At 66.7% G+C, this 57,671-nt stretch carries 45 protein-coding genes (1 of these 45 running past the window's edge); 31 read left to right on the plus strand and 14 right to left on the minus strand.

Going from position 1 to position 57,671, the window contains the following annotated elements:
- Positions 1–229: 229 nt before the first annotated feature.
- The 4 genes from MFF62_RS13165 to MFF62_RS13180 all read right to left on the minus strand — a co-directional run bounded on the left by MFF62_RS13165 (position 230) and on the right by MFF62_RS13180 (position 8,678).
- Positions 230–1,216, minus strand: a complete 987-nt coding sequence (locus MFF62_RS13165; protein ID WP_404990743.1) for a Bug family tripartite tricarboxylate transporter substrate binding protein — start codon at positions 1,214–1,216, stop codon at positions 230–232.
- 54 nt (positions 1,217–1,270) lie between these two features.
- Positions 1,271–3,733, minus strand: a complete 2,463-nt coding sequence (locus tag MFF62_RS13170) for a CaiB/BaiF CoA transferase family protein (protein WP_238263580.1) — start codon at positions 3,731–3,733, stop codon at positions 1,271–1,273.
- 13 nt (positions 3,734–3,746) lie between these two features.
- Positions 3,747–7,061 carry an acetyl-CoA carboxylase family protein gene (locus MFF62_RS13175; protein WP_238263581.1) on the minus strand — a complete coding sequence of 1,105 codons (3,315 nt, stop codon included), beginning with the start codon at positions 7,059–7,061 and terminating at the stop codon, positions 3,747–3,749.
- A 66-nt stretch (positions 7,062–7,127) separates the two neighbouring features.
- Positions 7,128–8,678, minus strand: a complete 1,551-nt coding sequence (locus MFF62_RS13180) for an acyl-CoA carboxylase subunit beta (protein ID WP_238263582.1) — start codon at positions 8,676–8,678, stop codon at positions 7,128–7,130.
- Positions 8,679–8,843: 165 nt separating this feature from the next.
- Between MFF62_RS13180 and MFF62_RS13185 the strand changes: the two genes are divergently transcribed.
- Complete coding sequence (locus MFF62_RS13185) at positions 8,844–10,562, plus strand: sigma-54 interaction domain-containing protein (protein ID WP_238263583.1); 1,719 nt, start codon at positions 8,844–8,846, stop codon at positions 10,560–10,562.
- 11 nt (positions 10,563–10,573) lie between these two features.
- Here the strand turns inward: MFF62_RS13185 and MFF62_RS13190 are convergent, their stop codons facing one another.
- Both MFF62_RS13190 and MFF62_RS13195 read right to left on the minus strand, forming a co-directional pair.
- Complete coding sequence (locus MFF62_RS13190) at positions 10,574–11,782, minus strand: GGDEF domain-containing protein (protein ID WP_238263584.1); 1,209 nt, start codon at positions 11,780–11,782, stop codon at positions 10,574–10,576.
- A 103-nt stretch (positions 11,783–11,885) separates the two neighbouring features.
- Positions 11,886–13,118, minus strand: a complete 1,233-nt coding sequence (locus MFF62_RS13195; protein WP_238263585.1) for an MFS transporter — start codon at positions 13,116–13,118, stop codon at positions 11,886–11,888.
- Here MFF62_RS13195 and MFF62_RS13200 point away from each other — a divergent pair.
- The 8 genes from MFF62_RS13200 to MFF62_RS13235 all read left to right on the plus strand — a co-directional run bounded on the left by MFF62_RS13200 (position 13,117) and on the right by MFF62_RS13235 (position 26,428).
- Positions 13,117–13,317 (plus strand): hypothetical protein, encoded by a 201-nt coding sequence (locus tag MFF62_RS13200; RefSeq protein WP_238263586.1) that lies wholly within the window; start codon positions 13,117–13,119, stop codon positions 13,315–13,317. The genes MFF62_RS13195 and MFF62_RS13200 overlap by 2 nt on opposite strands.
- Positions 13,318–13,474: 157 nt before the next feature.
- Positions 13,475–15,268, plus strand: coding sequence for a cytochrome P450 (locus MFF62_RS13205; protein WP_238263587.1), 1,794 nt, complete (start codon positions 13,475–13,477; stop codon positions 15,266–15,268).
- A gap of 656 nt (positions 15,269–15,924) precedes the next feature.
- Entirely contained in the window at positions 15,925–17,262 is a 1,338-nt protein-coding gene (locus tag MFF62_RS13210; protein WP_238263588.1) for an HlyD family secretion protein, read from the plus strand.
- A gap of 52 nt (positions 17,263–17,314) precedes the next feature.
- The gene (locus MFF62_RS13215) at positions 17,315–18,670 is read left to right on the plus strand and encodes a hypothetical protein (RefSeq protein ID WP_404990744.1); all 1,356 of its coding nucleotides are present in this window, start codon (positions 17,315–17,317) and stop codon (positions 18,668–18,670) included.
- Positions 18,671–18,672: 2 nt separating this feature from the next.
- A complete protein-coding gene (locus MFF62_RS13220) occupies positions 18,673–20,661 on the plus strand; it encodes a glycosyltransferase (RefSeq protein ID WP_238263589.1) in 1,989 nt (662 codons plus the stop codon).
- A gap of 22 nt (positions 20,662–20,683) precedes the next feature.
- Positions 20,684–22,201: an efflux transporter outer membrane subunit gene (locus tag MFF62_RS13225; RefSeq protein WP_238263590.1), complete on the plus strand. Its 1,518-nt coding sequence runs from the start codon at positions 20,684–20,686 to the stop codon at positions 22,199–22,201.
- Positions 22,202–22,278: 77 nt separating this feature from the next.
- Complete coding sequence (locus MFF62_RS13230) at positions 22,279–24,648, plus strand: DNA polymerase II (protein WP_238263591.1); 2,370 nt, start codon at positions 22,279–22,281, stop codon at positions 24,646–24,648.
- An 88-nt stretch (positions 24,649–24,736) separates the two neighbouring features.
- A complete protein-coding gene (locus tag MFF62_RS13235) occupies positions 24,737–26,428 on the plus strand; it encodes an MBL fold metallo-hydrolase (protein ID WP_238263592.1) in 1,692 nt (563 codons plus the stop codon).
- A 69-nt stretch (positions 26,429–26,497) separates the two neighbouring features.
- On the opposite strand, the gene MFF62_RS13240 is transcribed toward MFF62_RS13235, so the two are convergent.
- Both MFF62_RS13240 and MFF62_RS13245 read right to left on the minus strand, forming a co-directional pair.
- Positions 26,498–27,871 carry an MmgE/PrpD family protein gene (locus MFF62_RS13240; protein ID WP_238263593.1) on the minus strand — a complete coding sequence of 458 codons (1,374 nt, stop codon included), beginning with the start codon at positions 27,869–27,871 and terminating at the stop codon, positions 26,498–26,500.
- Between the two features lie 89 nt (positions 27,872–27,960).
- Positions 27,961–28,932: a Bug family tripartite tricarboxylate transporter substrate binding protein gene (locus MFF62_RS13245; RefSeq protein WP_238263594.1), complete on the minus strand. Its 972-nt coding sequence runs from the start codon at positions 28,930–28,932 to the stop codon at positions 27,961–27,963.
- A gap of 119 nt (positions 28,933–29,051) precedes the next feature.
- Between MFF62_RS13245 and MFF62_RS13250 the strand changes: the two genes are divergently transcribed.
- From MFF62_RS13250 to MFF62_RS13300, 11 genes are all read left to right on the plus strand, one after another.
- Positions 29,052–30,002 carry a LysR family transcriptional regulator gene (locus tag MFF62_RS13250; protein WP_238263595.1) on the plus strand — a complete coding sequence of 317 codons (951 nt, stop codon included), beginning with the start codon at positions 29,052–29,054 and terminating at the stop codon, positions 30,000–30,002.
- A 103-nt stretch (positions 30,003–30,105) separates the two neighbouring features.
- On the plus strand, positions 30,106–30,555 hold the full coding sequence (locus MFF62_RS13255) for a hypothetical protein (RefSeq protein ID WP_238263596.1): 450 nt from the start codon (positions 30,106–30,108) through the stop codon (positions 30,553–30,555).
- Between the two features lie 223 nt (positions 30,556–30,778).
- Positions 30,779–30,940 carry a hypothetical protein gene (locus MFF62_RS13260; RefSeq protein WP_238263597.1) on the plus strand — a complete coding sequence of 54 codons (162 nt, stop codon included), beginning with the start codon at positions 30,779–30,781 and terminating at the stop codon, positions 30,938–30,940.
- 176 nt (positions 30,941–31,116) lie between these two features.
- The gene (locus MFF62_RS13265) at positions 31,117–32,373 is read left to right on the plus strand and encodes an AI-2E family transporter (RefSeq protein WP_238263598.1); all 1,257 of its coding nucleotides are present in this window, start codon (positions 31,117–31,119) and stop codon (positions 32,371–32,373) included.
- Between the two features lie 266 nt (positions 32,374–32,639).
- Positions 32,640–33,425 (plus strand): IclR family transcriptional regulator, encoded by a 786-nt coding sequence (locus MFF62_RS13270; RefSeq protein WP_238263599.1) that lies wholly within the window; start codon positions 32,640–32,642, stop codon positions 33,423–33,425.
- 3 nt (positions 33,426–33,428) lie between these two features.
- Entirely contained in the window at positions 33,429–34,487 is a 1,059-nt protein-coding gene (locus tag MFF62_RS13275; RefSeq protein ID WP_238263600.1) for a cyclase family protein, read from the plus strand.
- Between the two features lie 58 nt (positions 34,488–34,545).
- Positions 34,546–35,778: an ABC transporter substrate-binding protein gene (locus MFF62_RS13280; protein ID WP_238263601.1), complete on the plus strand. Its 1,233-nt coding sequence runs from the start codon at positions 34,546–34,548 to the stop codon at positions 35,776–35,778.
- Positions 35,775–36,929, plus strand: a complete 1,155-nt coding sequence (locus tag MFF62_RS13285; protein WP_238263602.1) for a thiolase family protein — start codon at positions 35,775–35,777, stop codon at positions 36,927–36,929. Before MFF62_RS13280 ends, MFF62_RS13285 begins: the two co-directional genes overlap by 4 nt.
- Positions 36,926–37,312, plus strand: coding sequence for a Zn-ribbon domain-containing OB-fold protein (locus MFF62_RS13290; RefSeq protein ID WP_238263603.1), 387 nt, complete (start codon positions 36,926–36,928; stop codon positions 37,310–37,312). Before MFF62_RS13285 ends, MFF62_RS13290 begins: the two co-directional genes overlap by 4 nt.
- 43 nt (positions 37,313–37,355) lie before the next feature.
- Entirely contained in the window at positions 37,356–39,440 is a 2,085-nt protein-coding gene (locus MFF62_RS13295) for an acetate--CoA ligase family protein (RefSeq protein ID WP_238263604.1), read from the plus strand.
- A gap of 169 nt (positions 39,441–39,609) precedes the next feature.
- A complete protein-coding gene (locus MFF62_RS13300; RefSeq protein ID WP_238263605.1) occupies positions 39,610–40,722 on the plus strand; it encodes a porin in 1,113 nt (370 codons plus the stop codon).
- A gap of 174 nt (positions 40,723–40,896) precedes the next feature.
- Here the strand turns inward: MFF62_RS13300 and hglS are convergent, their stop codons facing one another.
- Both hglS and MFF62_RS13310 read right to left on the minus strand, forming a co-directional pair.
- Positions 40,897–42,249, minus strand: a complete 1,353-nt coding sequence (gene hglS, locus MFF62_RS13305; protein WP_238263606.1) for a 2-oxoadipate dioxygenase/decarboxylase HglS — start codon at positions 42,247–42,249, stop codon at positions 40,897–40,899.
- 110 nt (positions 42,250–42,359) lie between these two features.
- Positions 42,360–43,265: a LysR substrate-binding domain-containing protein gene (locus MFF62_RS13310; RefSeq protein ID WP_238263607.1), complete on the minus strand. Its 906-nt coding sequence runs from the start codon at positions 43,263–43,265 to the stop codon at positions 42,360–42,362.
- Between the two features lie 151 nt (positions 43,266–43,416).
- On the opposite strand from MFF62_RS13310, the gene MFF62_RS13315 reads away from it, so the two are divergent.
- Entirely contained in the window at positions 43,417–43,734 is a 318-nt protein-coding gene (locus tag MFF62_RS13315; protein WP_238263608.1) for a CppA family protein, read from the plus strand.
- Positions 43,735–43,842: 108 nt separating this feature from the next.
- Here the strand turns inward: MFF62_RS13315 and MFF62_RS13320 are convergent, their stop codons facing one another.
- Positions 43,843–45,519 (minus strand): thiamine pyrophosphate-binding protein, encoded by a 1,677-nt coding sequence (locus tag MFF62_RS13320; protein WP_238263609.1) that lies wholly within the window; start codon positions 45,517–45,519, stop codon positions 43,843–43,845.
- Positions 45,520–45,767: 248 nt separating this feature from the next.
- Here MFF62_RS13320 and MFF62_RS13325 point away from each other — a divergent pair, with 248 nt between their 5' ends.
- From MFF62_RS13325 to MFF62_RS13345, 5 genes are read left to right on the plus strand one after another with little or no spacing between them, the layout of a single operon-like run.
- Positions 45,768–46,760, plus strand: a complete 993-nt coding sequence (locus MFF62_RS13325) for a Bug family tripartite tricarboxylate transporter substrate binding protein (RefSeq protein ID WP_238263610.1) — start codon at positions 45,768–45,770, stop codon at positions 46,758–46,760.
- 2 nt (positions 46,761–46,762) lie between these two features.
- Complete coding sequence (locus MFF62_RS13330) at positions 46,763–47,857, plus strand: malate/lactate/ureidoglycolate dehydrogenase (RefSeq protein ID WP_238263611.1); 1,095 nt, start codon at positions 46,763–46,765, stop codon at positions 47,855–47,857.
- A 24-nt stretch (positions 47,858–47,881) separates the two neighbouring features.
- On the plus strand, positions 47,882–48,673 hold the full coding sequence (garL, locus tag MFF62_RS13335) for a 2-dehydro-3-deoxyglucarate aldolase (RefSeq protein ID WP_238263612.1): 792 nt from the start codon (positions 47,882–47,884) through the stop codon (positions 48,671–48,673).
- A gap of 29 nt (positions 48,674–48,702) precedes the next feature.
- Positions 48,703–49,602, plus strand: coding sequence for a 2-hydroxy-3-oxopropionate reductase (locus MFF62_RS13340; protein WP_238263613.1), 900 nt, complete (start codon positions 48,703–48,705; stop codon positions 49,600–49,602).
- Between the two features lie 7 nt (positions 49,603–49,609).
- Positions 49,610–50,548 carry a LysR family transcriptional regulator gene (locus MFF62_RS13345; RefSeq protein ID WP_238263614.1) on the plus strand — a complete coding sequence of 313 codons (939 nt, stop codon included), beginning with the start codon at positions 49,610–49,612 and terminating at the stop codon, positions 50,546–50,548.
- 72 nt (positions 50,549–50,620) lie between these two features.
- Here the strand turns inward: MFF62_RS13345 and MFF62_RS13350 are convergent, their stop codons facing one another.
- Complete coding sequence (locus tag MFF62_RS13350; protein WP_238263615.1) at positions 50,621–50,983, minus strand: hypothetical protein; 363 nt, start codon at positions 50,981–50,983, stop codon at positions 50,621–50,623.
- Positions 50,984–51,234: 251 nt separating this feature from the next.
- Here MFF62_RS13350 and MFF62_RS13355 point away from each other — a divergent pair, with 251 nt between their 5' ends.
- The gene (locus MFF62_RS13355) at positions 51,235–51,720 is read left to right on the plus strand and encodes a GFA family protein (RefSeq protein WP_238263616.1); all 486 of its coding nucleotides are present in this window, start codon (positions 51,235–51,237) and stop codon (positions 51,718–51,720) included.
- Between the two features lie 106 nt (positions 51,721–51,826).
- Positions 51,827–53,155: a PQQ-dependent sugar dehydrogenase gene (locus MFF62_RS13360; RefSeq protein ID WP_404990745.1), complete on the plus strand. Its 1,329-nt coding sequence runs from the start codon at positions 51,827–51,829 to the stop codon at positions 53,153–53,155.
- Positions 53,156–53,242: 87 nt separating this feature from the next.
- Here the strand turns inward: MFF62_RS13360 and MFF62_RS13365 are convergent, their stop codons facing one another.
- Entirely contained in the window at positions 53,243–54,307 is a 1,065-nt protein-coding gene (locus tag MFF62_RS13365) for a porin (protein ID WP_238263617.1), read from the minus strand.
- A gap of 205 nt (positions 54,308–54,512) precedes the next feature.
- Here MFF62_RS13365 and MFF62_RS13370 point away from each other — a divergent pair, with 205 nt between their 5' ends.
- Both MFF62_RS13370 and MFF62_RS13375 read left to right on the plus strand, forming a co-directional pair.
- Positions 54,513–55,196: a response regulator gene (locus tag MFF62_RS13370; protein ID WP_238263618.1), complete on the plus strand. Its 684-nt coding sequence runs from the start codon at positions 54,513–54,515 to the stop codon at positions 55,194–55,196.
- Positions 55,193–56,569, plus strand: coding sequence for a sensor histidine kinase (locus MFF62_RS13375; protein ID WP_238263619.1), 1,377 nt, complete (start codon positions 55,193–55,195; stop codon positions 56,567–56,569). Before MFF62_RS13370 ends, MFF62_RS13375 begins: the two co-directional genes overlap by 4 nt.
- A 34-nt stretch (positions 56,570–56,603) precedes the next feature.
- Here the strand turns inward: MFF62_RS13375 and MFF62_RS13380 are convergent, their stop codons facing one another.
- Positions 56,604–57,044, minus strand: coding sequence for a MarR family winged helix-turn-helix transcriptional regulator (locus tag MFF62_RS13380; protein WP_238263620.1), 441 nt, complete (start codon positions 57,042–57,044; stop codon positions 56,604–56,606).
- Between the two features lie 159 nt (positions 57,045–57,203).
- On the opposite strand from MFF62_RS13380, the gene MFF62_RS13385 reads away from it, so the two are divergent.
- Positions 57,204–57,671, plus strand: the beginning of a protein-coding gene (locus tag MFF62_RS13385) for a DHA2 family efflux MFS transporter permease subunit (RefSeq protein WP_238263621.1). 1,080 nt of this gene lie beyond the right edge of the window; only the first 468 of its 1,548 coding nucleotides appear in the window; it begins with the start codon at positions 57,204–57,206; the stop codon falls past the right edge of the window.

Genomic DNA, 57,671 nt, shown 5'->3' on the forward strand with positions numbered 1-57,671 from the left:
TGAACCAGTTTGCTATTCTCTATGAGGAACGCTTCACCCACCCCGCATCGCTGAGATAATGCTGGCTCACCGGCTAAGTTGACGGTGAGCCTTTAACTGCCCTGAACACAAAAACGCTGACAGGCCCTGCTTCAGATCCCCTCTCCCGCCAGTTTGCCCCCAGTTTCCCGCCGGTTTGCTCCCCTCTCCCGCGCGCGGGAGAGGGGAGCTAAAACAGCTAGGTCGACCCTCAATCCAACGTCAAATTCTCCCGCTGAATCACCGCATTCCAGCTCGCCTCTTCCTTCTCGATCCGCTTGGCAAAATCATCCGGGCCGATCATCACCACATCCCCCTGCTGCCCCAAAGCCGCCTTGGCCTTCTCTTCCTCCAGCACACCGCGCGTAGCAGCATCCAGCTTCTGAACAATGGCCGACGGCGTACCAGCCGGCGCCAGCAAACCAATCCAGAACGTAGCCTGGAACGGCTTGATACCCGCCTCCTCCACCGTCGGCACATCTGGCAACTGCGTCATGCGTTGGCTGGCGCTGACGGCGATGGGCTTGAGCTTGCCGGCCTTGATCTGCGGCAGTGCGCTCCAGGTGTCGAACGTCGTGTCCAGTTCGCCGCTGATGACGGCCATCTGCGCCTGCGCAGACGACTTGTACGGCACGTGGGTCGTGTTGATCTTCGCGCGGTTGTTCAGCATGGCAAAGCTCAGGTGCGCGATATTGCCGGGCCCGGCCGACCCGTAGCTGATCTTGCCCGGATGTTGCGACGCATAGCGGACCAGGTCGGGCACCGTGGCCACGGTGTTCTTCTTCGACCAGTCGGGATTGGTCACCAGGATGAACGGTGCTTCCAGCACCAGCGTGACTGGCGCGAAATCCTTCACCTTGTAGGTGCCCTTCTTGTAGAGATGCGGATTGATCGTGACGCTGCTGGAGTTGGTCACCATCACCGTGTAGCCGTCCGGCGCGGACCGCGCCACCTCGCCCACGCCGATCAGGCCGTTGGCACCCGCCTTGTTTTCCACCACCACGGGCTGGCCCAGCGATCGGGTCAGCCGCTCGGAGATGACCCGCGCCACCGTGTCGGTGAAGGACCCGGCCGGGAACGGCACGATCAGCCGCACCGGCTTGTTCGGCCAGTTGCTGTTCTGGGCCGATGCCGGACCGGCGACGCACGCCAGGCCCATTGCCACCGCCACGCCAACGTTCAGTACTCGCTTGTTCATTGTGTCTCCTGTTTATCGTTCTGATCGTTCTGGTCGTTTTCGAATCGTGAATGCCTACCGCGAGCCCTTGGGCCTGGCGTCCTGCCCGGTGATGCCGCTTGCCTCCAGCGCCGCAAGCCGCGCCGCGTCTAGCCCGAGCACGCGCCCCAGCACTTCGTCCGTGTGTTGTCCCAGCGTGGGCGATACGTTGCGGGTGGCCACGGCGTCCGGGCTGGTGCGGAACCACGCCGAATTGGCCACGTAGGTGCCGACGTGCGCCCGCTTCACCTGCTGCCAGAAGCCTCGCGACAGCAGATGCGCGTCCTCCAGCACCTGCCACATCGCCTTGACCACCCCGGCCGGTACCCCGGCCTGCTGCAGATGGCGCATGGCGGCGTCGGGGTCCAGCGGCGCCGACCAGGCCTGGATTGCGTCGTCGATGCGCGCGTGCCGGGTGTGGCGTCCCGCTGCCTGCGCCAGCCCGGGATCGGCGGCCAGATCGTTACGGCCGATGACCTGGCACAGCGCCGGCCACTGCACATCGGTCACGGTCAGCGCGATCCACGCATCGTCGCCGGCGCAGCGGTAGCAGCCGTGCGGCGCATTGACCGGATGGCGATTGCCCTGGCGCGGCGACACTCTGCCTGACACCGACTGCTCGATCATGTACGGCGCGGTCATCGGCAGCATGGCCTCGACCTGCGACAGGTTGATATGCCGCCCCCGCCCCGTGGCCCGCTGCGCGCGCAGCGCCACCAGGATGGCCGCGCCGCCGTTCAGGCCGCCAACCGGATCGCCATAGGCGTACGACGTCATCGCCGGCGGCCCGTCGGGATGGCCTGTGTAAAGAGGCAGGCCGCTGGCCTGTTCCAGCGTGCCGCCGTAGGCGCGCGTGTTGCTCCACGCGTTGCCCAGGCCGAATGCCGGCATCGACAACATGACCAGCCGCTCGTTGCGCTGGCGCAGCGCGGCGTAGTCGAGGCCGAGCTTGGGCAGCACCTCGGCCGAGTAGTTTTCGATCACGGCGTCGGCCTGCGCCACCAGGTCCAGTAGCAACGCCTTGCCCTCGGGCCGCGTCAGGTCCAGCGTGATGCCGGACTTGTTGCGGTTCATGAGGTTGAAGTTCGAGTTCTTCTCGTAGACGCGGTCCCGATAGAACGCCTCGTTGAAGATGGCGCCGCGCCACCAGTCCGGATAGCCGGTGCTCTCCACCTTGATGACTTCCGCGCCAAAGTCGGCCAGCGTGCGCGACGCCAGCGGCCCCGCCCAGCCCATCGTCAGATCGACGATGCGCAGCCCTTGCAGCGGCAGCGCGTCATCGCCGGCCCGCGCCATCCGGCGTTGCGGCATGTGATCGAGCCCGGCCTGCCGATACAGCGCATCGTGCGCGCCCAGCAGCGGCGCCGTGCCGCCCGGCAGCGGCCCCGCATCGTCGAGCCGCAGCGGCACCACCGGGCCTTCGAACGCCACGTCGCCGATCCGCACCGGCACGAACGCACCGCGCTCGCGATGCACCGCCTGGCCCAGCAGCGTTTCCATGGTGGGCACCACCACGGCCGGATGCTTCAGATCGCCCAGCGTCTCGAACCACTGCTCGGCCGTGCGCGTCATGAAAGCGGGCTTGAGGATCGCGTCGATGGCATCGGCGCGCAGCATCCGCTCGGGGCCACTCGCGTAGCCAGGGTCGTCAGCCAGATCGGTGCGCCCGATAGCCTGGCACAGCGCCTGCCATTGCGGCAGCGTATGCGTGAAGATGCCGATCCAGCCGTCAGCGGTTTCATAGATGCCGCCCGGATGCGTGCCGCAGAAGCGGTTCACGCCCATGCGGCGGCGCGGATGCCGGCCGTCCTGCACCATGCCGGCCTCCATCTCCACCACGCCGAACACGCATTCGTGCGCGCTCAGCACATAGCGCCGGCTGCCCTGCCCGCTGCCGATCACGGCCGCCACCGCCGCCGAGAACACGTCGAGCCCCACCGCGATGGCGGTCTGCACGTCGTGCGGCATATGCGGCGGCCCTTCGACCGGCCCGCTGCCGTGTACCGCGCCCGCCAGCGCGCGGCATATGGCCTCCGAGCCCGCGTAGTCGCTGTACGGGCCGGTCTCGCCAAACCAGGTCAGCGCGATGTCGATGGGTGCGTGTTCGCCCTGCCCCGTGGCCTCTGCCGTCTGCCAGACGGGACGCGCGAGCACGGCGGGGCCATCATCCAGCGCCCGCGCGTCGAGCACAACGTCGCAGGTCAGCGCCAACTGAGCCAGCCATGCCTGGTCACCGGCATCGCCCGACTGCACGGTGACGCTGCGCTTGTTCGTGTTGAGCCAGGCGAACAACGCGCTCTCGGGCTGCGAATGGCCCGGCAGTGCCACCAGCGGTGGCATGTGCCGCCAGGCATCGCCCGCCGGATCCTCCACCTTGATCACCTCGGCCCCAAAATCCGCGAACAGCTTGCCGGCATAGGCCACGGCCGGACCGGTGCCGATCTCCAGCACGCGCAGGCCGCCCAATGCCAGTGGATCCTGTTGCGATCGAATCGTCATGTCGTCCCCCGGATCACCAAGCATCGACAAAGCCGCGACGCGCCCGGCCTCGGCGCACATCGGCCGAAGCAATGCCCTGAGCGATCCACTTGCGGGTCTCGGCCGGATCGATCACGGCATCGATCTCGACGGCCGCTGCCGTGTTGATCGCGTGGCCGCGTTCGTACGACTGGGCCACGAGCTTGTCGAACAGCGCATTGCGCTCGGGGCCGTCGGCCACCGCTTCGAGTTCCTTCTTGAAGCCCAGCCGCACGGCGCCTTCCAGGCCCATTGGCCCGAATTCGCCGGTGGGCCAAGAAACCGTGAAGCTGGCCGAACGGAAGCCGCCGCCCGCCATGGCCATCGCGCCCAGGCCATAGCCCTTGCGCAGCGTCACGGCCAGCAGCGCCACGCGCAGCTTGGCGGCGGTCAGGAACATGCGCGACACATGGCGTACCTGCGCGTGGGCTTCCACTTCAGGGCCGACCATGAATCCCGGCGTATCGATCAGCGAGATGATCGGCAGCCCATGTGCGTCGCAAAGCTGCATGAAGCGCGACGCCTTGTCGGCCGCGTCGGCGTCGATGGCACCGCCCAGGTGATAGGGGTTATTGGCCATGATGCCCACGGGCTGGCCTTCCACCCGGGCCAGCGCGGTGTGGATGCCCGACCCGAAGCCGCCACGCAGCATCAGCACGCTGTCCACGTCGGCAATGCCCTCGATGGCCTTGCGCGTGTCATAGACCCGCAGCCGGTTTTCGGGGACCACATGGCGCAGCGCCAGCGGATCGGGCGCGCTCCAGTGCGCCACGCGTCCCTGGAACATCGACAGGTAGTGCTTGGCGGCGCGCGTGGCCTCGGCCTCGTTCTCGACCAGGATGTCGATCACGCCATTGGCAAACTGCACCGGCGCCGGACCCACGTCCTCGGGCCGGTACACGCCCAACCCGCCGCCTTCGATCATGGCCGGGCCGGCCATGCCGATGTTCACGGACTTGTCGGCGATGATCACGTCGCAGCAGCCGATGAAGGCCGCATTGCCGGCAAAGCAACGGCCGGACACGATGCCCACCACCGGCACCTGCCCGCTCAGTTCCGCGAACGCGGCAAACGACGGCTGGTACAGGCCCGATACCGACGGATAGTCCACGTCGCCAGGCCGCCCGCCGCCGCCCTCGCCAAACAGTACCAGCGGCAGTTCGTCGCGCAAGGCCACCTCAACGATGCGGTCGGTCTTGATATGGTTGCGCTTGCCCTGCGTGCCGGCCATGACCGTGGCGTCATAGGCCATCACGGCGCTGCGCGCGCGGTCCTTGCCAACGAGGTCGGTATTGACGTTGCCGATGCCCGTGATCAGGCCATCGGCCGGCGCGTTGGCGATCAGGTCGTCCTTGGTCCGGCGCGATGCCTGCGCTGCCAGCGCCAGTCCGCCGTATTCGACGAAGGTGTCCGCGTCGCACAGATCGGCGATGTTCTCGCGCGCCGTACGCTGGCCGCGCGAGCGGCGGCGCGCCACGGCATCGGGACGAGTCTCGTCATGCAGGAATGCGTGGCGATCGATCACGCGCTGCAGGTCGGCGCGAATCGCGTGTGGATCGTGGGCGTGCGCGGCATCGAGCGCCTCACCAGTGGATTCGGCCGCCTCCAGCACGATCAGGATCTGGTTTTCGGACGCCAGCACGTTTTTCTCAACGCGCAGGTCCACCACCCGGCCACCGCATTCGGCCAGGATCGTGTGCTCCATCTTCATCGCATCGAGCACGGCCACGGTCTGGCCCGGCTTCACCATGTCGTTGAGCTGGACCGAGATTTCCACCACCCGGCCCGTCAGCGGCGCGCGCACGGCGACCAGACCTTGCTCGACTTCTTCCTCGGGCTCCACCGCGCGGGGCGCATGCGCGGCCGGGCGCGCCGTGCCACCCAGCAGTGCGTCCTGTGCCCGGCCCGCTTCGGCTAGCGTCTCGGCCGCCGCGACCAATTCCGGCAGGATGGCCTCGAAATGGCGCGTGTGGACGTCCTGCTTTAGAAAATCCTCGCGCTGGACCAGTGCCCGCAGCAGGTTCAGGTTGGTCGGCACGCCGGCAATGCGGAATTCGGACAGGCTGCGTTGCACGCGCCGAACCGCAGCCGCAAACGTGGGCGCGGCACTGCTGACGATCAGTTTGGCCAGCAATGTGTCGAAGTTCGGCGACGGCTCGTAGCCCGCGTAGGCGTGGCTGTCCACGCGGACATCGGGGCCGGTCGGCGCATCAAAGCGCTCCAGCCGCCCGTGCGCCGGCCGCGCCAGTCCCTGGGCATCGGTCATCTCGGCGTTGACGCGCACCTGCACCGCAAAGCCGCGCGGCTGGGGCGGCGCGGCGGGGTCCAGGCCCAGGTCGGCCAGCGTGCGCCCTGCGGCCAGGCCGATCTGCAGCGCCACCAGGTCGACGCCCGTGACCTGCTCGGTGATCGTGTGCTCCACCTGCAGGCGCGGATTGGCTTCAATGAAGACAAAGCCCTTCTGCTCGCCCGTGTCGGATTCTTCCACCAGGAATTCGAACGTGCCCAGGCTGCGGTAGTGCACGCGGCGCGCCAGCCGCAGCGCGCACTTGATGATCTGGTCGCGCAACTGGGGCTTCAGCACCGGGCTCGGCGCAATCTCCACCAGCTTCTGGAAGCGGCGCTGCAGCGTGCAGTCGCGCTCGCCCAGTGCCACCACATCGGTCCCATCGCCGGCAATCTGCACCTCGATATGGCGCGCGCGCACCACCAGCCGTTCGGCGTACAGCGCATCGATACCGAACGCCGACGCGGCCTCGGAGCGGCAACGCGCATAGGCTTCGGCCAGGTCCTCGCGGCGGCGTACCACGCGCATGCCCCGGCCACCACCGCCGCCCACGGCCTTGATCACCACGCCGGCGCCTGCCTGGGCGTCGAAGAAGGCCGTGATGGCGTCCAGCGACGCGCCACCGGGCGTCGACGGCATGACCGGCACATCGCTCTGCACGGCCAGTTCCAGCGCGCGGCCCTTGTCGCCAAACAGCGCGAGGTGTTCCACAGTCGGGCCGATAAAGCGGATACCGGCGTCGGCGCAGGCCTGCGCAAAGTCGGCGCGCTCGCTCAGGAAGCCGTAGCCTGGGTGCACCGCATCGCAGCCGGTGGCCTTGGCGGCGGCGACGATGCCGGCGATGTCGATATAGGCGGCCGGGCCGCTGCCCTCCAGCGCCACCGCTTCATCGGCAAGAATGCGATGCAGCGCGCTGGCGTCGTCCTGCGCGTACACGGCGACGGTGCCGAGGTCCAGATCGCGCGCGGCCCGCAGTACGCGCAACGCAATCTCGCCCCGATTGGCGATCAGCAGCTTCTTCAAGGTGTGTCTCCTGTCCTGTAGGACGTTTTTATGTGTGGGTGTCTGGGTGTGTGCCGATCCGCCGGCTCAGGGCCGGATACCGAAGCGGCTGGGCCCGGGCTCGCGCAGCGGCGCGGCCAGGTTGGCGAACTCGCACAGCAGCGGGCGGGTATCGCGCGGATCGATGATGTCTTCGATGACGAATGCCTCGGCGCTGCGGAATGGCGATGTCAGGCTGCGCACGCGCTGCTCGATCTCGGCGCGCTTCTGCACGGGGTCGTCGGCGCCCTCGATCTCGGCCTTGTAAGCCACCTCCAGCCCGCCTTCGATGGGCAAGGCGCCCCAGTTGGCCGACGGCCACGCGTAGCGGAAATTGAAGCGGCCCATGTGCTGGTGCCCCGCCGCCGACACGCCATAGGCGCGGCGCACGATCACCGAGCACCACGGCACGGTGGCCTGGTAGACGGCGGCCAGCGCCCGCACGCCGTAGCGCATGATGCCGGCCTGCTCGGCCTCGATGCCGACCTGCAACCCGACCGTATCGACGAGATGCACCACGGGCAGGTGAAACGTCTGGGCCAGATCGACGAAGCGCGTGAATTTGTCGGCGGCGTCGCGGTCCCAGCTTCCGCCGTCGCAGGCGGGATCGCTGGCAATCACGGCCACCGGCCAGCCATCGAGCCGCGCCAGGCCGGTCACCACGGCGCCGCCCCACTGCCGGCCCATTTCGAAGAACGAGTCGCTATCGACCAACGCCTGCACGATCGGGCGAATCGGGTAGTCGGTACCGTTGCCGCGCGGAATGGCCGACAGCAGCCAGTCGTCGCGCCGTTCAGGGTCGTCATAGGGTTCCGCGCGCGGCGGCAGTTCATGGACCGAAGCCGGCAGGTAGGACAGGAAGCGGCGCGCCCGTGCAAACGCTTCCTGCTCGGTGGGCACTTCGTCGTCGACCACGCCATTGCGGGTATGGATCTGGCTGCCGCCCAGTTCGTTCTTGGTCAGCGTCTGCCCCACGCGCGCCACCACCGACGGCGGCCCCTCGTTGAACAGTTGCGAGGTCTCCTTGACCATCACCGAATAGTGGCTGGACGCCACGCGCGCGGCCCCCATGCCGGCCACCGAGCCCAGCGCCAGCGACACCACCGGCACCGTGGCCATGTTGTCCACCACGTGCTGCCACACCTTCATGGTCGGGATCAGCGTATGGCCCTTGATCTCGATATTGCGCACCGATCCGCCGCCGCCCGTGCCGTCGACCAGGCGGATCATCGGCAGCCGCAGGTCGTGCGCCATCTTCTCGGCGTGCACGAGCTTGTCGCCCACCGCGCCGTCGTTGGCGCCGCCGCGTACCGTAAAGTCGTCGCCGACCACCACCACCGGCCGGCCATCGACACGCGCCCGGCCCATGACCAAGTTCGACGGCACCAGGTCCACCAGCCGTCCGTTGCTGTCATAGCGCCCGCTGCCGCTCAGGCCGCCCACCTCGCGGAACGATCCCGGGTCGGCAATGGCATCCACGCGCTCGCGCACGGTCAGCTTGCCGGACCGCCGGTGGCGATCCACCTTTTCCGTGCCGCCCATACGGGCCGCCAGCTTGCGGCGATACGCCAGTTCATCGACTTCAGGTTGCCAGCTCACGGTGTCTCCGGATGTTTGTGTCCTGCTGACACTTTGCAGGACGCGTGCCAGCTTTCGATCACGCCAGCAGCCGTTGATTTCATTGAGGAATTGCACCAGCGCCGTTAAAATGTCCGCCACGACGACATATAAGTGTCCGCACGACGGACACAACAGGAGACAACGGTGTCCTTGCAGACAACACCGCCGGAGAACGCACGCGCGCTTGGTGCGCTGGTCTGTACCATTCACGGCGAGCGGCTGGCCGCCATCGGCGTGTGCGCCGAGCCCGCCATGGCCGACGCCGCGCAAGCCGCGCTGGCGCTCGCGGCCACGGCGGAGAACACCGCAAGCGGCCGGCGCCTGTTTCCCGTCGAAGCTGGCGGCCATCGCTACATCGGCCTGGCGCTCGAAGACGGCGAGCATCGCGTGATCCTGATCCACGGCGCCGACGCGCATGCCACGCTGTTCGACTTTCTCGGCACGGTGTCCTTTGCCGGGGCCATCCTCGACCACTTCCTGAACGATCCCTACCAGGCCATCACGGTCGTGGACGATGCCGGCCTGCTGCGCTTTATCAGTCCGGTCCACGAGAAATTCCTGGGCATCGAACGCGGCGCCGGCACCGGACGCCCGGCCGCCGAGGTCATCCCCAATTCGCGGCTACCGCAGGTAGCAGCGAACGGCAAGGCCGAGATCGGCCAGCTACAGCAACTGAACGGCGCCACGCGCGTGGTCAACCGCATTCCGATCCGCGCGCATGGCGAGGTGGTGGGCGCCATCGGGCAGGTCATGTTCAAGGGGCCTGAGGAACTGGTGCGGCTGCACAAGGAGGTATCGGAACTGCGCTCCAAGGTGGCGCGCTACCAGCGCGAATTCGAGGGTCTGCGCGAGCGCCAGACGACTTACGGCCTGATCGGCGAAAGCGCACCGATGCAGCGCCTGCGCCGCGAAATCCAGACCGTGGCGCGGCTCGATGTGCCAGTGCTGATCCTGGGAGAAAGCGGCACGGGCAAGGAACTGGTGGCGCGCGCCATCCACGAAGCCGGCCAGGAATCGGCCGAACCCCGGCCATTGGTCAGCCTGAACCTCGCCGCCCTGCCCGCCACGCTGATCGAATCGGAACTGTTCGGGCATTCGGCGGGCGCCTTTACCGGCAGCAAGCGCCAGGGACAGGCGGGCAAACTCGAACTGGCCGCTGGCGGCACGGTGTTCCTGGACGAGGTGGCCGATATTCCGATGGAAATGCAGGTGAAACTGCTGCGCGTGCTGGAAGACCATATGGTCGAGCGCCTGGGCAGCGGACGCGCCCGGCGCGTAGATTTTCGGCTGGTATCGGCCACCAATCGCGATATTCCAGCGCTGATCGATGCGGCGCGCTTCCGGCTCGACCTGTACTACCGGCTCAGCGGCGTGGTGCTGCGCATTCCCGCGCTACGGCAACGGCGTGAGGATATTCCGGCGTTGCTGCAGCATTTTGTCGAGGCATTCTGCACCCGTAATGGCATGCCGGCACCGAGGATCGAGCACGACGTGCAGCGTTACCTGGCCGGCCAGCCGTGGCCCGGCAATGTGCGGCAACTGCGCCAGCGCGTGGAAGAAGCGCTGGTGTTTTGCGACGGCCGGCTGCTGCGCGTGGCCGATTTTGCGCGCGGCGACGCGGCACGCGGGATTTTGCCGTCGCAGCCGTTATCGGACGATATCGAACCCGTCAGTCTTCCGGCTTCGCCGGCTTCATTTCCGGCGGCGGACGCAAATGATGCGGCCGGCGGCATGAGCGAACTGGCATACGCGGCGGTACTCGATGCCATCGCCCGGCATGGCGGCAACAAGAAACGCGCGGCCGAGCAACTGAAAATATCGCGCTCGCATCTCTACAAGATTCTGGAGCGCGGCGGCGGGTAATCCGGGGCCGATCAGGGCGCGCTGTATTCGGCCGGGAGATGCTTGAGTGCGTTGCCGGACGCCGACGCGCCATACGACAGCTCGGACCATAATCCGCTGCAGATGGTATTTCTGCCCGCCCGCTTGGCTTCGTAGAGCAGCGTATCGGCGGCCACGATCAGCGCGCTTTCGGTAACGTCGGCTTCCACAATCGAAAAATCGGTGGCGAGCACGCCAATACTGACGGTGGTGGAAATATGGCGGCCATCGGGCCGGGCCAACGCGGACTCGGCCACGCCGGCACGCATGGCCTCGGCAAGCTTTGTCGCCATGTCCAAATTGGTCTGCGGCAGCACGATGAGAAACTCCTCGCCGCCATACCGCACCACGCTGTCGCGATCCAGCGGCACGCATTGCTGCAGCAGCTCGGCCACATGGGACAGCACCGCGTCGCCACTCTGGTGACCGTGCAAGTCGTTGATCTGCTTGAAGAAATCGATATCGCAAACCATCAGCGTCAGCCACTGGTCGTTGGTCCTGGCCGCTTTCAGCGCATCGGGCAGCAGCGTGGCGTGGAGATGGCGCCGATTGAAGCAGCCGGTCAGATGGTCGCGGATCGACAGGGTTTTCAGCGTGCTCAGCGCCCGATACTCGTCGCGCCAGAGCCGGTGATAGCGGCGCGCGGCAACGATGCCGAAACTGTTGGTCAGCAACAGCAGCATCGCCATGGTGAGATCATCTGAAAACCGCATGCCACCCTTGATCGTGGCCAGGACGATAAATGCCAGCGTGGCTGTCAGCGCGACACCGATCACATAAACGAGCCGATTCGGGATAAACACATAGATGACGATCACCATGATCGCCACCGACATCGCGTGCCACGGCAATTCCCCCGGCCGAAACCACACCACGGCCATGAAAATCGTCATCGCGACAATTTCGGCGGTATTGGCGGCCAGCCATTGGGTACGGACCGAATCGACCTTGCGGCTAACGTAGTACAGCCCGCCAAACGCCGTGACCGCCACCACGATACGGCCCGCCAACAGGACCCAGAACGGCCGCCCCGACCCCAGCGCGGCCAGATCGGTCAGCGAAAACGCCAGAAAGAACAGCGCGCAGAAAGTGAGCGTCGTGCGTAGCGAAGCGCGGGTATGCGGCAGGTGATGCCGCAGGAAATCGCGCTCCAGTTGGGGATCTGCAAACTCCACCCACAGCGGGTCAACCGAATCTTTCATTGCAGGGGCGGATGTCGACGTGAGAACCCAGGGTTCGAGCCGCCCGATTATGCAGCACCCCACTCATTTGGGTATCCCACAAGTGGGTTATGCAACGCAAAGCCTATTTAGGCTGCGGTACAAGCTGCGGGGTCCCGGTCTTGCCGAGAAACGCGAAGGCGATCTGGATGGTGCCCACCGCCAGGCCCAGCGTGGCCCCGACTTTCCAGGCCAGCGAGTAGTTGTGCATCAGGTCATAGAGCCAGCCGCCGCCAAACGCGCCGATGAAACTGCCGATCTGGTGACTGAAAAACGCCACGCCGGCAATCATCGCCTGCCACCGCAGGCCGAACGTCTGGGCAATCCAGCCCTGTACCAGCGGCGACACCCCAAGCCATAGAAAACCCATAATGGCGGAAAACACCATCGTGCTTTCCGGCGTGGGCAGCGTATGGAAAAACCAGATGAAACCAATAGAGCGGCATACATAAATACCGCCCAGCAACAGCAATTTATTGACGCGCCCGCCCGCCCAGCCAAAAAACAGGCTGCCCAGCACATTGAATCCGCCAATCAGCCCGAGCGCCTTGGCCGAAAGCATCGGGTCCATGCCGCAGATATCGAGATAGGCCGGCAAATGCGTGGTCAGGAATACCAGTTGCATGCCACAGATGGTGTACGCCAGCGCCATGACCACGAATGGCGGATGCCGTAGCGCCGTCATCAGCGCCTGCCGGCCGCTCTGCTCGGCCTGGGCGCGCGAGGGCAACTCCCGCACCTTGTCGACCCGCCCGCCGAACCACGCGGCGGGCAACATCACCAGCGCCAGGATCACGAACGACGCCAGCCCCATGCGCCAGCCCCACTCGCTCGCAATACTCTGCCCCAGCGGCGCCGCGATCATCGCCCCAAGCGACCCGGACGCCGACACGCAGCCCAGCACCAGGCTGCGCACCTGGGCATTGACGGCGCTGGACGCCGCCGCCATCGCCATGGCCGTGCCGGTGCTGGCCATTGCCATCCCGATCAGCACGCCCCCGCCCAGCACAATGGCCCAGAGCCCCTGGGACGTGGCCAGCAGCACCAGGCCGACGATATACAAGAACGATCCGCCCACCATCAACGGCCGGAAACCGCTGCGCACCGCCAGCGCACCGGCAAATGGTTGCAGCAGGCCCCAGGTCAGGTTCTGCACCGCCACCGCAATCGTGAAATCGCCAACCGAGATCCCGATATCGCGCGTCAACGGCGGCACGAAGATGCCCAGGCTCTGACGCAAGCCCATGGCGAGCGACAGCATGACCGACGCGCCGACAAGGATGGGCAACACCGGACGCAGCGAGGATAGACGAGACATGCTGGAGCTCTTGTTATTGGCACGGCATGAAGTAGCCGCCCTGGCATTTTCGTTGAATCGTCAAGGGATTTGTATGGTGGGGAATACTGATGAGGGCCTGCAGGGCAGAAGTTGGGCGGAGCGGGAGCGGCTGGATCGCAACCTGCCCTTTCGGCTGGTTGGGCGATCAAACGTGCATTTGTCGATGCAGTTGCGATAACTTTTCTTATCGCAATGCATTCATCCTGCGCACAAACTTCCGGCGTGGAATTCATGCCCATACCCTTCGACCAACCCATACCCAAATCCGGCCCCCTCACCTACGCTGGTTCCAGCGGCACGCTTCACGGCGTGCCGGCACAGCGTGGGAGGCGACCATGGCCGAGCGACAGGAAACAGCGTCCGCGGAGAATCTGATCCGCATCGGGTCCGGCGCGGCCATTCCCGCCGCGCATCTGGTCGGGGTGCAGGCCGATGGCGTGGAACTGGTGATGCTGCGCCACGGCGACGCCATCAGCGTGTTCCAGGGGCGCTGTCCGCATCAGGGCACCTTGCTGGCCGATGGCACGGTGGACCGCGGCGTGCTGACGTGTCCGGGGCACGGCTGGCGGTTCGATTGCGGCACGGGCGCCGCCGTGGATGCGCAGTCGGCCTGCCTGCGGCGCTTTCGCAGCGTCGTGTCGGGCGACGATGTGCTGGTCGACCGTCAGGACATCCTGGCGTGGAAGCGCGATATGGATACTTCCGCCGTGGCAGCGCCCGCGCGTCCCGGCCGTCCGCTCAGCGACCTGCCCGGACCGCATGGCGTGCCGGTGCTGGGCAACTTCCTGCAGATCCACAAGACGCGCATCCATGACGACCTGGAGCAGTGGGCGGCGTCGTTCGGCCCGATCTACCGGCTGAATTTCGCCGGGCGCGATGTCGTGGTGATTGCCGATCCGGGCTGTATCGACCGCATCCTGCATGACCGGCCCGACCGCTTCCGGCGTGCCAGCGCCATCGAGACGATTTCAGACGAGATCGGCACGGTTGGCGCGTTCTCGGCCGAAGGCGAGACCTGGCGCAGGTTCCGGCGTCCGGTGGTGCAGGCGCTCGACGCGCACCATCTGCGCGACTTCTTTCCGACGCTGGTCAATGTCACGCGGCGCCTGCGCCGCCGCTGGGACGTTGCCGCCTCGGAGGGCCGGGCCGTTGACGTGCAGCACGACCTGATGCAGTACGCCGTCGATATCACCACGAGCCTGGCCTTCGGGCAGGACATGAATACGCTGGAGGGCAAAGGCGGCGAATTCCAGCGGCACCTGGAGTGCATCCTGCCGATGATCAGCCGGCGGTTGAACGCGCCCTTCCCTTACTGGCACTACGTACGGCTACCGTCGGATCGGGCCTTCGACCGCTCCGTGGCCGCCGTGCGCGCGGCCATCGGCGGCATGATCGATGCCACGCGCCGTCAACTGGAGGAGTGCCCGGGGCTGGCCACCCATCCGCGCAATTTCCTCGAAGCCATGGTGGCCGCGCAGGCGGCCGGCGACACGCCGCTCACCGACGACGAACTGTTCGCCAACGTCTTCACGCTGTTGCTGGCGGGCGAAGACACCACGGCGAACACGGTGGCATGGGTGCTGTATTTCATGTGCCTGCACGCGGACGTCCAGCAGTCGATGCAGCACGAAGTGGCCGAGGTACTGGGCGTCGAAGATGTGCTGACCGACCCGGCCGATGCCGCGCGGCTGCGCTACCTCGACGCGGTGATCCACGAATCGCTGCGGCTCAAGCCGGTGGCCCCGCTGTTCTATATGGAGCCGAACCAGGATGCCGATATCGGCGGCTACCACGTGCCCAAGGGCACGCTGGTGATTCTGGTCACGCGGCCCAACGTGCTGCGCGACAGCGCGTTTGCGCAGGCCAGCGAGTTCCGGCCCGAACGCTGGCTCGACACCTCGGCGGCGTCGCATCTGCGCGGCGGCTTCGTGCCGTTCGGGTCCGGCCCCCGCCTGTGTCCCGGCCGCAGCCTGGCGCTGCTCGAAGCCAAGGCGGCGCTGTCGATGGTATGCCAGCAGTTCCATGTACGACAGGCCCCATCGACGGGGCCAGTCGGCGAGGCATTTGCGTTCACGATGCTACCGACGGGCCTGCGCGTGGTGCTGGAGCATCGACAGACCGCGCGGTAGGTGGGCCGGTCACACTCTGATACACAGTCGTCCCTGGCATGAAAATACTGCGGTGCCGCAACACCATGCAGATCGCTCGTCGTGCGCGGATTCTGGCTGCCGAAACGCGCTTCGTGCAGAGCGCGATGCCAATGCAGGCAAGCGATGCGACCCCACGGCACAGTGAATTAACGCCGTGTTAACGCGTGCTTTTCTGCATCAACCGCTGACTACAACTTGCCGTTGCCGCATGCCAACGATCCAGAGATATAAGTGGATCGATATACAGCCCTTACACATTCTTACAGCAACCGAAGAGCAAACTGTCTAACTTTGAATCGCTCCAGCGTTGCATCGCATCAAAGCGGCGATGTCGCGCTCGTGGGCTTCCATGACGCGTTGCGTCTTCGTAGCACCTGCCCGCATGTCTCCACCGGGGGCGCGCAGGCAGATCAATGGATCGGTCTACACGATCCACACGCCTGTTCCGGCGACGCAGCAAGTGCCCGGGACATACGGCGCATAACAAAGTGTCAGGGGATTGCAAGTACCTGACCACCGAACGAGCGCGCTGCGCCCGAGCGGAGGCCCTGTGCTTGCCTGCGAAAACTGAATCGAGCACAACCGCGCTTCGACGTTGGCGAACGCGGCGGGCCACCTTTTATCCGGGAGTTCGCATGGACAACAATTCCGACCGCAAGCCGAACGTGCCAACGCGGCTGCCACCAGGGCCACAGCGGCCCATGCAACCCCCACCGCGCGATGCGCTGGAGCCGCGCAGCAAGTCGCTGAGCCTGCGGCCCGTCTGGCAGGTCATTCCGCGCCTGGCCAGCTACGGCATGGTTGGCTTCATCCTCTGGATCATCCTGTCCGTGATGTTCCCGTACATCTTCGTGCGATCGTCGGAACGCGCCATCGTGAACAGTCCCGTCAGCCTGATCACGACACCGGTGGAAGGCGTCGTCACGAAGCAGCTGGTGCCGCCGGGCACTGCTTTCAAGGCCGGCGAGTCGTTGATGAGCCTGCAGAATCCGAACATGGATCGCGCGCTGCTGCTGGAACTGACCGACAAGAAGCTCGACAACCAGAAGCGGCTCGAAGCGGCCAAATCCAAGCTCGAAGTCAACCAGGACCGGCTGGCGGCCACCAGTGGCGACGTCAAGCGCTATGCCTCAGTGGCGCAACAGCAGAACGATTCACGGGTGCGCGGCATCGAGGCACGCGTCAGCGCAGCCCAGCAGCAAATCGACGCGCAGGTGGCCGTGGTCACACGCAATGAGGCCATGCAGCGTGCCGGCGCCGTCAGCCAGGCCTTCACCGATGCATCGCGCAACCAACTCGCGGTGCTAGCCGGCCAACGTGACGCCGTGGAGGCCGAACTGAGCAGCGCGCGCAGCAGCAGCGCCGCCACGCGCAACCGGGTCTACGCGTCGAACAACGACGGCGCGGTGGGTGCGCTGACCCAGCGCTCCGACGAGCTCAAGGGCGAAATCACCCAGCTACAGGCCGAGATCAAGCAACTGGACGACTACGGCACCGAGGTCGACAAGCTGGTCGATGCCGAGCAACAGCGCCTCGACCGTGTGTCGAACCTTGACATCAAGGCCTATGCGGCCGGCATTGTCGAAGACGTACTGGCGCCGCCAGGCACGCATGTCGCGGCCGGTGCCACGCTGATGCGCGCCACCAACTGCACCTCGCCGAGCGTGGTCGCCGTGTTTCCGCGCAGCCTGAGCAAGGACCTGTTGCCGGGCGCGCCCGTGACGGTGCTGGTCGATGGCGTGGGCACGCCACAGCCCGGCAAGGTCGCCGAGATCCTGCCGCGTGCACCCGATGGCGACCAGGCGCGCTATTTCGTGCCCTTCCCTCCCATCGAGAAAAACGAGCTGTACCTGATCGCGAAGCTGAACAAGCCGTTGCCTGACCTGCCCGGCGCAGGCAAGACAGACCGCTGCGCGCTCGGCCACTGGGCCAAGGTCAGCCTGGACCGCCCGTGGTTTCGCCGGCTGATCTGATCGACGCCGATCACCCAGTCATGTACCCAACGCCCGCAGGAAGGAGACTACCGTGCAGCGTACTACCGCAGGAAAGCGATACCCGGCCGCGCGCAAGCGGCTGACGCAGTTGCTGATGTCGACCATGCTGGCCATGCCGCTGGCGCTGTCCGCTGCGCCTCCCGCATCGGGGGATACCACGCGCGACAAGCTGCGCGACGCCGGCTGCCAGACGCTGGCGCAGCGCGTGGCGGCCATCCCCGGCACCGGCCCGGTGATGCTGGCCAGCTACGAGGGCGCGCCGGGCGGCGAGCCGCTGCCCGGCCCGCTCAAGGAGTCGGCCTTCGTCTACGACAACGCACTGGCCGGCATCGCGCTGATCGCGTGCGGCCAGAACGATGCCGCGCGACGCATTGCCGACGGTGTAGTGGCCGGCGTCACGCGTGACCGCCATTTCCACGACGGCCGCATCCGCAACGCCTATCGCGCCGGTGCCATGCCGGCGGCCGGCGCGGTGCCGATGCCCGGTTGGTGGGACGCCAAGGCCAACCGCTGGTTCGAGGACCGTTACCAGGTGGGCACCGCCACCGGCAACGTGGCGTGGGCCGCGCTGCTGTTGCTGGCCGCCTACGACACCACGCGCGCACCCCGCTACCTGGACACGGCCCGCACCATGATGGGCTGGGTCGACAAGGAAACCTACAACGCCGATGCGCCGGCCGCGTTCATTGGCGGCTTCTTCGGCCACGAGCCCACGCCACAGCGCCAGGGATGGAAGTCGACCGAGCACAACGTAGACACCTACGCGGTGTTCCGCTGGCTGTCGCGCTACGACGCCGATCCGCGCTGGCGTACCGGCGCAGACCGCTCGCGCAAGTTCGTCGAGACCATGTGGCAGCCGGGCGAAGGCCGCTTCGCCATCGGCACGCGCGACGACGGCCGCACGCTCAACGGCGGCCCGTCGGCGCTCGATGCCTCGCTCTGGCCGCTGATCGCGATTCCGGACATGGCCGGCACCTGGCAGTGCGCGCTGACCTGGGCGCGCGACAAGCACGGGGTCAAGGGCGGCTATGGCTTCAATGCCAACCCCGACGGCATCTGGACCGAAGGGACCGGCCAGGCCGCGTTGGTGCTGCGCGCCGCCGGTCGCGACGGCGAAGCCGCGCCGCTGTGGCCGTTGCTGATGGCGCAGCGCGCGCCGTCGGGCCTGCTGTTCGCCACGCCCGATGCGCGCGTCCGCACGGGCCTGCAAATCGGTCCCGACTCCAAGACCGACGATTTCTATTACTTCCACCTGCCCCACCTGGGCGCCACGGCCTGGGCCGTGCTGGCCGCCACGGGCTGGAATCCGTTCCAGCCGGGCGGTTGCCGGGGCACAAGCTGCGGCGCCAGCGCGACGGCGCCGCCCGCTACACCCCCCAAGGAGTAACGATGTTTGCCGGTAACTTCGCAAGCTTTCTCGATGGCGGCATGCTCGTCCAGATCAACGCGGGCGCGCTGCTGGTGGCGATACTGTGCCTGCGCGGCAACCGGCACCGCGCCGCCGACCGCTGGCTGTTCGGCCTGGCCGCTGGCGTTCTGCTCACCGTCTACTACATCTGGCGCGTCACCGAGACGCTGCCCGAATGGCGCCTGGAATTCCCGAGCCTGTGGGCCCACGCGTTCCTGGGCTTCGAGACGCTGACCATCCTCTACACGCTGATCTCGATCGTCACGCTAACCCGCACCACCGACCACAGCGCCCAGGCCGACGCCGGCCAGGAACGCCTGCGCGGCAATCGCGATGCGCCCGGCGTGGACATCTTCATCGCCACGTACAACGAAGGGCTCGACGTGCTGGAGAAGACCATCGTGGCCGCCAAGGCCATTGACTACCCGAACTTCCGCGTCTGGGTGCTCGACGATACGCGCCGCGATTGGCTCAAGGACTTCTGCAGGACGGCCGGCGTCAACTACGTGACCCGGCCCGACAACGCCCATGCCAAGGCCGGCAACCTGAACAACGGCCTGTATCACAGCGCGCAGGGCGACGGCGGCGCGCCGTACATCATGGTGCTCGATGCCGACTTCGCGCCCCACCGCAACATCCTGCTGCGCATCGTCGGCCTGTTCGACGATCCGCGCGTGGGCGTGGTGCAGACACCCCAGTTCTACTACAACGCCGACCCGATCCAGTACAACCTGCGCTCCACCGATTGCTGGGTGGATGAGCAGCGCGCGTTCTTCGACGTGATGCAGCCGGCCAAGGACGCCTGGGACACCGCGTTCTGCATCGGCACGTCGTTCGTGGTGCGGCGCGAGGCGCTGGGCCATATCGGTGGCTTCCCCATCGGCACGGTGACCGAGGACATCCACCTGACCTACAAGCTGATGCCGTTCGGCTACGTCACGCGCTGGCTCAACGAGCGGCTCAGCGTGGGGCTATCGGCCGAGGGGCTGCCCGAATACATCAGCCAGCGAAGCCGCTGGGGGCTGGGCACGATCCAGGTGGCCCTGACCGCCGATGGCCCGCTGCGCGGCCGCGGCTACACGCTGCGCCAGCGCCTGCACTATGTGCACGGCCTGCTGCACTGGCTCAGCCGGCCGTTCACGCTGATGCTGCTGGCCGGGCCGCTGCTGTACTGGTTCTTCAACATCCCCACGCTGTATGGCGATCCGCTGCAGTTCCTGGCCTATGGCGTGCCGGCGCTGCTGCTCTACTGGGCCTACAGCATCTGGATCACCGGATCGCGCGCCATGCCGGTGTTCACCGAAGTCACGCAGATCGTGGCGGCAATGGCGGTCACGGCCACGCTGGTCAGCGCGATGTTCAAGCCGTTCGGCCGGCCGTTCAAGGTCACCAACAAGGGGCTGGACCGCTCGAAGCTGACCGTCCACGGCAAGTTCGCGGCGCTGTACGGCGCGCTGTTCTTCCTGTCGGCCATGGGTCTGGCGCGGGCCGTGGCTGCCGACGGCAATGCGCCGGGCACCGTGTTCAACGTGGCGTGGACCGTGGTGTCGATGGTGCTGTACCTAGCGTCGCTGCTGGTCTGCTTCGAGCTGCCCCGGCCGCGCAAGGAGGAGCGCTTTCCGTTTCGGGCCGCCGCCCGGCTGCAGTTCTATGGCGCGGACGGCATTTCGCGCGAAGTCGATGGCGTGACCCGCGACCTGTCCTGCAATGGCGTCGCGCTGGAATCGCATAGCGGCACGCCCGCCGAGCCCGGCGCCGTGGGTGCGTTCTGGCTGGCGCCGCTGGGCTGGGTGCCATGCCGCGTGGCACGCACCGACGGCCAGTTGATCGGCATCTCGCTACTGCCCGACATGGCCGCGCGGCACCGGCTGATCCGGCTGCTGTTCAGCGAGCCGCCGCACAACATCGCGCATCGCGGCCTGCCAGGCACGGCCATCGTGCAGTTGCTGCGGCGCGCGTTCTCAGGTTGATTCACAGATGAAGACAAAAACCATGCGCCTCCCTCCCAAACGCCTGCTCAAAAGCCTGCCCGCACGGCTGCCGTCCGCGCGCTGGAGCGCCGCCGTGCTGCTGCCGCTGGCACTGGCGGCCTGCACGCTGGAACCAACCTATCAACGCCCCGATTCGCCGGTGCCCAACGCGTATCCCGACGGCGCGGCCTACCGTACCGGCGGGGGAACAAGCGGCGGCCAGGCAGGCCAGACGGCCCAGGTGCCCGCCGCCAGTCTCGGCTGGCAGGACTTCTTTACCGATGCGCGGCTGCGGCGGCTGATCGAGCTGGGGCTGGCCAACAACCGCGACCTGCGCGTGGCCACGCTGTCGATCGAAGATGCCCGTGCGCGCTACCGCATCCAGCGCGCGGCACAGTTCCCGGCCATCGACGGCAATGCCGGCTTCAGCAGCACGCGCCTCACCGGCGACCTGCGCGCGCCGGGCCAGGATTCGGTGATCAATGCCTGGAACGCCGGCGTGGGCTTCACCGCATTCGAGCTCGACGTGTTCGGCCGCATCCGCAGCCTCAAGCACGATGCGCTGGAACAGTACCTGGCCATCGTGGAAGTGCGCCGCAGCACCCAGATCAGCCTGGTGGGCGAGATCGCCAGCGCCTACCTGACGTGGCAGGCCGACCAGCAGTTGCTGAAGCTGTCGCAGGACACGCTCAAGGTGCAGGAAGATGCCGCCGAGATGGTGCGCAAGAGCAAGGTGGCCGGCGGCATGGCCGAGATCGACCAGCACCGCACGCAGACCCAGGTGGAGACCGCGCGCGTGGACGTGGAACAGTTCACACGCCAGGTGGCGCAGGACGAGAACGCGTTGCAGTTGCTGATCGGCGGCCCGCTGCCGGCCGACCTGCCGCCCGCTCAGCCGTTCGACGGCAAGTCGTTCGTGGCGGAACTGCCGGCGGGCCTGCCTTCGCAATTGCTGGAACAACGCCCGGACATCATGGCGGCCGAACACCGCCTGAAAGCCGCCAATGCCAATATCGGCGCAGCGCGCGCGGCGTTCTTTCCACGGATTTCGCTGACCGCGGGGGTCGGCCTGGCCAGCACCACGCTGGCCGGGCTGTTTACGGGGGGCGCGGCATGGGCGTTTGCGCCTCAGATGACGCTGCCGATCTTCAACGCCGGCGCCAACCAGGCGCAGCTCGACTCTTCGAAGGTGCGCAAGGACATCAACGTTGCGCTGTACGAGCGCACCATCCAGGGCGCATTCCGCGAAGTGGCCGACGGCCTGGCCGCGCGCGGCACCTACGACCGCCAGACCGCCGCGCAGCAGGCACTGCAGAAGGAAGTGGGCGAGACGCGCCGGCTGGCCGAAATGCGCTTCAAGAACGGCGTGGACGACTACTTTGCGGTGTTCGATGCCCAGCGCCAGCAGTACGAGGCCCAGAAGAAGCTGGTAACGATCGAGCTGGCCCGCCTGACCAGCCGCGCGCAGTTGTACAAGGCGCTGGGCGGCGGCTGGTCGCAGCAGACCGTCACGACCCCACCTGCGCCCCCGGCATCGTAGAACGCCGCCCAGGCCCGCTCTCCGCTAGAATCCACGCCAGAATCAACCGATACCCCCGGTCCCCGGGGGCAAGCAGCGTGGCACTCCAGCAGGGCTTTATCCTGACCCGACATTGGCGCGATACGCCGTCCGGCACCGAGGTCGAGTTCTGGCTCGCCACGGACGACGGCCCGCGCCGGCTGCGCCTGCCGCCCCAACCTTCCACTGCGTTCATTCCGGTGGCGCAACGCGCCGCCGCCGAGGCCATGCTGCAGGGCCAGCGCGACGTCACGCTGCGCGAGCTGGGCCTGCAGGATTTCCAGCATCGTCCCGTGTTGGGCCTGTACTGCAACCAGCACCGCCAGCTCATCCAGCTCGAAAAATCGCTGCGCGACGCGGGCGTCGACGTCTACGAAGCCGATGTGCGGCCGCCCGAGCGCTACCTGATGGAGCGCTTCATCACCGCGCCGGTCTGGTTCGATGGCGAAGCCGGCGCCGATGGCGTGATGCGCCAAGCGCAGATGAAGCCCGCCGCCGACTACCGCCCCGCCCTGCGCCTGGTGTCGCTCGATATCGAAACCAATGCCTTCGGCGACCTGTATTCGATCGCGCTGGAAGGCTGCGGCCAGCGGCAGGTCTACATGCTCGGCGCTGCCCCGCAGAACGATTGCCCCGAGATCGACTTCGCGCTGGAGTACTGCGACACGCGCCAGCAATTGATCGAACGGCTCAACGACTGGCTGGCCCGGCACGATCCCGACGCCATCATCGGCTGGAACCTCGTCCAGTTCGACCTGCGCGTGCTGCGCGAACACGCCCGACAGTTCCAGGTGCCGCTGCGGCTGGGCCGAGGTGGCGCCGAGATGGAATGGCGCGAGCACAACCGCCAGCAGCACTACTTCGCGGGCGCGGCCGGCCGGCTGGTGATCGACGGCATCGAGGCGCTGCGCTCGGCCACGTGGAGCTTTCCGTCGTTCAGCCTGGAGTCGGTGGCGCGCACGCTGCTGGGCGAAGGCAAGGCCATTGACGATCCGTACCACCGCATGGACGAGATCGACCGGATGTTCGCCGACGACAAGCCGGCGCTGGCCCGCTACAACCTGCGCGACTGCGAACTGGTGACGCGCATCTTCGAGAAAACCGAACTGTTGCGCTTTCTGCTGGAGCGCGCCACCGTGACCGGCCTGCCGGCCGACCGCAGCGGCGGATCGGTGGCGGCATTCACGCACCTGTATATGCCGCTGATGCACCGGCAGGGCTATGTCGCGCCGAACCTGGGCGACAAGGCGCCCGAGGCCAGCCCCGGCGGCTTTGTCATGGATTCGCGCCCGGGGCTCTACGAATCGGTGCTGGTGCTCGATTACAAGAGCCTGTATCCGTCGATCATCCGCACGTTCCTGATCGACCCGATCGGGCTGGTGGAAGGCTTGGCGCATCCCGACGATGCCGATTCGGTGCCGGGGTTCCGGGGCGCGCGGTTCTCTCGCACGAAACACTGCCTGCCCGCCATCGTGGCGCGGGTCTGGCAAGGCCGCGAGGCGGCCAAGCGCGAGCAGAACAAGCCGCTGTCCCAGGCGCTGAAGATCATCATGAATGCGTTCTACGGCGTGCTCGGGTCCAGCGGCTGCCGCTTCTTCGACCCCCGGCTGGCGTCGTCGATCACGATGCGCGGGCACGAGATCATGCGCCAGACGCGCGAGCTGATCGAGGCGCGCGGCTACGACGTGATCTATGGCGATACCGACTCCACGTTCGTGTGGCTGCGCCGCGCCCGCACCGAGGACGACGCCGCGCAGATCGGCCGCAGCCTGGTGGCCTACGTCAACGACTGGTGGCGCGACCACCTGTGGCAGACCTACGGCCTGGAAAGCGCGCTGGAGCTGCAGTTCGAGACGCATTTCCGGCGCTTCCTGATGCCGACCATCCGCGGCACCGACCTGGGCAGCAAGAAGCGCTATGCAGGCCAGGTGGTGCGGGCCGACGGACGCGCCGAGATGGTGTTCAAGGGGCTGGAAACCGTGCGCACCGACTGGTCGCCGCTGGCGCAGCAGTTCCAGCAGACGCTCTACGCGAAGGTCTTCAACCGCGAGCCGTACCAGGACTATGTGCGCGATATCGTCCAGCGCACGCTGGCCGGCGAGCTGGACGAGCAACTCGTCTACCGCAAGCGCCTGCGGCGCCAGCTCGACGAATACCAGCGCAACGTGCCACCGCACGTGCGTGCCGCCCGCATCGCCGACGACTACAACGAGCGGCACGGGCGTCCCCGGCAATACCAGAACGGCGGCTGGATCAGCTACCTGATGACCATGGCCGGGCCCGAGCCGCTGGAAACGCGCGCCGCGCCCATCGACTATGACCACTACATCACGCGGCAGCTACAGCCCGTGGCCGATGCGATCCTGCCGTTCCTGGACGACGACTTCGAGACGCTGCTGAGCGGCCAGATGACGCTGTTTCCGGACTAGGGTTTCTCCCCGCTCGCGGGCTCCAGGGGCGGCCCTTGCGGTATCCTCTGCCATCTCCAAAGAAGAATCCGCAGAGAATTCGCCTGCCATGTCCACCGCCCCTGTTTCCACCAATCCCGCTGATCCCACCCGTTCCAAGGCCATGCGCTTTGCCGCCAGCATGCTCGTGCTGCGCGACGGCCCCCAAGGCATGGAAATCCTGATGATGCGCCGCCCGCAGCGCGACGACGACCGCAGCGCGGGCGCGTTCGTGTTTCCCGGCGGCGTGCTCGATGCGCAGGATGCCGCGCTCCATCCGCTGTGCGCGGGGCTGGACGATGCGGCCGCCAGCGCGCGGCTGCAGGTGGAGGCGAGCGGGCTGGACTATTACCTGTGCGCGGTGCGCGAGGCATTCGAGGAAGCCAACCTGCTCTTTGCCTACGACGCCAGCGGGCAGGTGGTGCGGCTGGACGACCTGGGTCCCGATGTCCACCAGCAACTGCGCGAGGCGGCCAGCTACGGCGGCAAGGGTCTGGCGCACGTCTGCGAAATGCTCGGGCTCAAGCTGGCCGTCGACAAGTTGGCCTATTGCGCCTACTGGCTGACCCCGCCGGGGCTGGCCAAACGCTTCGACACGCGTTTCTTCATGACCCTGCTGCCCGCCGGGCAGACCGCGATCCACGATGGCGTGGAAGCCGTGGAGCATCGCTGGATGCGCCCGGCCGACGTGATCGACCCGGCCAACAACCTCACGCTGGTCAACGCCACGCGCAAGATACTGCAGTCGATTGCCCATTTCGCCACCGCGCAGGCGTGCTTCGATTTTGCGCAGCAACAGCGCAATATCGCCCTGGTGATGCCGCGCCTGGCCCATGGCCCCAAGGGCCAGCGGCCCGTGATGCCGGAAGAACCGAGCTACGCGGAAATCGCCCGCATCGATCCGGACGGCGCCGGCCATGCCCGCTACACGCTGGAGCCGGGCCTGGCGGTACGGCTGTCCGAACGCGTCTGGCGCGTGACGGCCAACAACGGCAACGTGATGACCGGTCCGGGCACCAACACCTATTTCGTAGCCGGCGCCGACAACCACTGGGCCGTGATCGATCCGGGCCCTGACGATGCGGCGCACTTCGACGCGGTCATGGCCGCCGCACCGGGCCCCGTGAAATGGATCCTGGCCACGCACACCCACCTGGACCACTCACCGGGTTCCGTGCGCATGCGCGAGGCCACCGGCGCGCCGGTCTGGGGACGCACCACGGCGGTCGTCGACCGCCAGGACCAGACTTTCCGGCCCGACCACGTGCCCGAACATGGCGACCGCATCGCGCTGGGTCCGCAGACCACGCTGCGCGTGATCCACACGCCGGGCCATGCGTCGAACCATCTGTGCTTCCTGCTGGAAGAGGAAAAGACGCTGTTCACGGGCGACCATGTGATGCAGGGCTCCACGGTGGTCATCAATCCGCCCGATGGCGATATGCGCGCCTACCTGGCGTCGCTACAGGCACTGCTGGACGAGGATCTGCAATGGATTGCGCCGGGGCACGGCTTCCTGATGCCGCGTCCGCATGATGCGATCCGTTTGCTGATCCGGCATCGCATGCAACGTGAGGCGAAGGTGTTGAACGCCTTGCGGGCGCTGGCGCCGGCCGATACGGCTACGCTCGTGGCCAGCGTTTATGACGACGTGCCGGAGAGCAAGCATCCGATTGCGCTGCGGTCATTGATGGCGCACTTGAAGAAGCTGGAGGCGGATGGGGTGGCGAAGGAGGATGCGGGGGTGTGGGGGTTGGTGTAGGTTTTCGCTCCCCCACGGTTTAGCTCCCCTCTCCCGCGACGCGGGAGAGGGGAGCGATGAGCTAAGCCATCAACGCGGCCGAGCCAGCCCCGTCACTGCCTTCACATCCGCCGCACCACCCAGCTTCCAGCACGCGGCAATCAGCTCGTTCACCTGCCCCGCGCCCAGCACCGGATCGGCCAGCGCGTGGAACTTGGCGTCCAGGTTCTGATCGGTCATCGGGCGCTGCAGCGATCCAATCGCGTGTTCCACGTGCACATCCACCTGGCGGCCGTCCTTGAGCGTGGCCTTGACGAATGCCGTCGCCTCGTCGACGTTGGCGTCGGCCGTGGCCACCACCTTGCGGCGCAGCGCCACCACCTCGTCGCGGGTGACGATGTGATCAGAGAACTCTTCCTCGGCGGCCCGGCCGAAGATCAAGCCCGCCGCGCAGCCGTGGTAGACGCTGAACTTGGCCAGCAGGCCGTCGCTCGGTTCCTTCTTGCCGGTCAGTTCCAGCACCAGCGGGTGCACGCGCAGGTCGATCCGCTCCACGTCCTCGGGCCGTACACCCTGCTCGCGCAGTTGCACGCAGGCGTCGATGCTCGGATGGATCACGATGCCGCAGGCAAACGGCTTGTACGTGTTGAACGAGATCTCGAAGCGCTGGCCCAGTTCGTCGGTAATCTCGTTCCAGTCGGACTTGGCGGAAATCACCTGCATGAAGCCACGCGGCGCCTCCAGTGCGCGGGCGCTCGACGTGTAGCCGTGCCGTGCCATCAATGCCGACATCAGGCCGGCACGCGCGGCACCGCCCGGATGGAACGGCTTGGTCATCGTGCCGAACTGCTCGCGCAGGCCCACCGGCTGCGACGCGGCAATGCCCAGCGCCATCGTCGTGCGCTCTTCGTCCAGGCCCAGCAGCCGCGAGCACGCGGCGGCGGCGCCCAGCATGCCGGTGGAGCCGGTGATATGCCAGCCACGGTCATAGTGGTCGGGGTACATCGCATTGCCGACGCGGCAGGCCACGTCGATGCCCAGCACCAGCGCGTCGATCACGGCGCGGCCGCTGGCGCCCGTATGCTCGGCCAGCGCCAGCACGGCCGACGCCACCGGGCCAGCCGGATGGATGATCGTCTTCAGGTGCGTGTCGTCGAAGTCAAACGTGTGCGAGGTGATGCCGTTGACCAGCGCGGCGCTGGCCATGTCCACCTGGGTACGGCGGCCGAGCACGGTAGCCTGCGCGGCCGGCTGCAGTTCGGCCACGGCGGCCAGTGCGGCATCGGCCGACGCGTGACCAGCGGCGCCCACGGCGCAGCCCAGCCAGTTCATGAAGGTGCGATGGGCTTCGTGGTCTACCGCATCGCTCCATCCACGGGACGGATGTGTGGCGACGAACTTGCCCAGGATGCGGGTCACGGGCGGGGCGTTGTGGTCGGCGACGACGTGCGTGTTACGGGCCATGCGTGAAAACTCCTCGTTCGAAATCGAAAAATACGGAAAGACAGCAATACGGGAATGACCAGGATCGGTCGGGAGCCGCTAGATCCGGCTCAGGTATCGAGATGGATGCCGCGCGCCTTGGCCAGTTCGCTCCAGCGACGGACTTCGCTGGCGATGTACTGGCGGAACTGGTCGGGCGTCATCGGGGTTGGGTCCAGCGCCTCGGCGGCCAACTTTTCCTTGAAATCGGGCATCTTGAGCACCGTGGTCAGCGTGCCGTTGAGTCGCGCCACCACATCGGGCGGAATGCCGGCGGGGCCGACCACGCCATACCACTGCATGGCGTCGAAGCCCTTCATACCGGCTTCTTCCAGCGTAGGCACGTCGGGCAGCAACGGATGGCGCTTGCTGCCGGTCACGGCCAGCGCCTTGACCCGGCCCGAGCGGAGATTGGGCAGTGCTGCCGCCAGGCCCGGGAACATTGCCTGCGTCTGGCCGCCGATCAGGTCGGTGAACGCCGGGGCGATGCCGCGATAGGCAGCGTGCGTCAGCTTCACGCCGGCCTGTTGGGCAAACAGCTCCATGGTCAGGTGCGTGAGCGATCCCGGCCCGGCCGAGCCATAGGCCACGGGGTTCTTCTTCGCATAGTCGATAAACGCCGCCAGGTTGGCCACCGGCACGCTGGCGTTGACCACCAGCACGTTGGGCGTGCCGCCGATCATGCCAATCGGCGTGAAATCCTTGACCGGGTCGTAAGGCACGCGCCGCGTGGCCGGATTGGTGCCATGCGTAGCCACGTAGCCCTGCATCAGCGAGTAGCCGTCCGGCGAGGCCTTGCTGGTCATCTGGCAGGCAATCACCCCACCGCCACCGGCCTGGTTTTCCACGACGATGGACTGGCCCAGCACCTTGCCCCAGCGCTCGGCCACGGTGCGTCCCACCAGGTCTGAACCGCCACCGGCCGACACCGGCACGACATAGCGGATGGGCTTGCTCGGAAAGGTGCCCTGCGCTTCTGCAAAGCCAGGCACGGTCAGCAGCATGGCGCTGGCCTTGATCAGGGTACGGCGTTTGGGATTCATGTCTCCTCCAGGGTGCGCCTCTCGATGGAATGGCGTCTTGCTCGTGGATGCATTGCATCATCCACTGCCCGGTGTAGACTGTGAATTGCAAATTTCCTCACCATTGATGCAAGGCTTGCATGAATTTCAATCTGGCTGACCTGCGGGCGTTCGTGGCCGTGGCGGAACTGAGCAGTTTCCGGGCGGCGGCGGGCGAACTGCACCTGTCGCAACCGGCGTTGTCGCGTCGCATCGAAAAGCTCGAAGACGCGCTTGGCGTAAGGCTGTTCGACCGCACCACGCGGTCGGTGGAGATGACCGCCGTAGGCCGCGAGTTCTCGCGCAAGGCCCGAGAACTGCTGAACGGGCTGGAAGAATCGCTGCTGGGCATCCGCGACGTCGCCATGCGGGTCACGGGCGAGGTCACCGTGGCCTGCGTGCCGTCGGCGGTGCGCTACTTCCTGCCGGCGGTGCTGCGCGAATACCACGCGCGCTATCCGCGCATCGTGGTGCGGCTGATCGACGAAGGCGCAAACGACGTGCTGAACCTCGTGGTCCGCAACGAGGCCGACTTCGGGCTCAACTACATCGGCACGCAGGAGCCCGACGTCGATTTCGAACCCGTGCTCAAGGAGCCGTTCGTGGTGGCCTGCCCGCCCGACCACCCGCTGGCGCGCAAGCGCAAGGTCACGTGGGCCGAGCTGGGCGAATACGACTACATGACCGTGGGCAAGGCCAGCGGCAACCGCATGCTGCTGGACTTGGCGCTGGGCAACGTCCCTACCCGCCCGCAGTGGTATTGCGAGGTGCGCCACGTGACCACGCTGGTGGGGCTGGTGGAAGCCGGCCTGGGCATTGCTGCAGTGCCGCGCTTGGCGATGCCGCCCGGCAAGCATCCCGCGCTGACCAGCGTGCCGCTGGTGGACCCGGTGGTGGAGCGCACGGTCGGCCTGATCCGCAAGCGCGGGCGGTCGCTGACACCGGCGGCGCAGCAGCTCTACGACATGCTGCTGTCCGCCAACGCCGCCCTGGCGCCCGTCAGTCAGGCAAAGCGCCGCAAGAGTGCACGTCCGGCGCGGGTCGCTTCGTAAGCCATTCGAAAGGTTGTGAAATATCTGGATACCTTGACGGGCTTGGTGGCGGCGCGTGCACTGCCTACAGTGATTCGCATCGAAACTCGTCGCGAGCCGCGCCATGTCCAGACTTCTTGCTCCATTACTGGTGTCACTGGTCGCATCGATGGCCGCCTCGGGCGCCGCGCAGGCGGTGACCAAATGCGAAAGCGCCAGCGACACGCTCTACACGTCGGGCGCCTGCCCGGCCGGCTATCGCAACGTCACCAGTTCGATGCGCGGCAACGTGACCACCGTCACCAAGTCCGCCAAGGTCCGCAAGGACGAGCAGGCGTACCTGGAGAATCGCGACAAGATGGCCACCCAGTTGCGCAACTGGGACGCCCGCGACGACGAGATGGAATGGCGCGCGCAGAACTCGTTCTGGAACCAGTGCCGGGCGCTTGAGTACCAGGCCCGCGCGGCAGAACGCGCGATGCAGCACACCGAATACTGGAGCCGCGCCGACCGGTACCGCGAGGCCGTGCACTTCCTGCGTGCGGAACAGTACACCATGGGCTGCTACTTCTGAGCGCCATCGGGCCACGTTCCCGTGGCCCGTAATTCGACATCGTAAAAGCTGCCGATATTAGTTGCGCTTAGATCGCCATACAGAAAATTTCAGGCGATATAGGGTCGGAATCACGTCTGCAGTCACATACAATCCCTTCCCATCCGGCCCGCCACGCAGTGTCCCGCACCGTCCCGGATCCAACGTGGCAAACGCGGTCGCAACCCACTCCTGTGATAGAAATATGCTGACTTTCACTGTGATCGTTGCGTATATGCTGGCCTGCATCGTTGCACTGGCTTTCGGTGTCCGCTGGATGATCAAGAACGACCCCCTGCTCAAGCAGCAACAGTTTCTGGATACCTCTATAGCCCCGCGCGATGATGCGCCGCGCCGACGCAAGTAATTCCACAGAATCATTGCCTCACCTGAAACGCCGGTCCACAAGACCGGCGTTTTGTTTTGCCGGCTTGGTGCCGTGTCCGACACGTACATCCGTCCTACAAGGCGAGCCGCTACGCGCCGACATCTGACCCGCCCGCCCCACACTATGCTCGTAGAACAACACCCCCACTGCGAGCCATGTCGACCGTTCCGCCCTCTCCCGCCATGCGGTCCGCGCGGCCGCCCGAACCCGGCCTGATGCCTGGGGATGCTGCTGCCACGGTGCCCGCCGCCGAGGCCGGCGAGCCCACCCCGGCTGCCCCGGCTGCCCATATTGCCGCAGCGCCCGTTACCGTCCCCGACTACACCCCGCCCGCCTGGACGCAGTCGCTGCGCCGCGCCAGTGCGGCACTGATCCTGCTGGCCACGATGTTCTCGCTGTACGCGCTGCATGTGGCGCGTGCTTTCATCGTGCCCGTGGTGCTGGCCATCGTCATTGCCTATCTGCTCGATCCTCTGGTTGCGGCACTGCAGCGTCGCCGGGTGCCGCGCGCGGTGGGCGCGACCCTGGTGCTGCTTGGCGTTCTGGCGCTTGTACTCAGCGCCGCCTATCTGCTGCAGGGCCAGGTGGCGTCGATCATCGACCGGCTGCCCGAGATAGCTAGCAAGCTGTCGCGCTCTCTCGGCGCGCTGCTGAGCGGCGACGATTCCGTGGTGCAGAAGGTGCGCCGTGCCGCCACCATCCTCGGCGGCACCGGCCAGCTACCCGCCCCGAGGGGCGGGCCGATCGTGGTCGAGCGTACCGCCGACACCTTCAGCAACATGATCTGGGCCGGCTGGGTCAGTGCGTTCGCGCTGATGGCGCAGGCAGTGGTGGTGATGTTCCTGACGTGGTTCCTGCTGCTGGCCGGCGACATGTTCAAGCGCAAGTTCATCAAGATGACCGGCAAGACCATCAGCCAGAAGAAGATCAACGTGCATATGCTCGACGAGATCAACCGGCAGGTGCAGCGCTACATGCTGATGCTGCTGGTCACCAATGCGTCGCTGGGCTTCTGCGTTTATCTGATGCTGAAGTATCTGTCGATCGACAATGCCGGCACGTGGGCCGTGGTGGCGGCCGTCCTTCACCTGGTGCCCTACTTCGGATCGCTGGTGGTGGCGGTATGCCTGGGCGTGGCGGGCTTCATGCAGTACGGCACACTCGCCGTGGCCGGTGCGGCGGCCGGCGGATCGATGGTGATCGCCACGCTGATCGGCAATGGCATGACCACGTGGATGACCGGCCGGCTGGCGCGCATGAATGCCGTGGCGGTCTTTGTCTCGCTGCTGCTGTTCACATGGCTGTGGGGCACGTGGGGCATGCTGCTGGCGATTCCGCTGGCGGTCATCGCCAAGGTGGTAGCCGACCATGTCGATGGGCTTGAGGTTCTGGCCGAGTTTCTTGGCGAATAGACGTCCTTGCGAATTAATGCGTCGGATGCCGTTGTAGGCCAGCCCCCGCCTTCCCCGTTTCCCTTCCTTTCCTCTCCCTTTTTCCGCCTTCCCCCAGGGCTGCGCTGATGCCAGCCCTGTCTGCTTGCGCCTCAAAATCGGGTTTCATCCGGCAAAACTTTGATGCGCCGCAAAATGACGCACCCCCGTGAATCTCCTATAAACCAACGGTTGGCGCGCGTACCGAGGTTTCATTACACAAAACCCGATCCGGAGGAGACGCATACGTGACCGTCCCGAGCACCTCGCTGCAGAAGGCCTGCCGGCTGCTGCGCGCCTTGTCGGATACCCGCAATGCCCGGCTGACCGACCTGGCAGCCGCCGCCGGCGTCGACAAGGCATCTGCCCTGCGATTGCTGGAAACGCTGATGGCCGAGGGCATGGTCGAGCGCGACCCCACCACCAAGGCGTTCTCGCCCGGACGCGAATGGCTGACCCTGCAGTCCGCCTCGCAGCGTCGTCTCGACATGCGTCCGCTGGCACGACCCGCGCTGATCCGCCTGGCCAATACATTTGAAGATTCGGCGATTCTCTCCGTACCCAGCGGATGGGAATCGGTTTGCCTGGAACTGCGCCTCGGCACGTTTCCGATCCGCGCCAACTATCTCGATATCGGCAGCCGCCGCCCGCTGGGTGTGGGCGCCGGCAGCCTGGCGCTGCTGGCCGCGCTGCCCGACGACGAAATCGAGGCCGTGCTCGACTGCATCGGCCCCTCGCTGAAACGCTATCCGCTGATCGACGCCGACCTGCTGCGCCGCCACGTGGAAACCACGCGGGCGCGCGGCTATGCCGTGCTGCTCGATGTGGTGGTGGAACGCATGGGCGGCATCGGTATCGCGCTGCCCGGCCCCGACGGCTACCCGCTGGGCGCGCTCAGCATCGCCGCCCTCAATGAACGCATCACCGAACGCGAAGCGGCCCTGGCGCGCGCGCTGCGCCGGGAAGCCGACGCCATCACCGCCGCCTGGCGCCACCCCACCCGCCAGCCCCAACCACAATCCAAGGAGGCATGACGCATGCGCTGGAAACACCGTCCAGAAGGTTCCAACTGGGGCGATTTCGGGCCCGACGACCAACTCGGGCGCGTCAACCTGATCGGCCCCGAGCAGGTGGTCAAGGGCGCGCGCGAGATCCAGGCCGGCATCAGTTTCTGCCTGTCGATGCCGCTCGATTACCCGGGCGGCAACAAGCTCAACCCGCGCCGCCATCCGCCGCAACTTCGCCCGACCTTCCGCGACGACATCCCGTACCTGAACTTTCCGCTGGCCAAGGTCAATCCGGCCGCCACCGATGTGATCAGCGACGACCAGGTGCTGCTGTGCCTGCAGTATTCGACGCAGTGGGATTCGCTGGCCCACGTGGGCGCGCTGTTCGATGCCGATGGCGACGGTCGCCCCGAGCGCGTCTACTACAACGGCTATCGCGCCAATGCCGACATCGTCGGCCCGGTGGACTACGCCGAGGACGACCACTTCGAGGCGCATGACTGCGGCCATGGCCACGGCAGCCATGCCGATGCGCTGGGCATCGAGAACTTTGCCGTGAAGGGCATGCAGGGCCGGGGTGTGCTGGTGGACCTGGCCGATGTGTTCGGCACCGACTTCCGCAACGTCGGCTACGACGACCTGATGCGCGCCATGGAAACCCATCGCGTGGAAGTGGAATCCGGCGACATGCTGCTGTTGCGCACCGGGTTCGCCGAGGTGGTGCTGTCGATGCAGCGCAACCCCGACGAGAACGTACTGCACCACAGCTGCTGCGCGCTGAACGGCCGCGACGACCGGCTGCTGAACTGGATCACCGACTCCGGCATCGCCGCGCTGATTGCCGACAACTACGCCGTCGAACGGTATCCGGCCCTGCCGCCGCCCGACGATGCCAAGACCCACCCGCTGCTGCCGCTGCACCACCACTGCCTGTTCAAGCTGGGGCTGCCGCTGGGCGAACTCTGGTACCTGCGCGAACTGGCCGACTGGCTGCGCGCGCACCAGCGCACGCGCTTCCTGCTGACCGCCCCGCCGCTCAGGCTGCCCGGCGCCGTGGGGTCACCCGCCACGCCGGTGGCCACGGTATAGCGGCACGGGACCGAGCAACGCTTTGCGAATCGAATAACAACCACATGGAGGAGACCCGATGAAAAAAATCCACACGCTGGGTATTCACACGCTGGCCGCCGCGCTGGCCCTGGCATCGCTGGCCGCGCACGCGCAGCCCAAGCCCGGCATTTCCGACGATGTGGTCAAGGTCGGACTGCTGCTTGACATGAGCGGGCTGTACGCGGACGTGACGGGTCGGGGCAGCGCCACGGCCGCCCAGATGGCTATCGACGATTTCGGCGGCAAGGTGCTGGGCAAGAAGGTGGAACTGGTGGTAGTGGATCACCAGAACAAGGCCGACATCGCCGCCAACAAGGCGCGCGAATGGTTCGACCAGGACAAGGTGGACGCCATCCTGGACGTGGCCGCCTCCGCCCCGGCGCTGGCCGTGCTGGACGTGGCCAAGCAGAAGAACAAGGTGGTGGTGTTCTCGGGCCCCGGCAGCGAACGCATCACCAACGACCTCTGCACGCCGGTGTCGGTGCACTACGCCTATGACACCTACGCGCTGGCCAATACCACGGCAAAAGCCATGGTGCAGCGCGGCGGCAAGACCTGGTTCTTCCTGACGGCCGACTACGCGTTTGGCCACACGCTCCAGCAATCGGCCACGGCCGTGGTGAACGAAGCCGGCGGGCAGGTGCTGGGCGCGGCACGGCATCCGATCAACACCAGCGACTTTGCCTCGTACCTGCTGCAGGCCCAGGCCAGCAAGGCGCAGGTGGTGGGGCTGGCCAACGCCGGGGGTGACACCGTCAATGCCATCAAGGCGGCCTCCGAGTTCGGGCTGACCAAGAACGGCACGCAGAAGATGGCCGGGCTGCTGCTCTACATCAACGATATCCACGCCATCGGCCTGAAGACGGCGCAGGGGCTGGTGCTGACCGAGGCGTTCTACTGGGACATGAACGACGCCACGCGGGCCTGGTCGCGCAAGTACTTCGACAAGGTCAAGAAGATGCCGAACATGAGCCAGGCTGGCGTCTATTCGTCGGTCACGCATTATCTGAAGTCCGTGCAGACGGCCGGCACCGACGAGACCGGCGCCGTGATGAAGCAGATGAAGACGCTGCCGATCAACGACTTCTTCGCCAAGAACGGACGTATCCGCGAGGACGGCCGCATGATCCACGACATGTACCTGTTCGAGGTCAAGAAGCCCGAGGAATCGAAGTACCCGTGGGACTACTACAAGCTGCTGGCCACGGTGCCGGGCGACCAGGCGTTCATGCCGGTGGCCAAGTCGCAGTGCCCGCTGCTCAAGAAATGACTGCGAGCGACGTGATACACAGCTTTGTGCGCGGTACGGGCAACACCCGCTTCGGGCGGTTGCCCGGCAGCACGCCGCTGACGCTGATGGCCCAGGCCGCCGATACGGCGCTTGCCAGCGCCGGGCTGGCCCGCCATCAGGTGGACGGCGTGCTGTGCGGCTATGCCACCACGCTGCCGCACCTGATGCTGGCCGACCGTTTCTGCGAGTTTGCATCGCTGCAGCCCGCCTATGCACACGGCATGGCCGGCGGTGGCGCCACGGGCGGACTGATGGCGATGCTGGCCCACGACCTGGTGCGCGCCGGCCGCTGCCGCAACGTGCTGGTCGTGGCCGGTGAAAACCGGCTCAGTGGCCAGAGCCGCGACCAGTCGATGCAGACGCTGGCACAGGTGGGCGAACCTGAGATCGAGGTGCCGAACGGCGCCTCGGTGCCGGCGTACTACGCGCTGCTGGCCTCGCGCTATCTGCATGAGGTAGGGCTCGATGCCGACGCGCTGTCCGATTTCGCGGTGCTGATGCGGCGCCATGCGGCCAGCCATCCCGACGCGCACCTGCCCGAACCGCTGACCGCAGAAGCCGCGCGCCAGGCCAGGCCGATTGCGTCGCCGTTGCGGCTGTCCGACTGCTGCCCGATTTCCGATGGCGCCGTGGCCATCGTGGTGTCTTCCGAACCCGGCGACGGCATCCCGGTACGCATCGCGGGCGCCGGACAGGCCCACCGTCATCAGCACCTGGGTGCGCTCGAAGACGTGATGCGCAGCGGCGCATCCGACGCCGCCGGCCGGGCCTTTGCCGAGGCGGGCCGCACGCCGGCCGATATCGACTATCTGGCGATCTACGACTCGTTCACGATCACGCTGATGATGCTGCTCGAAGAACTGGGCATGGCCCCGCGCGGGCAAGCCGTAACCCGGCTGCGCGCTGGCGATTTCGACAGTGGCGGCGTACAGCCGCTCAACACGCACGGCGGCCTGCTGGCCTTCGGCCATTCGGGCGTGGCCGGTGGCCTGATGCACCTGGCCGAAGCGGCGCGCCAGTTGGCAGGCCGTGCCGGTGACCGGCAACTGGCGCCGCGCCGCCGCGCACTGTTTCATGCCGATGGCGGCGTGCTGTCGTCGCATGTGAGCCTGATCCTGGAGACAGCATGAGCACGCCGACACCCGAATCGATCCGCCCGCCCCTCGCGCCCTATACCGCAGGCCTCGCCGCCGGCGTGGTGCGCTACCAGGTGTGCGAAACCTGCGCCGCGTGGCAGCCATTGCAGCGTCACGCCTGCCGCGCATGCGGCGGCCTGCACCTGGCCTGGCGCGATGGCAGCGGCAACGCCACCGTCCACGCGGTCACCGAAGTTTTCCGCGCGCCGACGGAAGCATTCCAGGCGCTAGTTCCCTACACGCTGGTCCTGGCCACGCTGGACGAAGGCCCCCGCGTGATGGGCCACGCCGAGCCCGGCATCGCCATCGGCGACCGCGTGCGCGCCACCGTGTTCGAGGTCGAGGGCCAGCCGCTGCTGCGCTTTATCCGCGCCTGAATCTCGTTCGAATTTCCTCGCCCCAACCAGCTTCCATAACAACATGCCCTCGACGCTCTCCGCCCTGCTCCAACCCCGTTCCGTCGCCATCGTCGGCGCCTCCGACAACATCCACAAGATTGGCGGACGTCCGATCCACTACATGCAGACCATGGGGTATGCCGGCACGATCTATCCGGTCAACCCGCAGCGCGACACGCTGCAGGGGCTGCGGTCGTACCCGTCGCTGGACGCGCTGCCCGAGACGCCCGAGCTGGCCGTGATCGTGGTGGCCGGCGACGCCGCCGTGCAGGCGGTGGCCGACTGCGCGCGGCTGGGCGTGGGTGCTGCCATCGTGATTGCCTCGGGCTTTGGCGAAGCCGGAGAAGCCGGCAAGCGCCAGCAGGACGAGATGGTGCGCGTCGCGCGTGCAGGCGGCCTGCGCATCGTCGGGCCGAACAGCCAGGGGTTGGCCAATTTCGGCAATGGTGCGATTGCCAGCTTCTCGACGATGTTCATCGAAATCCCGCCGCAGGACGGCCCGGTTGCCGTGGTCAGCCAGAGCGGCGGCACGGCGGCGCTGGTCTATGGCCTGCTGCGCCAGCAAGGTATTGGCGTGCGGCACGTGCATGCCACCGGCAACCAGGCCGACGTCACCGTCAGCGAGCTGGCACTGGCCGTGGCGCAGGACCCCGACGTGCGCCTGCTGCTGCTCTACCTGGAAACGCTGTCCGACCCACAGGTGCTGGCGGAAGCGGCCGCGTTGGCCCGCGCGCGCGGGGTGCCGGTGGTGGCGGTCAAGTCGGGCCGCTCGCAGGCCGGTGCGCGCGCTGCCGCGTCGCACACCGGGGCCATGGCCAACGAAGATCGCGCCGTCGACGCGTTCCTGGCCCGCCACGGCATCTGGCGCGTCGACGACGCCCACGCGCTGGCGCGCTGCGCGCCGCTGTACCTGCGCGGCTGGCAGCCCGCCGGGCGGCGTCTGGTGGTGGTCAGCAATTCGGGCGCCAGTTGCGTGATGGCCACCGATACGGCCGATACGTTGGGCATCGGCATGGCGCCGCTGTCGACCGCTACCCAGGCCGCGCTGGGCGAGCGGCTGCCGGGCTTCGCGGCCACGGCCAATCCCGTCGATGTCACGGCCGCGCTGCTGACCAACAGCGGGTTGTTTGGCGATGTGCTGCCGGTGGTGGGCGCGGACCCGGCGGCGGACCTGTTCCTGCTGGACATTCCCGTGGCCGGCATGGGCTACGACGTGCCGCGCTTTGCGCGCGACGCGGCCCGCTTTGCCGACGAGGCCGGCAAGCCGATTGCCGTGGCGGCCTGGCAGGACGCAGTGGTCAGCGAATTCCGCGCAGCCAATGTGCCGACGTTCCTCCATGCGGCCGACGCGCTGGCGGCCTTCCACCAGTTCACCGCGCACGGGCAACTGATGCGCGATGTGGCTGCCGACCCCGCGCCGCCACCGATCGCGGCAGCGCCCGCCGACGCCCCCACCCGCACACTGAGCGAAGCCGCCAGCCTGGCCCGGCTGGCCGAGGCCGGCGTACCGGTGGTCGAGCACTATCTCTGCCAGACCGCCGACGAAGCCGTGGCGGCATGGCAGCGCATCGGCGCCCCGGTGGCGGTGAAGGCCAGTTCGCCAGCCGTGCCGCACAAGAGCGAGCACGGCCTTGTGGCGCTGAACTGCAATTCACGCGAAGCCGTGGCCGAGGCATTCACGCGCCAGACCCGCACGCTCGCCGAGATGCAGGCGCCGGTCGAAGGCGTGCTAGTGGCCCGCATGACGCGCGGCCAGCGCGAGTGCATGGTCGGCGCGCATTGGGACCCGGTCTTCGGTGCCGTGCTGCTGGTGGGCGATGGCGGCAAGTACGTGGAAACCGTGCGCGACACCGCCGTGCTGCTGGCCCTGGCCAGCCCGGCCGCCATCGAACGCGCGCTGCGCGGCCTGCGCATGGCCCCGCTGCTCGACGGCGTGCGTGGCGAACCGCCGCTCGACGTGGCGGCACTGGTGCGCGTGGCGGCCCGCGTCGGCCAGCTCGTGCACGACGCACGCGGCGCCATCCGATCGGTCGACCTGAATCCGGTGATGCTGGGCGCCGACGGCGCCGTGGTGGTGGACGGGTTGATGGAGGTGACAAGCCCCTGACGGCCAGCCATCTGTGCTCGGCCAGGGTATTGTTCGCAATCTAAGACAAACTGTCAGCCGATCCGCTCTTCTTTGCTTCGACTCCGCTCGTTACATTTCAGGCGCCGCATCGCGCCCGAGCCCTTATGGAGGCGTGCGTGCGCGCGTCTCACCACAAGGATAACGAAGCATGAAGACCCGAATTGCCTGCCTGGCCGCCATGGCCGTCCTGCCTGCCCTGCCCGTCGCGGCGCAGGCCCAAGCCCAATCGAGCATCACGCTGTATGGCGTGGTCGACGCCGGCGTGGAGTTCCTGACCCACGCCCCGAATACCGCCACCGGCGGCAGCAACAACGTCGTGCGCATGTCGGCGGGCAACATGTCGACGTCGCGCTGGGGCCTGCGCGGCGCCGAAGACCTGGGCGGCGGCCTGAAGGCCGTGTTCACACTGGAAAGCGGTTTCGACCTGGATACCGGCAGCCTGAACCAGGGTGGCCGCCTGTTCGGCCGCCAGGCATTCGTGGGCCTGCAGAACCAGTACGGCACGCTGTCGCTGGGCCGTCACCAGACCGTGCTGTACGACTTCTCGCTGGCCTATGACCCGATGGCCATCGCCACGCGCTATTCGGTGCTGATGCACGACAAGTGGATGTCGGGCCGTGCCGACAACTCGCTGAAATTCACCGGTCAGACAGGCGCGTTCTACTACGGCTTGTTCTACAGCACCGGCTACGACAGCAGCGCCGGCGGCGAAGTGCCGGGCGACTACAAGGCGGGCCGCAACTGGTCGGTGTCGGGCGGCTACGATGCCGGCCCGGTGTCGGCACGCGTGGTCTATGACGAAGTGCGCGGCAGCACCATCGCCACCGACGACAACCGCGAACGCCGCGCCACCATCGGCGCCAGCTACAACTTCGGCCGCGGCCGCGCGTTTGCCGGCTATCGCTGGTACTACGGCGACTTCGCCAGCAGCTCGCTGCGCACCAACCTGTACTGGCTGGGTGCGTCGTACCAGGTGACCCCGGCCATTGCAGTGACCGGCGCCGCGTACTACACCGACGTGCGCAACAGCAACGGCGATCCGTACAGCTTCGTGCTGTCGGGTACGTATGCGTTCTCGAAGCGCACGGATCTGTATGTCATTACGGCCTACGCGCAGAACCAGAACGGATCGGCCATGGGCCTGTCGGGTTTTGGTCCGTCGCTGAACGGCAGCGCTACGACGCTGACTGCCACCAGCGAGCAGGTGCGTGCCGGACAGAGCCAGTTTGGCGCGATCGTTGGCGTGCGCCACCGGTTCTGATCTGCGCGCCCTTGGTGTTTTTGCTCCCCTCTCCCACGACGTGGGAGAGGGGTTGGGGGTGAGGGCCAGCGCATCAAGATGCGATACCGGCAATTTGAACCGCTGTGCCCTCACCCCCAGCCCCTCTCCCGCCATGCGGGAGAGGGGCGCTAAACAACCAGCGCTCGGGACTGACTACAGCCCCAACCCCTTCAACGCCGTCTCCAGCGATGCCTGCTGTTCCGCCGCATACAGCGCCAGTTCATCGCTGACCGTCGCCCCAAGTGCCTGCTCAAACGCGGCCCGGTTGGGCGATGCCTGCAGGTCGTCGCGGTTCTCATCACCGAGGTTCGACTGGAAGATCCCCGCTGCACTGACGGGCAGAAAGTCTTCATACGTAATCGGTTCGGCCACCAGCGCGCCCGATGCGATCAGCGCCTCGACATCGCCGCCGTCCGCCGCCTTGTTGCCCACGGAATACCGGTAGTACGCCAGCCCCTGTTGGCGCAGTTGCGCGTGGTCGTCCGGAAACGCGCGGAACACCTCGTCCAGCGTCTTCCGATATGCCTCGGCATTCGATCCGTCGCCAGCCGGCGTGATGACCTTGCGCACTTCGCCCAGCAGTTCGTCATAGAGCTTGCGACCCTTGGGGGTCAGCGCCACGCCGCGTTGCTCGATTTCGCCAAAGCGCGCGGTATGCGTGCCGGCCTCGCCGCCATCGCGGAAGGTCACCGGTTCACTAAGTGCCAGGAAGCTGGTCTGGCGCAGCAGGATCGGGCAGCGGCGCGTGGGCGGGCCTTCCACCACGGCCTTGGGCTGGATGCCGCGTGCCGGCATGCGCGTCTGCACGATGTCGATGTCCAGCGTGCGCGGGGTCAGGTGGTTGATATGCGGCCCGGGGAAGCAAACGATGTCGGCGATCAGCGGATGGGTCTTGCGTAGTTTCCAGTAAAGCTCGGCCTCGACCGTGGCCTTGCCGTGCCAGCGGAAGGTCTCCAGCGCCTCGGCCACGAACTGCTCCGCCTCGTCGTCACTGAGTCCGCCCTGATACTCGGCGCGTTCGATCAGTGCCAGGCAGCCGGCCGTGAAAATCGAGCGCGTGGCCAGCACCGACGCGGCGGCGTCGCGCAAGTCGGCGTCCTGGATCAGGTCCAGCCGCAGCAGCGACGTGAACACGCGGAACGGATTCTCGGCCAGCCCGGCCACGTCCTTTGGACGGAAGGCCGTCGAGTGGACCGGCACGCCGGCCACCGACAGATCGTAATAGCCCACCGGCACCATGCCCATCACCGCGAACAGACGGCGGATGGTTGCCAGCTCGGCCGGCGTGCCCACGCGGATCGCGCCGTGGCGTTCCACTTCGATACGCGATTCCTGTCCCGCCGCACCAGCCGCTGCGGCGCCGACGCTGGCCAGCACCTCGGTGTTGACGTCGGCCACCAGCGACATCAGCGTGCCGTACTGCGGCACCTCGGTTCGGTACATATCGGACATGGCGCGCGAGAACCGGGCGCGGATCTGGCTGGGGGACATGAAGGCAGCGGACATGGTTGTTCTGGGGACGACGACGAAAAGAGCGCCAAGTCTGGATCGGCGCACGCAGCCCGGCAAGCGACTTTTCTGCCCCGGTTAATGCGATTTCCGCATCAACTTGATGCTCAACCTTGCGCGGCCGCGCATTGGCGCAGCAGCCAGTCGGCGAAGAGTGCCGCCTTGTCGGTCTGATCGTTCTTCTGTCGATAGGTCAGGAAGTAGGCGCCCTGCCGCGCCGATTCCACGGGCTCGGCGAATGGCAAGGCCACGAGTCGCCCGCTTTCCAGTTCCGAACGCACCATCATCTCGGGCAGCACGGCGACCCCAAGCCCGCAGATGGCCGCGCCGGTCACCATCGTGAACAGGTCATAGCGCGGGCCCAGGCGGGCTTTGCGGCGGACGGCCTCGTCGTCGCCGCCGAACCAATCGGGCCAGGCATCGGGGCGGCTGGCCAGGTGCAGCAGCGGCAGCTTCAGCAGGTCTTCGCGTTTGCGTGGCGGCTTGCCCTGCAGCAGTTGCCGGCTGCAGACCGGAATCGACAGCCCCTCCTCGGTCAGCATGGCGGATGGGTGCCCTTCCCACGCGGCATCGCCAAAGTAGATGGCGGCGTCGAACAGCGAATCGGCGAAGTGAAACGGCTCGGGCCGGGCGTGGATATTGACGACGATACGCGGATGTTCGGCGCGGAAACCGGCCAGGCGCGGAATCAGCCATTGCGTGGCAAAGGTGGGCACCACGGCCAGTTCCAGTACTTCCATGCCGCCCGCGCGCGACGCCAGGTCCTTGGTGGCGCGCTCGATGGCCTTGAGTTCGGCGCGGATCTCGCGAACGTAGCGATCGCCATCGGGGGTCAGCACCACGCGCTGCCGCACGCGTTCGAAGAAGCGGACGCCAAGGCGGTCTTCCAGCGCCTGGATCTGGCGCGAAATCGCGCTTTCGGTGACGTTCAGTTCGGCGGCGGCGCGCGTGAAACTGCCCAGTCGGGCAGCGCACTCAAGCATCTGGAGTGCCATCAGGCTGGGCAGGCGCATGGTCGGGGCAGTCTCGGGGGCGCGATGGGCCGCCATTGTGGCATCGGCACCCCGTGCATGTCTCATCCTGGGCCTTGAAATTTCCGAATCACTGTATATATTTACAGTAACCTGTATGGATATACAGTATCGGAACCTTCGGAGCCCATATATGGAACACCTGATCCGTGTACAGAACGAATATGACCGCCAGATCCTGGTCTGGCTGCGCGGACGCATTGGTGATGCAGCGCTGGTATCGGCCGCCCGCCGGGTCACGGCGGATGGCAAAAAGCCTTATCTGTCAACGATTTGCCGCCTGCTCAAGATCCGCCCGCCGTCGCGCCGCAGCTTTGCCGACGAGGCACGCAAGACGCATCGTGCCGTCGGCGAACGCTATCTGGCCCAGATCCGCCAGATCCTGGCCAAGCCCGCCAGCGCACATGAAACGGCCGGGCACGAGCCCCGGCCGCAGGGCAACCTGTTCTAAGGGCACCCGATGACTTTCGACTTTAGGCCAAATTATTGAAATCCAATAATTTGGCCTAAAACAGCTTAGGATGCTTTATTAGCCACCCCACTCCACACCCTACTCGACTTACTTCGGCAGTTCGCTCACCCGCATGGCCGGCGTGATCTGCAGCGGGTCGGTCACCAGTTCTAGCACGGCCGGCTTGCCCGCCTTCTGCGCCCGCTCGAAGGCCGCGGCAAAGTCCTCGGTCCGTTCCACGCGTTCCGCCCAGGCGCCGCACGCCTTGGCCATCTCGATGAAGTCCGGATTGACGATGGTCGTGCCGCTCTGGCGGCCCGGGTAGCGCTTCTCCTGGTGCATACGGATCGTGCCGTACATCCGGTTGTTCACGACGATCGTGATCAGGTTTACGCCGTGCGCGGCGGCCGTAGCGATTTCCTGCGGATACATCAGGAAGCAGCCGTCACCGGCAAAACAGACCACGGTCTTTTCGGGGTGGCGCAGCTTGGCGGCGATGCCGGCCGGCAGGCCGTAGCCCATCGCGCCGCAGGTGGGCGCCAGTTCCGTGCGCGGACGCTTGTACGCGTAGAACCGGTGCAGCCACACCGTGTAGTTGCCCGCGCCGTTCGACAGCATGGCGTCCTCGGGCAGCACCTGGTTCAGGTGTGCCATGGCGGCGGCCATATCCACGCCGGTCAGTTCCGCGTGCGGCTTCGGCGGCGTGACAAACGCTTCGTGATCGGCGCGTGCGCCGGCGGTCCAGTCCTTCCACGGCAGCGCGGCCGGCGCAGGCAGCGACGCCAGCATCGCGGCACTGGGTGCCACGCCCGCATGGATCGGCAGCGTGGCCTGGTAGACCCGGCCCAGCTCGAAGCTGTCGGCATGGATATGCACGAGCTTCTGCGTGGGCGTCGGCACCTTCAGCATCGTGTAGCCATCGGTGGCGATATCGCCAAGACGCGTGCCAACGGCCACGATCAGGTCGGCGGTCTTCACGCGTTCGGCCAGCTTGGGGCTGACGCCAAGACTCAGGTGCCCCACGTAGTGCGGATCGCGGTTGTCGATCACGTCCTGGCGGCGGAAGGCGCAGGCCACCGGCAGATCCCACGCCTTGACGAACGCGGCGAAATCCTTGACCGCCTGGTCGGTCCAGTTGGCGCCGCCGGCAATCACCAGCGGGCGTTGCGCAGCCTGCAGCGCGGCGGCCAGCGCCTGAGCGTCCTCGGCGCGCGGCGCGGCGGCCACGGCGCGGTACGGTGCTGCATCGGTGCATTCCACCAGGCCATCGAGCACGTCCTCGGGCAGTGCCAGCACCACCGGACCCGGCCGGCCCGACGTGGCCACCTGGAACGCGCGCGCCACCATTTCCGGAATCCGGGCAGGGTCGTCAATCTCGGCCGCCCACTTGGTCATCGTGCCGAACACCGCTGCGTAGTCCACTTCCTGGAACGCTTCCCGGCCCTTGTGCTCGCGTGCGATCTGGCCCACGAACAGGATCATCGGCGTGGAGTCCTGCTGGGCGATATGCACGCCGATGCTGCCGTGCGTGGCACCGGGGCCGCGCGTCACAAAGCAGATGCCGGGGCGGCCGGTCAGCTTGCCGTCGGCCTCGGCCATGTTGGCGGCCGCGCCTTCGTGCTTGCAGACCACCAGGTCGATGGCCGGCTCGTCATGCAAGGCGTCCAGCACGTCAAGAAAGCTCTCGCCGGGCACGCAGAAGATGCGGTCGGTGCCATGGATGCGCAGCTGGTCCACCAGTACGCGGCCGCCGGTGCGGGCCGCTTGAGTCGTGTTGGAGGTCATGTCGAGAAGTTGGGCGGTGATCGGAATGTCTGCGATTGTTCCGTTTGACGTGCGCGGCTGCGCGGCTTATCGTGCATTTCTGTTATGCAAATTCCGCAAGTCGCCATGCATCGGGTGCGTGTAGATTGGCGAACGGGCGCAGTACAAGACGCCCGCCTGACGAGGCTTCTGGCCAAATCCGTCAGGCAGAACCCGAGCGTAGCACCAGGAACGTCACACAAGAGCGTTCGCGCAACAGGAGACATGACATGAATTTTTCCCATCGCCTGGTCCGGCCGATGCTGGCCGTCCTTTGTACCGGATGCATGGCCCTGGCCTTGCCGGCCAGCGCCCAGACCGATCACTACCCGTCCAAGCCCATCACCTACGTGGTGCCGTTTGCCGCCGGGGGTACGACCGACCTGCTGGGCCGGCTGATCGGCCAGAAGCTGTCGCAGACGCTGGGCCAGTCGGTGGTGGTGGAAAACCGCGCGGGGGCCGGCGGCAACATCGGCTCCGACTACGTGGCCAAGGCCCCGGCCGACGGCTACACGCTGCTGGGCGGCACCATCAGCTCGCACTCGATCAACGTGAGCCTGTACCCGAAGATGCCGTATGACCCGATCAAGAACTTCCAGCCCATCACGCTGATCGGCACGCTGCCCAATGTGCTGGTGGTCAACGCCAGCAGCCCGTGGAAGAGCGTGCAGGACGTGATCGCGGCGGCCAAGGCCAAGCCGGGCACCGTCAACTTCGGGTCGTCGGGCAATGGCACGTCGCAGCACCTGGCGGCCGAGCTGTTCGCCAACATGGCCGGCCTGCGCATGACCCACGTGCCGTACAAGGGCAGCAGCCAGGCCGTGCAGGCGCTGCTGGGCAGCCAGGTGGACCTGGTGTTCGAAAACAGCGTGGCGGCCATGCCGATGATCCAGTCCGGCAAGTTCCGCGCGCTGGCCACCACGGGCGCCAAACGCGCCGCCGAACTGCCCGATGTGCCGACCATGGCGGAATCGGGCCTGAACGGCTACGAGATCGTGTCGTGGCAGGCCATCTTCGCGCCGGCCGGCACGCCCAAGCCCATCGTCGACAAGCTGTCGACCGAGATCGGCAAGATCATCCGCCAGCCCGAAGTGCGCGCCAAGCTGGCATCGATGGGCGTGGAGCCGTCGGGCGCCGGCCCGGCCGAACTGGCCGCGTTCCAGAAAAGCGAAGTCGCCAAATGGGCGAACCTGATCAAAGTGGCCAATATTCACCTGGAGTAAGCATGAGCGACCATCGCATTCCCACCGCCGGCCTGCATCGATGGGTGGTGGACCTCTGGCTGGCGGCGGGCTCCGATGCCCGCGAGGCCAGGCTGACCGCCGATCACCTGGTGGGTGCCAACCTGTCCGGCCACGATTCGCATGGCGTGGGCATGATTCCTAAGTACGTGATGTCGTGGCAGGCCGACCAGCTCCAGTTGAACCAGCAGGTCAGCGTGGTGCATGAGTCGGGCGGCATCCTGAGCCTTGACGGCAACCGCGGCATGGGTCAGGCCGTGACCGAGCAGGCCATGGGTATGGCCATCGAACGCGCCCGCGAACATGGCGTCTGCGTGCTGGGTTTGCGCCGGTCACACCATCTGGGCCGCGTCGGCCACTGGGCCGAGCAGGCCACGGCGGCCGGCATGATCTCGATCCACTTCGTCAACGTGCTGTCCAAGCCCATCGTGGCGCCGCATGGCGGCTACGATCCGCGCTTTGGCACCAATCCGTTCACGATTGGCGTGCCGGTGGCCGGCCAGCCGCCGCTGGTGCTGGACTTTGCCACCAGCGCCATCGCGCTGGGCAAGGTGCGCGTGGCCAACAACAAGGGCGTGCCGGTGCCGCCGGGCTGCCTGATGGACCCGCACGGCCTGCCCACCGAAGACCCCGCCGTCATGTTCCCGCCGCCCGGCACGCCGCAGGGCGCGCTGCGCACGTTCGGCGAGCACAAGGGCTACGTGCTGGCGGTGATGTGCGAACTGCTGGGCGCCGCCGTGACCGGCGGCCATACCATCCGCCCCGAGACGCTCACGCACGAGCACGCGGTGTGGAACAACATGCTGGCCATCGTGTTCGATCCGGCGCGGCTGGGCAGCAGCACCACGTTTGGCCACGAGGTGGAATCGTTCGTCGAATGGATGAAGGCATCGCGCCTGCAGCCGGGCAACGACCAGATCCGCCTGCCCGGCGATCCGGAACGCGCATGGCGCCGTGCCCGCGCCGAATTCATTCCCGTGGATACCGGCACGCTGGCCCAACTGGACGACGCCGCCGCGCGCGTGCTGCAGGCCAGCGGCAAATCCCCGGGCCCGCTTTCCGCGCTGGCACTCGACTGACCCGGCAGACAAGGAGCATTGACGATGACCACCACCCCTCACCTGCCGCAGATCAGTTCGCTGCCCAACAAGTTCCGCGCCGACGTGCTCGCACGCAAGCGGCTGATCGGGCTGTGGAGTTCACTGGGCCAGCCGGTGACCAGCGAGATCGTCGGCCTGGCCGGCTTCGACTGGCTGCTGCTCGACGGCGAGCATTCGCCCAACGACGTGCTGACCTTCGCGCCGCAACTGATGGCGCTCAAGGACAGCACCAGCGCGGCCGTGGTGCGCCCGCCCTGGAATGATCCGGTGATGCTCAAGCGGCTGCTCGACATCGGCTTCTACAACTTCCTGATTCCGTTCGTGGAATCGGCCGAGGAAGCGCGCCGCGCGGTGCGGGCCACGCGCTATCCGCCCGATGGCATCCGTGGCGTATCGGGCGTGCAGCGGCAGAACCGCTATGGCACGGTGCCCGACTTCTTCAAGACCATCAACGACAACGTCTGCGTGCTGGTGCAGATTGAAAGCCGCAAGGGCGTGGAAGCCATCGACGCGATCTGCGCCGAACCCGGCGTGGACGGCATCTTCATCGGCCCGAACGACCTGGCTGCCGCGTACGGCCACCTGGGCAACCCGAACCATCCGGACGTACAGGCCGCCGTGAAGCAGATCTACGACGCGGCCAATCGCGCCGGCAAGGCCATCGGCACGCTGACGCCGGTGGAAGCCGATGCGCGGCGTTACCTGGACATGGGCGCGCATTTCGTGGCCGTGGGCCTGGATCACGTATTGTTGCGCGACGCGGCCCGCGCGCTGCGCGAGCGCTTTGCATCCTGAAGCCAACCCATTTCGACAGTGAGAAAACAATGAGCAAGATCGGATTCATCGGACTCGGCGTCATGGGCAAGCCCATGGCGGAACACCTGCTGGCCGGCGGCCACACCGTGCATGCGCACACGCGCAGCGGCGTGCCGCAGGACCTGCAGGCCAAGGGCATGCAGTCGTGCGCCAGCGCCACCGAAGTGGCAAAGCAGGCCGATATCGTCTTCCTGATGCTGCCCGACACGCCCGACGTGGCGCGCGTACTGTTCGGCGAGAACGGCGTGGCCGAAGGGCTGAGCAGCGGCAAGATCGTGGTGGACATGAGCTCGATCTCGCCGATCGAGACGCGCGAATTCGCCGCGAAGATCGAAAAGCTCGGCTGCGACTACGTGGACGCACCGGTGTCTGGCGGCGAAGTCGGCGCCAAGGCCGCCACGCTGTCGATCATGGCCGGCGGCAAGCAGGACGTCTTTGACAAGGTGCTGCCGCTGCTGCAACTGATGGGCAAGAACATCACGCTGGTGGGCAACGCCGGCGACGGTCAGGTGGCCAAGGTGGCCAACCAGGTGATCGTGGCGCTGACCATCGAGGCCGTGAGCGAGGCGCTGGTGCTGGCCGCCAAGGCCGGCGCCGACCCGGCGCGCGTGCGCCAGGCGCTGATGGGCGGCTTTGCCAGCTCGAAGATCCTGGAGGTGCACGGCGAACGCATGATCAAGCGCACGTTCAACCCGGGCTTCCGCATCGAACTGCACCAGAAGGACCTGAACCTGGCGCTGTCCACGGCCAAGCAACTCGGCCTCGGGATGCCCAACACGGCGTCGACGCAGCAACTGTTCAACGTCTGTGTGGCCCAGGGCGGCGCGGGCTGGGACCATTCGGGCCTGGTCAAGGCGATCGAGCACCTGTCGTCGTTCGCCATTGGCGACACGCCGAAATCGGCATGATGCTGGGATGACAGCTGCGCTGAATTCCGACGATCTGGCGTGCTTTGTCTGCGTGGCCAACACGCAGAGCATCTCGCGCGCCGCGCTGGAACTGGGCGCGGACCAGTCGACGGTCAGCCGCCAGATCGCGCGGCTGGAAGCAGCGCTGGACACCCGGCTGTTCCATCGCAGCGGACGCGGCGTAGTGCTGACCGAAGCCGGCACCACGCTGCTGGGCTACGCGCGCCAGGTGGCCGCCACGATGGTTGAGGCGCGCGCCGCGGTGCGGGCATCGGCCGCGCAGGGCCCGGCGCAACTGGTGATCGCCGCGCAGCCCACCATCGCCAACACGGCGTTCGCGGCCATCGGCACCGCACTCAAGGCACGCTTTCCGGCTACGAAGATCCGCTTCGTCGAAGGGCTGGCCAACCCGGTGCTGGCATGGCTGGCAGCCGGCGACATCGACGTCGCCCTGCTCTACCTGCCGGAACAGCAAGGCGCGCTCAAGGTGGATGTGCTGCTGGAAGAAGATCTGACGCTGGTTACGCCCACGTCATGGAGCCATCTCGGCCCCACGTTCCAGGTGCGGCGCCTGGGCGAAGTACCGCTGATCCTGCCCAGTACCTCGCACGGGCTGCGCCTGCTGGCCGAATCGCTGGCCACGCGCGTGGGTACCACGCTGAACATGGCGATGGAATGCGATGCGTCGAACACGGTGGCAATGCGGCTGGTGGAAGACGGCTGCGGTGCGACGCTGCTGCCGTTTGCGGCAGTGGCCGAGCGCGTGGCGCAGGGCCGGCTGCATTCGGCCCGGCTGGTGGATCCGGTAGTGACGCGTCAGGTGGCGATGACCACGGCGCGCAATCGTCCGGTGGTGCCCGAGTTGTGGGACATCATGCAGACGGTAAGGCAGTCAGTGAGGAATATCGTGATGTCGGGGGCCTGGCCGGGGGCGCGGTTGGTTTGAGTTTTTTGGGGGGTGCTCCCCTCTCCCACAACGTGGGAGAGGGGAGCAAAAAACAAGACGAATCAGAACCGCTTACTTCGTCGTCCCGCCCTGCATTTCCGCCTTGGCCGTTGCGTCAGCCGCCTTCTTGGCGTCCGTACGTTCCGTCTTGGCGGCGTTCACGTCCTGCTTGTACGTGCCCTTGGCCGCGGCCTTCTCGGCCTTGTACTGGTCGTTGGCGGCCTTGCGGGCCTCGCGGCGTTCCACGAGCGGGTCCTTCGGCGGCTGGATCTGGACCGTGCCCGGCGGCACAGCAGTCGATGTCGGGGCCGGTGCGGTCGCCATCGGGGCCGGGGCCGGCGCGGTCGTGGTCTGGGCAAAGGCGGTGACAGAGATCATGCCGGCTGCCAGTGCGCCAATCAGCGAAGTGGTACGAATGATTTTTTGCTTGGACATATGAGACCTCTCAGGTGGTTGTCATAAAGAGAAAAACGGGTGCGTTGTTTCCCACCGCGTGCCCAGTTTAGGGTTCACATGGTGGCCTGCGTGCCGCATTCACACATCTCCTTACAAAAACTCGCGGACGCTGACAGACAGCGACTGACAACACCACAGTTTTTGACGATTCTGGCGTTTCCCGACGCTTGATCGATGCCCATGCGTCGCCCACACTGAACCCCATCGACCAACGATTCGAGGGGGTTGCCATGCATCTCGAAGGCTCGTGCCAATGCGGCGCCGTGCAGTTCAGCCTGGAGTCCGATTCGCCCTACCCGTACATGCGTTGCCACTGTTCGATCTGCCGCAAGACCGGTGGCAGCGGTGGCTACGGCATCAACCTCGGTGGCGATGCCCACACGCTGCGCGTAGCCGGCCAGCAGCACGTGGCACACTTTCATGCGGTGATGCGCGAACCGGGCAGGAAGCCTGTGCGATCGAAGGGATACCGGCACTTCTGCAAGCTCTGCGGCAGCCCGCTCTGGATGTGGGACCCGCGCTGGCCAGACCTCGTGCATCCGTATGCGGGTGCCATCGACACGCCGCTGCCCCGGCCGCCGGAGGTGGTGGAAGCCGGCATGGACTACGTGGCGCCGTGGGTGGAGGTGCCGAGCGGCAAGGGTCATCGCCGCGTGGGCACCTGGCCGGAAGAATCGCTGCACGAATGGCATGCCCGGCGCGGCCTGCTGCGCTAATCGGACGGCCTCCGACATGGCCTTGCACCGGCGCTGACAGACTTCGCGCCAGTGCCCTCCTATGCTCGAAGCAATCAAGGAAAAACACAGGCACGGGAGCTCCACGATGCGCCAATATCTGATCTATCCGATGGCCTCGCTGTTCGCGATCGTGGCGGTGACGCTGCTGGTCGGGTGCGGTGAATCGGCCAGACTGCCCGAGGCGGCCGGATACGGTCCTGCCCCCAAACTGCCCGCGCCCGACAAGACGGCTATCCCGACCATTCACGTCGCGCCAGCCAAGGGCTGGGAAAACGGCAAGACGCCCGTGGCCGGGGACGGCATGCGCGTGGTGGCCTTTGGCGACCAGCTCGAACATCCACGCTGGGTGTACGTGCTGCCCAACGGCGACGTGCTGGTGGCCGAGACCGACGCCCCGCCCAAGCCCGACGATGGCAACGGCATCCGGGGCTGGATCATGAAGACGCTGATGAAGAAGGCCGGCTCGGGCACGCCCAGCGCCAACCGCATCACGCTGCTGCGCGACACCGATGGCGACGGCGTGGCCGACCAGCGGTCGGTCTTTCTGCAGAACCTCAATTCGCCGTTCGGCATGGCGCTGGTGGGCAACGACTTCTACGTGGCCAACACCGACGCCGTCGTGCGGTTCCGCTATACGCCCGGCCAGACCAGCATCGCCGAGCCGGGCCAGAAACTGGTGGACCTGCCCGCCGGCCCGATCAACCACCACTGGACCAAGAACATCATCGCCAGCCCCGACGGCAGCAAGCTGTATGTCACCGTGGGGTCGAACAGTAACGTGGGCGAGAACGGCATCGACAAGGAAGCCGGCCGCGCGGCCATCTGGGAAGTGGATCGCCAGAGCGGCCAGCATCGCGTTTTCGCCAGCGGGCTGCGCAATCCGAACGGCATGGCGTGGGAACCCGCGACCAAGGCGCTGTGGACGTCCGTCAACGAGCGCGATGAAATCGGCAGCGACCTGGTGCCGGACTACATCACGTCGGTGCGCGATGGCGGCTTCTATGGCTGGCCATTCAGCTATTACGGCCAGCATGTGGACGAGCGCGTGAAACCGCCGGCACCGGACAAGGTGGCCAAGGCCGTCGTCCCGGACTACGCCGTGGGCGCGCACACGGCCGCGCTGGGGCTGACCGGCGCCGCTGGCAACAGCCTGCCCTCGCAGTTCCAGAACGGCATGTTCGTGAGCCAGCACGGCTCATGGAACCGCAAGCCGCGTGCGGGCTACCGGGTCATCTTCGTGCCGTTCGACCAGGGCAAGCCCAGCGGCGCGCCGCTGGAGGTGCTGACCGGATTTCTTGACGGCGAGGGTAACGCGCAGGGCCGCCCGGTCGGCGTGGCCGTGGACCAGCGCGGCGGACTGCTGGTGGCCGACGACGTCGGCAACCGGGTATGGCGCGTGAGCGGCGCCCACTAGAAAACGTCACGCCAGAAATGAAAAACCGGCGGTGCGAGCCCCTCGCACCGCCGGAAGGCCGCCCACCACGGCAGCCTGAAACAACGATCAGAAGCGGTGCTGCAGGCCGGCCGTCACGCCGACCTGATTGTTGGCATAGCCAACGAAATCACGCGACACACTCACGTTCTGACCGTCGCGCGCCTTGGCATACGCTGCGGACAGGTAGGCCATGGTGCGTTTGGAAAGATTGTATTGGGCACGCAGCGAGACCATGATCGGGTCCCCGTTGTTGTCGCCCTTGATGTTCTGCTTGTAGACCGCGCCGTACAGCGAGAAAGCCGGCGTGAAGTCGTACGCGGCGCCCACCCAGTACATGTCGCTCAACTGCTTGGCGGCCGACGTGGTGAACGTCTTGCGGTAGTTGCGATAGCCGGCATAAATCTGCAGCGCGCCGAAGTCGTAGCTGGCGCCGGCATGCACGCCCTGGATGTAGTCGGTGCTGTCGGCCGGCGTGGTGCTGGTGCCCGCCCCCATCTGACGATCCCACGTCACGGCGGCGGAGAACTTGCCGGCGTCGTAGCCCAGACCCAGGTCATATTTCGACGAACTCTTGAAGCTGCCCGGCACTTCGCCGAACGACATCGTGCCGCCCACCTTCACCGGGCCGAACTGGCCGTCATAGCGCACGATGTTGGCCGAGCGCGAGAACATGCCGTCCTTGCGGCCGCCGGTGGCTGTGGACGACGTGGCCCACGAGTAGTTGGGCGCGTAGCCCATCGGGTCGAACGGCAGCATGAAGTCATAGGTCGTGGTGAAGTCGCGACCCATGCGGATGCTGCCCAGCTTCTTGTCCTGCAGGCCCACCCAGGCGCGGCGGTCGAACAGCGTGTTGTCGGTGTCCAGCTTGCCGGTGTCCACCGCGATGCCCGATTCCAGCGTGAAGATCGCCTTCATGCCGCCGCCCAGGTCTTCGGCGCCGCGCAGGCCCCAGCGCGAGGTGTTCTTGCCGCCCGAGGTCATCTTGACCACCGAGCTGCCGTTGGCGCCGGCGTGGCTCACGTACTCGACGCCCGAATCCACCAGGCCGTACAGCGTCACGCTCGATTGCGCCGCCGCGCCGCCCGATACCACGCAACCCAACGCGGCCATGGCCAATGCCTTCCGTTTCATACCTCGGTCTCCTTTTTGTCTTTCTGATGTGTCGTGAACGGAGCGGATGGTATGGGGGCCTCACTTTCAGTTCGCTTTCGAAGCACCCACGATTTTTGTCGTGGGGCATGCACCACGATTGGGAGTTTCCCCATCTAGGCAGGCCAGTCCGTTGCAGGTATCACTCCACCGCGACTCACAAGACCCTGCCTGGCTGTAACCCCCGATGCGTATCCTGCTTGCCGAAGACAACCTCAGACTGGCCGATTCCCTGGTGGCGTCGCTGAGCCAGAGCGGCTTTACCGTCGACTGCATGCACGATGGCGCCAGCGCCGACCACCTGTTGACCACGCAAGACTATGCGTTGGCCATCCTCGATATCGGCATGCCGCGCCTCGATGGCCTGGAAGTGCTGCGCCGCCTGCGCGCGCGCCGCAATCCGCTGCCGGTACTGATCCTGACCGCCCATGGTTCGGTGGAAGACCGCGTGCGCGGGCTGGACCTGGGCGCCGACGACTACCTGGCCAAGCCGTTCGCGCTGACCGAACTGGAAGCGCGGGCGCGCGCCCTGATCCGACGCAGCCACGGCCACGACCGCACGGAACTGGCCTGCGGCCCCTTGCGCTACGACAGCGTGAGCCATGCCTTCACGCTCGACGGCGAACTGCTGCAATTGACGGGCCGCGAGCGGGCCGTGCTGGAAGTGCTGATGCTGCGTGACGGTCGGGCGGTCAACAAGGCCGCGCTGTCCGAGAAAATCTTCGGCATCGACGAATCGGTCAATGCCGACGCCATCGAGATCTACGTCTATCGCCTGCGCAAGAAGCTGGAAGGCTCCGGCGTTGGCATCGTCACGCTGCGCGGGCTTGGTTATCTGCTGGAAGCAACCGACCCGGGCGCGCGCGCATGAAGACCGGCAGCCTGCGGCTGCAACTGACGCTGTGGTTGTTGTTGCCGCTCATGGTGCTGCTGGCGCTGGACACCTGGCTGACCGATCGCCGCGCCATGTCCGCCGCGCACCAGGCTTTCGACCGCACGCTGGCGGCGTCGCTGAAGGCCATGCGCGAGGGCATCGTGCTGCGCGATGGCCGCGTCGAGGTGGAAGTGCCCTATCTGGCGCTGGAAGTCTTCGATGCCGAAGCGGGTTCGCGCGTCTACTACCGGATTCGTGACGACCACGGCGCCACGATCACCGGCTACGACGACCTGCCCATGCCGCCCGGCCCGGTGCGCACGCTCTATCGCACCCAGTACTACGACGCCGAATATCGCGGCCAGCCGGTGCGCATGGCGGCGATGGCCTTGCCGCTGCACGACGTGCGCTCCGCGCGCACCCAGATGGTGTGGGTGCTGGTGGCTGAATCCACCGAGCCGCGCGAACACCTGGCCCGCGAAATCCTGATCGGATCGCTATTGCAGGAATTGATGCTGGTCAGCCTGGCGCTGGTCATCGTCTGGTTTGGCGTCAGGCGTGGCCTGCGGCCGCTGCATCGCCTGTCCGACGCGATGGCGGCACGCGGCCCCGACGACCTGGAGCCGATTGGCGATACCACGCTGCCGGTGGAGATTCGCCCGCTGGTATCCGCCGTAAACCAGTACGTGGCTCGGCTGCATCGCATGGTCCAGGGCCGCAAGCGGTTCTTCGCCGATGCCGCACACCAGTTGAAGACACCGCTCGCGGTCATCCAGGCCGAGTCCGAACTGGCGCTGCGCGAGACAGACCTGGACCGGGTGCGCGCGCACCTGCAAAGACTCAATGGATCGGTCACCCAGGCCGCCAAGGAGGTGGCGCAACTGCTGTCGCTGTCGCGGCTCGAACCCGACAGCGGCTACGCGCCCACGCTCCGGCCGGTCTCGCTGACGCAGGTGGCGCAGCAGGTGGCGCTGGACTGGGCGCCGCAGGCACGGCGGCATGGCGTCGATCTTGGCTTCGATGGGGCTGACGAAGGCGGGGATTCCATCGACGGACAACCCGAGCTATTGCAGGAACTGCTCGGCAACCTGATCGACAACGCCGTGCGCTACGCGGGTCCGGGCGCCATGGTGACGGTGCGCGTGGCGGGACGACGGCTGGTGGTGGAAGACAACGGCCCCGGCGTGGCGCCCTTCGAACGCGAATCAGTGTTCAAGCGGTTTTATCGCGGGCAGGCCAGCACCAAGGGCGAAGGCAGCGGACTGGGTCTGTCCATCGTCCGCGAGATCGCGCGCATCCACGGCGCCACGGTCACGCTAAGCGAGACGCCGGGCGGCGGCCTGACGGTAACGGTCGGATTTCCGGGATAGCCGGTTTTTCGGGAGTCCGGCGGGAATCCGTGCTTCAGCCTTGCGGCTTGGAGAGATTGCCGCGTGCGCGCTGCAGGTAGACCAGGAACTGGTCGATCTCCGCATCGCTGAAGCCATCAAGCGCTTGCGCGGTCACCACGTCACCCACATGCTGGGCAGCATCGAGTGCCTGGTCGGCCTTCTCGGTGATGCACACCATGCGCTCGCGCCGGTCTTCCGGGTTGGGGCGCCGCGCGATCCAGCCACCGTCTTCCATGCGGTCCAGCAGGCGGCCGGCCGAGATCGGCGCCACCTCCATCAGGTCGGCCAGGGCAGCCTGGTTCATCTCGCCGTGAAACGACAGATAAGCCAGCGCCCGGTACTGCGCGCGCGTGAGGTCCAGCGTGGAGCGCGACAGGTCGTCGAACCGCTTGCCGGACAACCGGCCCACGTCCGCCACCAGAAAGCCGAAGCGCTTTTCAAGATTCTTTTCCATGCGCGCGATTATAGGGAGTCCGGGCGTTCGGTTCCGTGTGAAAAACCCTGAGCCACATACAGCGTGACGCATCTGTTGCACTGGCGTGCCGCGCCACCCCGGCACGCCGCAATCGCCATATAATAAGCACGCTTATTAATAGAGACAAGCCCGCCCCCTATGTCCTCAGTGGTATCCGCGCCTGCCGCAGCCGACGGTCAGCCGATCAATCGTCCGATGATCACGCTGTCGATCATGCTGGCCACGCTGATCCAGACACTCGACAGCACCATCGCCAACGTGGCCCTGCCCCACATGCAAGGCACGCTGTCGGCGTCGCAGGACGAGATCACCTGGGTGCTCACGTCATACATCGTGGCGGCCGCCATCGCCACGCCGCTGACCGGCTGGTTGTCAGACCAGCTCGGCGTGAAGCGCCTGCTGGCCATTTCGATTGCCGGCTTCACGGTGGCATCGGCGCTCTGCGGCATGGCCGATTCCCTGACGCAGATCGTGGCGGCCCGGCTGTTGCAGGGCATCTTTGGCGCGGCGCTGGTGCCGCTCTCCCAATCGATCCTGCTCGACATCAACCCGCCGTCGCGCCAGGGGCAGGCCATGGCGGTCTGGGGCATGGGTGTGATGGTCGGG

The sequence above is a fragment of the Cupriavidus pauculus genome, from assembly GCF_022179805.1.
GTDB classification, from domain to species: Bacteria; Pseudomonadota; Gammaproteobacteria; order Burkholderiales; family Burkholderiaceae; genus Cupriavidus; species Cupriavidus pauculus_E.

Excerpts from the sequence above, each read along its gene's own strand:
- MFF62_RS13345 (WP_238263614.1), top strand. The coding sequence starts at position 49,610 with ATGACAGCTGCGCTGAATTCCGACGATCTGGCGTGCTTTGTCTGCGTG.
- MFF62_RS13190 (WP_238263584.1), bottom strand. The coding sequence starts at position 11,782 with ATGAAAGATTCGGTTGACCCGCTGTGGGTGGAGTTTGCAGATCCCCAA.
- MFF62_RS13360 (WP_404990745.1), top strand. The coding sequence starts at position 51,827 with ATGCGCCAATATCTGATCTATCCGATGGCCTCGCTGTTCGCGATCGTG.
- MFF62_RS13320 (WP_238263609.1), bottom strand. The coding sequence starts at position 45,519 with ATGACCTCCAACACGACTCAAGCGGCCCGCACCGGCGGCCGCGTACTG.
- garL (WP_238263612.1), top strand. The coding sequence starts at position 47,882 with ATGACCACCACCCCTCACCTGCCGCAGATCAGTTCGCTGCCCAACAAG.
- MFF62_RS13220 (WP_238263589.1), top strand. The coding sequence starts at position 18,673 with ATGTTTGCCGGTAACTTCGCAAGCTTTCTCGATGGCGGCATGCTCGTC.
- MFF62_RS13375 (WP_238263619.1), top strand. The coding sequence starts at position 55,193 with ATGAAGACCGGCAGCCTGCGGCTGCAACTGACGCTGTGGTTGTTGTTG.
- MFF62_RS13240 (WP_238263593.1), bottom strand. The coding sequence starts at position 27,871 with ATGGCCCGTAACACGCACGTCGTCGCCGACCACAACGCCCCGCCCGTG.
- MFF62_RS13300 (WP_238263605.1), top strand. The coding sequence starts at position 39,610 with ATGAAGACCCGAATTGCCTGCCTGGCCGCCATGGCCGTCCTGCCTGCC.
- MFF62_RS13255 (WP_238263596.1), top strand. The coding sequence starts at position 30,106 with ATGTCCAGACTTCTTGCTCCATTACTGGTGTCACTGGTCGCATCGATG.
- MFF62_RS13275 (WP_238263600.1), top strand. The coding sequence starts at position 33,429 with ATGCGCTGGAAACACCGTCCAGAAGGTTCCAACTGGGGCGATTTCGGG.
- MFF62_RS13310 (WP_238263607.1), bottom strand. The coding sequence starts at position 43,265 with ATGCGCCTGCCCAGCCTGATGGCACTCCAGATGCTTGAGTGCGCTGCC.
- MFF62_RS13210 (WP_238263588.1), top strand. The coding sequence starts at position 15,925 with ATGGACAACAATTCCGACCGCAAGCCGAACGTGCCAACGCGGCTGCCA.
- MFF62_RS13245 (WP_238263594.1), bottom strand. The coding sequence starts at position 28,932 with ATGAATCCCAAACGCCGTACCCTGATCAAGGCCAGCGCCATGCTGCTG.
- MFF62_RS13250 (WP_238263595.1), top strand. The coding sequence starts at position 29,052 with ATGAATTTCAATCTGGCTGACCTGCGGGCGTTCGTGGCCGTGGCGGAA.
- MFF62_RS13295 (WP_238263604.1), top strand. The coding sequence starts at position 37,356 with ATGCCCTCGACGCTCTCCGCCCTGCTCCAACCCCGTTCCGTCGCCATC.
- MFF62_RS13285 (WP_238263602.1), top strand. The coding sequence starts at position 35,775 with ATGACTGCGAGCGACGTGATACACAGCTTTGTGCGCGGTACGGGCAAC.
- MFF62_RS13355 (WP_238263616.1), top strand. The coding sequence starts at position 51,235 with ATGCATCTCGAAGGCTCGTGCCAATGCGGCGCCGTGCAGTTCAGCCTG.
- MFF62_RS13260 (WP_238263597.1), top strand. The coding sequence starts at position 30,779 with ATGCTGACTTTCACTGTGATCGTTGCGTATATGCTGGCCTGCATCGTT.
- MFF62_RS13330 (WP_238263611.1), top strand. The coding sequence starts at position 46,763 with ATGAGCGACCATCGCATTCCCACCGCCGGCCTGCATCGATGGGTGGTG.
- MFF62_RS13350 (WP_238263615.1), bottom strand. The coding sequence starts at position 50,983 with ATGTCCAAGCAAAAAATCATTCGTACCACTTCGCTGATTGGCGCACTG.
- MFF62_RS13290 (WP_238263603.1), top strand. The coding sequence starts at position 36,926 with ATGAGCACGCCGACACCCGAATCGATCCGCCCGCCCCTCGCGCCCTAT.
- MFF62_RS13370 (WP_238263618.1), top strand. The coding sequence starts at position 54,513 with ATGCGTATCCTGCTTGCCGAAGACAACCTCAGACTGGCCGATTCCCTG.
- hglS (WP_238263606.1), bottom strand. The coding sequence starts at position 42,249 with ATGTCCGCTGCCTTCATGTCCCCCAGCCAGATCCGCGCCCGGTTCTCG.
- MFF62_RS13235 (WP_238263592.1), top strand. The coding sequence starts at position 24,737 with ATGTCCACCGCCCCTGTTTCCACCAATCCCGCTGATCCCACCCGTTCC.
- MFF62_RS13265 (WP_238263598.1), top strand. The coding sequence starts at position 31,117 with ATGTCGACCGTTCCGCCCTCTCCCGCCATGCGGTCCGCGCGGCCGCCC.
- MFF62_RS13170 (WP_238263580.1), bottom strand. The coding sequence starts at position 3,733 with ATGACGATTCGATCGCAACAGGATCCACTGGCATTGGGCGGCCTGCGC.
- MFF62_RS13315 (WP_238263608.1), top strand. The coding sequence starts at position 43,417 with ATGGAACACCTGATCCGTGTACAGAACGAATATGACCGCCAGATCCTG.
- MFF62_RS13195 (WP_238263585.1), bottom strand. The coding sequence starts at position 13,118 with ATGTCTCGTCTATCCTCGCTGCGTCCGGTGTTGCCCATCCTTGTCGGC.
- MFF62_RS13365 (WP_238263617.1), bottom strand. The coding sequence starts at position 54,307 with ATGAAACGGAAGGCATTGGCCATGGCCGCGTTGGGTTGCGTGGTATCG.
- MFF62_RS13340 (WP_238263613.1), top strand. The coding sequence starts at position 48,703 with ATGAGCAAGATCGGATTCATCGGACTCGGCGTCATGGGCAAGCCCATG.
- MFF62_RS13325 (WP_238263610.1), top strand. The coding sequence starts at position 45,768 with ATGAATTTTTCCCATCGCCTGGTCCGGCCGATGCTGGCCGTCCTTTGT.
- MFF62_RS13200 (WP_238263586.1), top strand. The coding sequence starts at position 13,117 with ATGCTGGAGCTCTTGTTATTGGCACGGCATGAAGTAGCCGCCCTGGCA.
- MFF62_RS13380 (WP_238263620.1), bottom strand. The coding sequence starts at position 57,044 with ATGGAAAAGAATCTTGAAAAGCGCTTCGGCTTTCTGGTGGCGGACGTG.
- MFF62_RS13225 (WP_238263590.1), top strand. The coding sequence starts at position 20,684 with ATGCGCCTCCCTCCCAAACGCCTGCTCAAAAGCCTGCCCGCACGGCTG.
- MFF62_RS13205 (WP_238263587.1), top strand. The coding sequence starts at position 13,475 with ATGGCCGAGCGACAGGAAACAGCGTCCGCGGAGAATCTGATCCGCATC.
- MFF62_RS13280 (WP_238263601.1), top strand. The coding sequence starts at position 34,546 with ATGAAAAAAATCCACACGCTGGGTATTCACACGCTGGCCGCCGCGCTG.
- MFF62_RS13165 (WP_404990743.1), bottom strand. The coding sequence starts at position 1,216 with ATGAACAAGCGAGTACTGAACGTTGGCGTGGCGGTGGCAATGGGCCTG.